Source organism: Trinickia sp. Y13 (genome assembly GCF_029522115.1).
Taxonomy (GTDB): domain Bacteria; phylum Pseudomonadota; class Gammaproteobacteria; order Burkholderiales; family Burkholderiaceae; genus Trinickia.
In genome coordinates, this window is record NZ_JAKWFK010000012.1 from 57672 (window position 1) to 112987 (window position 55316).

General features: G+C 64.7%; 53 protein-coding genes, 7 tRNA genes and 1 riboswitch (1 of these 61 only partly in view). Of the genes, 25 read left to right on the plus strand and 35 right to left on the minus strand.

The window, feature by feature from the left end; genetic code table 11:
* On the minus strand, positions 1-42 hold the 5' portion of the coding sequence (locus MMB74_RS20130) for a PLP-dependent aminotransferase family protein (RefSeq protein WP_277430422.1). The gene continues 1488 nt to the left of window position 1, outside the view; the window shows 42 of its 1530 coding nt (coding positions 1-42); the start codon lies at positions 40-42; its stop codon lies off the left edge, out of view.
* Positions 43-184: 142 nt separating this feature from the next.
* Between MMB74_RS20130 and MMB74_RS20135 the strand changes: the two genes are divergently transcribed.
* Both MMB74_RS20135 and MMB74_RS20140 read left to right on the plus strand, forming a co-directional pair.
* Entirely contained in the window at positions 185-823 is a 639-nt protein-coding gene (locus tag MMB74_RS20135) for an FMN-binding negative transcriptional regulator (protein WP_277430423.1), read from the plus strand.
* 225 nt (positions 824-1048) lie between these two features.
* Positions 1049-1705 carry a LysE family translocator gene (locus MMB74_RS20140; protein ID WP_277430424.1) on the plus strand — a complete coding sequence of 219 codons (657 nt, stop codon included), beginning with the start codon at positions 1049-1051 and terminating at the stop codon, positions 1703-1705.
* Positions 1706-1790: 85 nt separating this feature from the next.
* Here MMB74_RS20140 and MMB74_RS20145 read toward each other — a convergent pair.
* The 4 genes from MMB74_RS20145 to MMB74_RS20160 form a co-directional block, all read right to left on the minus strand.
* A tRNA-Cys gene (locus MMB74_RS20145) sits at positions 1791-1864 on the minus strand.
* A 116-nt stretch (positions 1865-1980) separates the two neighbouring features.
* Positions 1981-2056, minus strand: a tRNA-Gly gene (locus tag MMB74_RS20150).
* 62 nt (positions 2057-2118) lie between these two features.
* Positions 2119-2194, minus strand: a tRNA-Gly gene (locus MMB74_RS20155).
* A 137-nt stretch (positions 2195-2331) separates the two neighbouring features.
* Complete coding sequence (locus MMB74_RS20160) at positions 2332-3669, minus strand: type 1 glutamine amidotransferase (protein ID WP_277430425.1); 1338 nt, start codon at positions 3667-3669, stop codon at positions 2332-2334.
* A gap of 278 nt (positions 3670-3947) precedes the next feature.
* Here MMB74_RS20160 and MMB74_RS20165 point away from each other — a divergent pair, with 278 nt between their 5' ends.
* From MMB74_RS20165 to guaD, 5 genes are all read left to right on the plus strand, one after another.
* Positions 3948-5327 carry an amidase gene (locus tag MMB74_RS20165; RefSeq protein WP_277430426.1) on the plus strand — a complete coding sequence of 460 codons (1380 nt, stop codon included), beginning with the start codon at positions 3948-3950 and terminating at the stop codon, positions 5325-5327.
* 127 nt (positions 5328-5454) lie between these two features.
* Positions 5455-5973 carry a disulfide bond formation protein B gene (locus MMB74_RS20170; RefSeq protein WP_277430427.1) on the plus strand — a complete coding sequence of 173 codons (519 nt, stop codon included), beginning with the start codon at positions 5455-5457 and terminating at the stop codon, positions 5971-5973.
* A 416-nt stretch (positions 5974-6389) separates the two neighbouring features.
* Positions 6390-7469 (plus strand): xanthine dehydrogenase accessory protein XdhC, encoded by a 1080-nt coding sequence (xdhC, locus tag MMB74_RS20175; RefSeq protein ID WP_277430428.1) that lies wholly within the window; start codon positions 6390-6392, stop codon positions 7467-7469.
* Positions 7450-8490: an adenosine deaminase gene (locus MMB74_RS20180; protein WP_277430429.1), complete on the plus strand. Its 1041-nt coding sequence runs from the start codon at positions 7450-7452 to the stop codon at positions 8488-8490. Before xdhC ends, MMB74_RS20180 begins: the two co-directional genes overlap by 20 nt.
* 130 nt (positions 8491-8620) lie before the next feature.
* Positions 8621-9928, plus strand: coding sequence for a guanine deaminase (gene guaD, locus MMB74_RS20185; protein ID WP_277430430.1), 1308 nt, complete (start codon positions 8621-8623; stop codon positions 9926-9928).
* Positions 9929-10024: 96 nt separating this feature from the next.
* Here the strand turns inward: guaD and MMB74_RS20190 are convergent, their stop codons facing one another.
* Positions 10025-11269, minus strand: a complete 1245-nt coding sequence (locus MMB74_RS20190; RefSeq protein WP_277430431.1) for an NAD(P)/FAD-dependent oxidoreductase — start codon at positions 11267-11269, stop codon at positions 10025-10027.
* A 138-nt stretch (positions 11270-11407) separates the two neighbouring features.
* Between MMB74_RS20190 and MMB74_RS20195 the strand changes: the two genes are divergently transcribed.
* Positions 11408-12151, plus strand: a complete 744-nt coding sequence (locus MMB74_RS20195) for a class I SAM-dependent methyltransferase (RefSeq protein ID WP_277430432.1) — start codon at positions 11408-11410, stop codon at positions 12149-12151.
* Positions 12152-12196: 45 nt separating this feature from the next.
* On the opposite strand, the gene MMB74_RS20200 is transcribed toward MMB74_RS20195, so the two are convergent.
* The 17 genes from MMB74_RS20200 to MMB74_RS20280 are packed head-to-tail and all read right to left on the minus strand — an operon-like array spanning position 12197 to position 28827.
* Entirely contained in the window at positions 12197-12628 is a 432-nt protein-coding gene (locus tag MMB74_RS20200; protein WP_277430433.1) for a hypothetical protein, read from the minus strand.
* 53 nt (positions 12629-12681) lie between these two features.
* Positions 12682-13923 (minus strand): beta-ketoacyl synthase N-terminal-like domain-containing protein, encoded by a 1242-nt coding sequence (locus tag MMB74_RS20205; RefSeq protein ID WP_277430434.1) that lies wholly within the window; start codon positions 13921-13923, stop codon positions 12682-12684.
* A complete protein-coding gene (locus tag MMB74_RS20210) occupies positions 13920-15149 on the minus strand; it encodes a beta-ketoacyl-ACP synthase (protein ID WP_277430435.1) in 1230 nt (409 codons plus the stop codon). Before MMB74_RS20210 ends, MMB74_RS20205 begins: the two co-directional genes overlap by 4 nt.
* A complete protein-coding gene (locus MMB74_RS20215) occupies positions 15149-15880 on the minus strand; it encodes a 3-ketoacyl-ACP reductase FabG2 (RefSeq protein WP_277430436.1) in 732 nt (243 codons plus the stop codon). Before MMB74_RS20215 ends, MMB74_RS20210 begins: the two co-directional genes overlap by 1 nt.
* On the minus strand, positions 15877-16392 hold the full coding sequence (locus MMB74_RS20220) for a beta-hydroxyacyl-ACP dehydratase (RefSeq protein WP_277430521.1): 516 nt from the start codon (positions 16390-16392) through the stop codon (positions 15877-15879). The genes MMB74_RS20215 and MMB74_RS20220 overlap by 4 nt, the downstream gene beginning before the upstream one ends.
* Before the next feature lie 21 nt (positions 16393-16413).
* Positions 16414-17592: a beta-ketoacyl-[acyl-carrier-protein] synthase family protein gene (locus MMB74_RS20225; protein ID WP_277430437.1), complete on the minus strand. Its 1179-nt coding sequence runs from the start codon at positions 17590-17592 to the stop codon at positions 16414-16416.
* Complete coding sequence (locus tag MMB74_RS20230; protein ID WP_277430438.1) at positions 17589-20018, minus strand: MMPL family transporter; 2430 nt, start codon at positions 20016-20018, stop codon at positions 17589-17591. Before MMB74_RS20230 ends, MMB74_RS20225 begins: the two co-directional genes overlap by 4 nt.
* On the minus strand, positions 20018-20743 hold the full coding sequence (locus tag MMB74_RS20235; RefSeq protein WP_277430439.1) for an outer membrane lipoprotein carrier protein LolA: 726 nt from the start codon (positions 20741-20743) through the stop codon (positions 20018-20020). The genes MMB74_RS20230 and MMB74_RS20235 overlap by 1 nt, the downstream gene beginning before the upstream one ends.
* Positions 20740-21162: a thioesterase family protein gene (locus tag MMB74_RS20240; RefSeq protein WP_277430440.1), complete on the minus strand. Its 423-nt coding sequence runs from the start codon at positions 21160-21162 to the stop codon at positions 20740-20742. The genes MMB74_RS20235 and MMB74_RS20240 overlap by 4 nt, the downstream gene beginning before the upstream one ends.
* Positions 21163-22776 carry an aromatic amino acid ammonia-lyase gene (locus MMB74_RS20245; protein WP_277430441.1) on the minus strand — a complete coding sequence of 538 codons (1614 nt, stop codon included), beginning with the start codon at positions 22774-22776 and terminating at the stop codon, positions 21163-21165.
* The gene (locus MMB74_RS20250; RefSeq protein WP_277430442.1) at positions 22763-24481 is read right to left on the minus strand and encodes a glycosyltransferase family 2 protein; all 1719 of its coding nucleotides are present in this window, start codon (positions 24479-24481) and stop codon (positions 22763-22765) included. The genes MMB74_RS20245 and MMB74_RS20250 overlap by 14 nt, the downstream gene beginning before the upstream one ends.
* Positions 24478-26115, minus strand: a complete 1638-nt coding sequence (locus tag MMB74_RS20255) for an AMP-binding protein (protein ID WP_277430522.1) — start codon at positions 26113-26115, stop codon at positions 24478-24480. The genes MMB74_RS20250 and MMB74_RS20255 overlap by 4 nt, the downstream gene beginning before the upstream one ends.
* 53 nt (positions 26116-26168) lie before the next feature.
* Positions 26169-26801, minus strand: a complete 633-nt coding sequence (locus MMB74_RS20260; protein WP_277430443.1) for a hypothetical protein — start codon at positions 26799-26801, stop codon at positions 26169-26171.
* A 4-nt stretch (positions 26802-26805) separates the two neighbouring features.
* Complete coding sequence (locus MMB74_RS20265) at positions 26806-27051, minus strand: acyl carrier protein (protein WP_277430444.1); 246 nt, start codon at positions 27049-27051, stop codon at positions 26806-26808.
* A 3-nt stretch (positions 27052-27054) separates the two neighbouring features.
* Positions 27055-27354 (minus strand): phosphopantetheine-binding protein, encoded by a 300-nt coding sequence (locus tag MMB74_RS20270; protein ID WP_277430445.1) that lies wholly within the window; start codon positions 27352-27354, stop codon positions 27055-27057.
* Positions 27329-28138: a lysophospholipid acyltransferase family protein gene (locus MMB74_RS20275; RefSeq protein WP_277430446.1), complete on the minus strand. Its 810-nt coding sequence runs from the start codon at positions 28136-28138 to the stop codon at positions 27329-27331. Before MMB74_RS20275 ends, MMB74_RS20270 begins: the two co-directional genes overlap by 26 nt.
* A complete protein-coding gene (locus MMB74_RS20280; RefSeq protein ID WP_277430447.1) occupies positions 28135-28827 on the minus strand; it encodes a beta-ketoacyl synthase chain length factor in 693 nt (230 codons plus the stop codon). Before MMB74_RS20280 ends, MMB74_RS20275 begins: the two co-directional genes overlap by 4 nt.
* A 388-nt stretch (positions 28828-29215) precedes the next feature.
* Positions 29216-29452, plus strand: a riboswitch (yybP-ykoY riboswitch).
* Between the two features lie 6 nt (positions 29453-29458).
* On the opposite strand from MMB74_RS20280, the gene MMB74_RS20285 reads away from it, so the two are divergent.
* Positions 29459-30028, plus strand: a complete 570-nt coding sequence (locus MMB74_RS20285; protein WP_277430448.1) for a TMEM165/GDT1 family protein — start codon at positions 29459-29461, stop codon at positions 30026-30028.
* A 60-nt stretch (positions 30029-30088) separates the two neighbouring features.
* On the opposite strand, the gene MMB74_RS20290 is transcribed toward MMB74_RS20285, so the two are convergent.
* Complete coding sequence (locus MMB74_RS20290) at positions 30089-30772, minus strand: DUF4136 domain-containing protein (RefSeq protein ID WP_277430523.1); 684 nt, start codon at positions 30770-30772, stop codon at positions 30089-30091.
* A 202-nt stretch (positions 30773-30974) separates the two neighbouring features.
* Between MMB74_RS20290 and pepN the strand changes: the two genes are divergently transcribed.
* The 3 genes from pepN to MMB74_RS20305 all read left to right on the plus strand — a co-directional run bounded on the left by pepN (position 30975) and on the right by MMB74_RS20305 (position 34954).
* Positions 30975-33674 carry an aminopeptidase N gene (pepN, locus tag MMB74_RS20295; RefSeq protein WP_277430449.1) on the plus strand — a complete coding sequence of 900 codons (2700 nt, stop codon included), beginning with the start codon at positions 30975-30977 and terminating at the stop codon, positions 33672-33674.
* Positions 33675-33801: 127 nt separating this feature from the next.
* Entirely contained in the window at positions 33802-34818 is a 1017-nt protein-coding gene (locus tag MMB74_RS20300) for a class 1 fructose-bisphosphatase (protein ID WP_277430450.1), read from the plus strand.
* Positions 34819-34878: 60 nt separating this feature from the next.
* Positions 34879-34954: transfer RNA gene (locus MMB74_RS20305), tRNA-Thr, on the plus strand.
* A 169-nt stretch (positions 34955-35123) separates the two neighbouring features.
* Here MMB74_RS20305 and MMB74_RS20310 read toward each other — a convergent pair.
* Positions 35124-36056, minus strand: coding sequence for a LysR family transcriptional regulator (locus MMB74_RS20310; RefSeq protein WP_277430451.1), 933 nt, complete (start codon positions 36054-36056; stop codon positions 35124-35126).
* Positions 36057-36187: 131 nt separating this feature from the next.
* Here MMB74_RS20310 and MMB74_RS20315 point away from each other — a divergent pair, with 131 nt between their 5' ends.
* On the plus strand, positions 36188-37312 hold the full coding sequence (locus MMB74_RS20315) for an aldo/keto reductase (RefSeq protein ID WP_277430452.1): 1125 nt from the start codon (positions 36188-36190) through the stop codon (positions 37310-37312).
* 45 nt (positions 37313-37357) lie between these two features.
* Here the strand turns inward: MMB74_RS20315 and metE are convergent, their stop codons facing one another.
* A complete protein-coding gene (gene metE, locus MMB74_RS20320; RefSeq protein ID WP_277430453.1) occupies positions 37358-39634 on the minus strand; it encodes a 5-methyltetrahydropteroyltriglutamate--homocysteine S-methyltransferase in 2277 nt (758 codons plus the stop codon).
* 127 nt (positions 39635-39761) lie between these two features.
* Between metE and MMB74_RS20325 the strand changes: the two genes are divergently transcribed.
* The 3 genes from MMB74_RS20325 to MMB74_RS20335 all read left to right on the plus strand — a co-directional run bounded on the left by MMB74_RS20325 (position 39762) and on the right by MMB74_RS20335 (position 41846).
* Entirely contained in the window at positions 39762-40685 is a 924-nt protein-coding gene (locus tag MMB74_RS20325) for a LysR family transcriptional regulator (RefSeq protein WP_277430454.1), read from the plus strand.
* 380 nt (positions 40686-41065) lie between these two features.
* On the plus strand, positions 41066-41215 hold the full coding sequence (locus MMB74_RS20330) for a hypothetical protein (RefSeq protein ID WP_277430455.1): 150 nt from the start codon (positions 41066-41068) through the stop codon (positions 41213-41215).
* 34 nt (positions 41216-41249) lie between these two features.
* A complete protein-coding gene (locus MMB74_RS20335; RefSeq protein WP_277430456.1) occupies positions 41250-41846 on the plus strand; it encodes a chorismate mutase in 597 nt (198 codons plus the stop codon).
* A gap of 5 nt (positions 41847-41851) precedes the next feature.
* On the opposite strand, the gene MMB74_RS20340 is transcribed toward MMB74_RS20335, so the two are convergent.
* Positions 41852-43039, minus strand: a complete 1188-nt coding sequence (locus MMB74_RS20340; protein ID WP_277430457.1) for an exonuclease domain-containing protein — start codon at positions 43037-43039, stop codon at positions 41852-41854.
* Between the two features lie 127 nt (positions 43040-43166).
* Positions 43167-43370: a cold-shock protein gene (locus MMB74_RS20345; protein ID WP_277430458.1), complete on the minus strand. Its 204-nt coding sequence runs from the start codon at positions 43368-43370 to the stop codon at positions 43167-43169.
* A 392-nt stretch (positions 43371-43762) separates the two neighbouring features.
* Between MMB74_RS20345 and MMB74_RS27450 the strand changes: the two genes are divergently transcribed.
* The 3 genes from MMB74_RS27450 (at position 43763) to MMB74_RS20355 (ending at position 45689) form a co-directional block, all read left to right on the plus strand.
* Positions 43763-44017, plus strand: coding sequence for a hypothetical protein (locus tag MMB74_RS27450; protein WP_346780696.1), 255 nt, complete (start codon positions 43763-43765; stop codon positions 44015-44017).
* Between the two features lie 67 nt (positions 44018-44084).
* Positions 44085-44528: a hypothetical protein gene (locus MMB74_RS20350; RefSeq protein WP_277430459.1), complete on the plus strand. Its 444-nt coding sequence runs from the start codon at positions 44085-44087 to the stop codon at positions 44526-44528.
* Positions 44529-44543: 15 nt separating this feature from the next.
* Positions 44544-45689, plus strand: a complete 1146-nt coding sequence (locus tag MMB74_RS20355; protein ID WP_277430460.1) for a porin — start codon at positions 44544-44546, stop codon at positions 45687-45689.
* 175 nt (positions 45690-45864) lie between these two features.
* Here the strand turns inward: MMB74_RS20355 and greB are convergent, their stop codons facing one another.
* Complete coding sequence (greB, locus tag MMB74_RS20360; RefSeq protein WP_277430461.1) at positions 45865-46431, minus strand: transcription elongation factor GreB; 567 nt, start codon at positions 46429-46431, stop codon at positions 45865-45867.
* Positions 46432-46558: 127 nt separating this feature from the next.
* On the opposite strand from greB, the gene MMB74_RS20365 reads away from it, so the two are divergent.
* Together MMB74_RS20365 and MMB74_RS20370 are read left to right on the plus strand one after the other, a co-directional pair.
* Positions 46559-46635, plus strand: a tRNA-Arg gene (locus tag MMB74_RS20365).
* Between the two features lie 69 nt (positions 46636-46704).
* Positions 46705-46781: transfer RNA gene (locus MMB74_RS20370), tRNA-Arg, on the plus strand.
* Positions 46782-46973: 192 nt separating this feature from the next.
* Here the strand turns inward: MMB74_RS20370 and MMB74_RS20375 are convergent.
* From MMB74_RS20375 to MMB74_RS20390, 4 genes are all read right to left on the minus strand, one after another.
* The gene (locus MMB74_RS20375; protein ID WP_277430462.1) at positions 46974-49367 is read right to left on the minus strand and encodes a bifunctional (p)ppGpp synthetase/guanosine-3',5'-bis(diphosphate) 3'-pyrophosphohydrolase; all 2394 of its coding nucleotides are present in this window, start codon (positions 49365-49367) and stop codon (positions 46974-46976) included.
* Between the two features lie 94 nt (positions 49368-49461).
* On the minus strand, positions 49462-49665 hold the full coding sequence (gene rpoZ, locus MMB74_RS20380; RefSeq protein ID WP_102608580.1) for a DNA-directed RNA polymerase subunit omega: 204 nt from the start codon (positions 49663-49665) through the stop codon (positions 49462-49464).
* A gap of 60 nt (positions 49666-49725) precedes the next feature.
* Positions 49726-50421 (minus strand): guanylate kinase, encoded by a 696-nt coding sequence (gene gmk, locus MMB74_RS20385; RefSeq protein WP_277430463.1) that lies wholly within the window; start codon positions 50419-50421, stop codon positions 49726-49728.
* A gap of 8 nt (positions 50422-50429) precedes the next feature.
* Positions 50430-51353: a YicC/YloC family endoribonuclease gene (locus MMB74_RS20390; protein ID WP_277430464.1), complete on the minus strand. Its 924-nt coding sequence runs from the start codon at positions 51351-51353 to the stop codon at positions 50430-50432.
* Between the two features lie 215 nt (positions 51354-51568).
* Here MMB74_RS20390 and rph point away from each other — a divergent pair, with 215 nt between their 5' ends.
* The 4 genes from rph to MMB74_RS20410 all read left to right on the plus strand — a co-directional run bounded on the left by rph (position 51569) and on the right by MMB74_RS20410 (position 54340).
* Positions 51569-52309, plus strand: coding sequence for a ribonuclease PH (gene rph / locus MMB74_RS20395; protein WP_277430465.1), 741 nt, complete (start codon positions 51569-51571; stop codon positions 52307-52309).
* An 85-nt stretch (positions 52310-52394) separates the two neighbouring features.
* A complete protein-coding gene (rdgB, locus tag MMB74_RS20400) occupies positions 52395-52979 on the plus strand; it encodes an RdgB/HAM1 family non-canonical purine NTP pyrophosphatase (protein ID WP_277430524.1) in 585 nt (194 codons plus the stop codon).
* Positions 52976-54187: a radical SAM family heme chaperone HemW gene (hemW, locus tag MMB74_RS20405; RefSeq protein WP_277430466.1), complete on the plus strand. Its 1212-nt coding sequence runs from the start codon at positions 52976-52978 to the stop codon at positions 54185-54187. Before rdgB ends, hemW begins: the two co-directional genes overlap by 4 nt.
* A gap of 63 nt (positions 54188-54250) precedes the next feature.
* Positions 54251-54340, plus strand: a tRNA-Ser gene (locus MMB74_RS20410).
* Between the two features lie 123 nt (positions 54341-54463).
* On the opposite strand, the gene MMB74_RS20415 is transcribed toward MMB74_RS20410, so the two are convergent.
* Positions 54464-54808 carry a hypothetical protein gene (locus MMB74_RS20415; protein ID WP_277430467.1) on the minus strand — a complete coding sequence of 115 codons (345 nt, stop codon included), beginning with the start codon at positions 54806-54808 and terminating at the stop codon, positions 54464-54466.
* Positions 54805-55098, minus strand: coding sequence for a DUF6516 family protein (locus MMB74_RS20420; protein WP_277430468.1), 294 nt, complete (start codon positions 55096-55098; stop codon positions 54805-54807). Before MMB74_RS20420 ends, MMB74_RS20415 begins: the two co-directional genes overlap by 4 nt.
* Positions 55099-55316 lie beyond the last annotated feature (218 nt).

Genomic DNA, 55316 nt, shown 5'->3' on the forward strand with positions numbered 1-55316 from the left:
GCCGAAAGACGGAATGTCGGCAACGCGGGCCGTCCTCGCCATAATTCTGGCCTTCTAAAAATGCTCCAAATTGGACCTGTAGAATAAACCAGTTCAGCGCCACAATGGGTTCCAGCCGATCCAGGCTTAGATGACGCTTCGATCGCTCAGTGCAAGTAAAACCTCACCCGCTACCGGAACCGCCATGTACGTACCCGACCCATTCAACGAATCCCGCACCGAGATCCTGCACGCGCATATCACGCGGCATCCGTTCGGCACGTTGATCACGCACGGCGCGGGCGGGCTGAACGCCAATCACTTGCCGTTCGAGCTCGCTTCGGCCGAGAGCGAGCTGGGCGTGTTGCACGCACACGTGGCCCGCGCCAATCCGGTATGGCAAGAGGTTGCGAACGGGGACGAGGTGCTCGTGGTCTTCACGGCGGGGGATGCGTACATTTCGCCGAACTGGTATCCGAGCAAGCAGGAAACACACCGTCACGTGCCGACCTGGAATTACATCGCAGTCCACGCATATGGCCGCGTCAGCGTGCATGACGACGAGAAATACGTGCGCGGCGTGGTCGCTCGTTTGACACGAACGCATGAGGCATCGCAGGCGCGGCCCTGGAAAATGAGCGACGCGCCAAGCGATTTCGTCGATACGCTGCTCGCGTCTATCGTCGGCGTGCAAGTGGAAATCACGCGGCTCGTCGGCAAAAGCAAAGTGGGCCAGAATCGAGAAACGCGCGATATCCAAGGCGCCGGTGAAGCGCTCAGGGCGCGAGGACAGTTCGAAATCGGCGATGCCATGCTAGCCGAGGCGGCCCGCAAGCAAACGTGACGCCGTACAGCTCGCTCGCGCCGCCCGAGTCGCAAAGCGGTTGCGATTTGCGCGAGCGCCGATACGCCGATGGCTTGCCCGGCGCTGCATTGCGCATCTTGTCCGCCGTTGGGCGATGCGTTCGGTGCGCGACTGGCTCGGCGAAATGCCGGGAAATTGGCCATGGCGGTCGGCGCGCAACGGACAACAATGATGCGACCACGCACTGCACTCTCTAAGTTCGCTATGTCGACTCACGCTTTTTTCTCGGCAAACTTGCTGCTTGCCTACGCGGCCTATTTCGTCGGCACGGCCAGTCCGGGCCCGAGCAATCTCGCGATCATGTCGATCGCGGCCACGCAAGGGCGCCATGCCGCGCTCGCCTTCGCGTTCGGCGTCATTTCCGGCTCGATGTTTTGGGCAACGGTGGCCACGGTGGGCATCGCCGCCGCCCTGCTCGCCTATTCGCAATTTCTCTTCGCGATCAAGATCTTCGGCGGCCTGTATCTGCTATGGCTGGCGTTCAAATCGGGGCGCACGGCATTCAGGCGCACGGCGCTCGCCCCCGCCGCAGAGACTTCATCGAAGGCGGATCGGCCACGGCCACAAGCGCTTCGCGCGCTATACGTCCGGGGCGCGCTGCTGCATTTGACCAACCCAAAGGCCGTCCTCGTCTGGGCGTCGATCGTGGCGCTCTCGTCCGATCATGCAAGCCGCTCGCACGGCGCCGTGATTGCGGGCTGCGCCGCGATCGGAGTCGTTGTGTTCTGCAGCTACGCGGTCGTTTTTTCGATGGACACAGCTCGTCGGTTCTATACGCGAACCCGTCGCGCATTGGACGGATGCCTCGCCGTGGTCTTTGGAGTCGCCGGCATCCGGCTCTTGGCCTGGTCTTCCAGATAGATCGTGGAGGCGGTTGGCGGTGGTGCTTTCACACGCCACAAAAAGAAAAACCCTGACGAGCCGAGACTGGTCAGGGTTTGAGACTTGGAGGCGCGAGCCGGAGTCGAACCGGCCTACACGGCTTTGCAGGCCGCTGCATAACCGCTTTGCTATCGCGCCAAAAGCGGATTTGCCGGAGCGTCGACGCCGCACGGCTGCGAAACGTCCCGGCTTATCGGTTCAGCCAGCCAGCAGCGGCCGCTAAACAAAAAGGGAAGCTTAGCTTCCCCTATACCTGGAGCGGGAGACGAGTCTCGAACTCGCGACCTCAACCTTGGCAAGGTTGCGCTCTACCAACTGAGCTACTCCCGCGTATTCCTACTTACTGCGCAGCGCCTCGACAGATTGCTCCGCACGACACGCCTGATCGAAACTGGAGCGGGAGACGAGTCTCGAACTCGCGACCTCAACCTTGGCAAGGTTGCGCTCTACCAACTGAGCTACTCCCGCAGTTTGCTTCCCTGACTCACACGCTAACCCGTGTTCGCCGGAGAAGCGAGATTATGTATAAACCGCTGAATCGTGTCAACACTTTTTGCACCGGTCGCGGCGCGTTCGATGCGGCAACCTGCGCAACGATCGAAACGTCAGAAGCGCGTCTCGCGCGCCGCTCTCAAGAAGGTGTCGAGCAGCGGCGTGCAATCGAGCAGTTCGGGTCCGCCCGCACGATGGAATTCCGGGTGCCACTGCACACCCACGACGAATGGTGCGCGCCGGTAGCGCACCGCCTCGATCAGACCATCGCCAGCGGACACGGCCTCGACGTTCAAATCGCGCCCGAGCGTCTTCACCGCCTGATGATGGATCGAGTTGACCACGGCCTCGCGCCGCCCCGGGAACATGCTCGCGAGCGTTGACCCATCGGGAAAACGCACCGAGTGCCGATGCTGATCGTAGAACTCGCTGACGTGAATGCCCGCAGTCGGCACCTCGGTTGCGATGTCCTGATAGAGCGTGCCGCCGAAGGCCACGTTGATCAATTGACAGCCGCGGCAAATACCGAGGACGGGCTTGCCCGATTCGACGAATTCGTAAAGCAACTCGAGCTCGTACATGTCGCGCACGCGATCGCCCGGCCATTCCGCCCGCATGTCGCTCGCGGCGTAGGTTTGCGGCGAAACGTCGGCGCCGCCTTGCAGCAGCAGCCCATCCAAATGCTTGGCGTAATCGCGCAGTCGAATGTTGCTCGGATGCAGCATGCCTTGATGCCCGACCGTCGGAATCATGAACACCATCACATCGCGCGACATGACCCAATGCGCGACCGATTCCTCGAGATACTGCAGCGTCTTGCCGCGCAACCCGCGCGCGCCGGGCTCGGGATGAAAGATCCGCGCCGATACGCCGATGCGCAAGGTTCTCTGCGTGATGCGCTGCCCTGCCCGGTCGAATAGCTGGCGCGCGCGAGCCGCGATGGTGCGACCCAGCACGCTCCAAGCCGAATCGTTTTGCCGCAGGTAAGCAGGCTGAGTTTGCGCCACCGCGCTTGCGGGCGGCGGACGCGGCGTGTCGAAATCGGGAGGCGCCCCGAAGCCGGGCGGCGGGGCACCCGTGGCAGCCGTGGCGTCCGCCGCGCCCTTCTCGGCATATGCCGCCTGCGCCGCCTGCTCGTGGGCGGCCGTGTCTTTCGCCGCCGAAACCCGCGCTTGAGCCGCTTGCGCTTCACTCGACGTTGGCGCGCTCGGCTGCACCGGTTCGACGGCCGTCGCCGATTCGAGCGTGTCGCTCGCCGCCCGCGAGGCGGCGACCGCGGGCGTTTCGTCGATGGCGCCTGCGGCCAGCTGCGGCGGCGCCTCGCTCGGTGGCGTCGCGGGTGCGGCTGGTGTTGCGGCGGGTGTGCCGGGGGAGTCCGTCGAAACGGAAGCGGACGATGAGGAAGAATCAGGGCCGGGGCGACCGGCGCTCGGCGGCGTGTTTTCGCTCATGAAGGTGGCAAGCGCGGCTCGCACGCAAACGATGAAGATGATCCATTATCCGCCAGCGCACCGATCAGTCGCAAATTACAGTCCTGTAACCGATGCGTGGCGCCGCCTGCCGGCCGCCCGTTCAGGACGCGGGCGGGCGCCGCAGCCGTCCAAGAAACCGGGGCAGCGGCTACAATGCGCCGACAGATGCTCGTACCCCCGCAATGCGCATGCCGCTGCGCCCGGCGACCGCGTCTGCTGCTCATTCGTGCAGTTCGATCGCTTCATCTGGACCCGCCATGGCCACCGATTTCGTTCCGTTTCCGCCGCTTGCCGCACTTGCCGCCGAGCTGGCGGCAGGCCGCACGACGAGCCGCGCGCTCGTCGAAGCCGCGCTCGAGCGCATCGCCGATCCGAACGGGCAAGGTTCGACCGTCTTTCTCGAAGTCGACGCCGAGCGTGCCCGCGCAAGCGCCGATGCGCTCGATCGCCTGCGCGCCGCCGGCACGGTGCTCTCGCCGCTCGCCGGCATTCCCGTCTCGGTGAAGGACTTGTTCGACATCGCAGGCCAAGTCACGCGCGCCGGCTCGCGCGTGTTGGCCGACGCCCCGCCCGCGCGCGCCGATGCGCCCGCTGTCGCGCGTCTGCGACGCGCGGGCGCCGTCATCGTCGGGCGCACCAACATGACCGAGTTCGCTTACTCGGGCCTCGGGCTCAATCCGCATTACGGCACGCCGCTCTCGCCTTATCGGCGCAATGAACCCGGCGAAGCGCGCATCGCCGGCGGCTCGTCCTCGGGCGCGGCGGCATCGGTTGCGGACGGCATGGCCGCCGTGGCGCTCGGCAGCGATACGGGCGGCTCGATTCGCATCCCGGCCGCGCTATGCGGTCTCACCGGTTTCAAGCCCACCGCGAGCCGAGTGCCGCGGCAAGGCGCCGTGCCGCTTTCCACGACGCTCGACTCGTTCGGGCCGATCGGCGTCTCGGTCTCGTGCTGCGCGCTCGTCGATCGCATCCTGGCGGGCCTCGAGCCGCATGTGCCCGCCGCGCGCCCGCTCGAAGGCGTGCGCTTGGGCATCCTCACCCATTACGTCACCGACGACATGGAGCCGGCCGTCGCGCTCGCCGTCGAGACCGCGACGAAACATCTCGAGGCAGCGGGCGCCATTCTCTCCGACGTCCATTTCGCGCCGCTCGAGCAACTCGTGTCGCTCAACCGTTTCGGCTTCTCGGGGATGGAGGCGTATGCATGGCATCGTCCATTGATCGAGCAGCATGCCGATCGCTACGACCCGAGGGTGCTCGTGCGCATCGAGAAGGGAGCGAGGGCCGCCGCCGCCGACTACCTCGAGTTGCTCGAGCAGCGCGCCGCGCTGCTCGAAACGGCGCAGGACACGCTCTGGCGGCGGTTCGACGCAATCGTTGCGCCCACGGTGCCGATTACGCCCCCGCGCGTGTCCGAGTGCGATGCCGACGACGCAGCCTACGCCCGCATCAACGCGCTCGTGCTGCGCAACCCGAGCGTATTCAATCTGCTCGACGCCTGCGCCGTGTCGCTGCCGTGCCACCCACGCGGGCAAGCGCCGGTCGGGTTGATGCTGGCCGCCGCGCCTCATGCCGACGATGCGCTGCTCGCCATCGCGCGCGCCGCCGAACGGGTGCTCGAATCGATTCGGTGAAGGCGCTGCCCGATCTCGGGCGCTGGCCCGATACAGCATGCGCTCGACCCGGCATGCAGTCGGTTTTACGAAAGCGCACTAGAATTGCGCGGTTTATCGATATGAAGATAGGGAACGCTTTCCTCTTATGAACGACACGTCACTACTGCGCCGCGAGCGCAGGCTCCTCACGCTGCTCGGGTTCGTTTGCCTCGCCCTCGTCGGCGGCGCGCTCTATCTGCAGTATGCAAAGCACGAAGATCCTTGCCCGCTATGCATCATCCAGCGCTACCTGTTCCTGCTGATCGCGCTGTTCGCGTTCGTCGGCGCCGCGCGCAAGGGGTGGCGCGGCATTGCGCTGTTCGAGACGCTGATTGCCATCACCTCGGCCACCGGCATCGCGGGAGCCGCGCGCCATTTGTACATTCAATTGAACCCAGGCTTCAGTTGCGGCTTCGACGCACTGCAACCGGTCGTGGACAGCCTACCGCCCGCACACTGGCTGCCGAGCGTGTTCAAGGTCGCCGGCCTTTGCGAAACCGTCTACCCGCCGATTCTTGGCATCTTGCTGCCCGGCTGGGCGCTGATCGCATTCGCCCTGACGTTCGTTGCGGTCGTCGTGAGCGCGTGGCGCCGGCGCGGCAAGGGGCGAGCTTATTCCCTCTGATGTGCGTCGATGTGCGTCGATGTGCGCCCGCGCCCGTCGAAGGGGCCGTGCAAGCCCCGTCCACTGCACGAAGCTGCCGATATGGCGGCGCTCTGATAGCGCCCATCAGCGGGAAACGATGTCTTTGCGCCAGCTCGGTGCTATCTTCGGGCATGGATGGCGATCCACGTGCGCGAGGCTGACGGCAAGCCGTCGCGTAACGCGCGCCTGATCCCCCTCTTCAGGATTCGGCTATGACGACGCATCCCATCCGCTCTAGATCGCCCAAGCTCCATCGCGCAAGCGCTACCCTCTCGCCATCCGGCGAGGATGGCACGGACCATGCAGCGTCAATCCGTATACCTCGTGCCGCCGCTTGCGCACCCTTCCCGGCGCGCCTGCGCTCGGGCTCGGCTTGAACGGAGCGCGAGAACCCTATGCAATCCTGGTTGACCGAATTGCAGCAACTGCTCGTTCACGGCGACGCCGTCGTGCTCGTGACGGTCGCGCACGTCGAAGGTTCCACGCCGCGCGAAGCAGGCGCGAAGATGATCGTGACGCGCGAGAGCGCGCGGCACACGATCGGCGGCGGCCATCTCGAATGGCGCGCGATCGAAATCGCTCGTGAAGTGCTGCGCGACGGCATGCGTGTGCCGCACCTGCGCCGGCTCGAGCGGCTTTCGCTAGGGCCGAGCCTCGGCCAATGTTGCGGCGGCGCGGTCGTGCTCGCCTTCGAGCGACTCGATGTACGCGATCTCGATTGGGTGGCCTCGCTCGCCAAACGCGTGCACGCAGGGCTCGTCACGCAGCGCCGCGTATCGTTCGACCCCGCAGGCGGCGCCGTGCGCCTGACCGAAGTCGACGCCGACGCCGCTGCCCGGCTGCCCGCTTGCCTGCTGTCAGATGCCGACGGCTTTCACGCTGGCGCTTCCCTGCTCACGGAAACGATTGCTTCGAGGGAATTCCCCGTCGTGCTGTTCGGCTCGGGCCAGGTCGCCGCATCGTTCGCTCAAGTGCTCTCCACGCTGCCGTGCCGGGTGCGCTGGGTGGGCGAACGCGATGCTCAGGTCCCGCCCTCGCTGGCGCGCACGCAGCACGTCAACGTGACGCTCGATGCGGGTAACGCCTCGGCCCAAGCCGTCGAGGAGGCGGCGCCAGGGACCGCGTTCGTCGTCATGACGCACGACCATGCACGTGACCTGGCGCTCGCCGAGCGCATTTTGCGGCGCGACGATTTTATTTTCTTCGGCATGCTCGGCTCGCGCACGAAGCGCAGCCAGCTGGACCAGCGCCTCGCCGCGAGCGGCATCGATCCCGTGCGAATCGAGCGCATGTTGTGCCCGATCGGCGTCGATGGCATCGCCGACAAAGCGCCCGAGGTCATTGCAATCTCCGCCGCCGCGCAGTTGCTGCAGGCCGTCGAGGCGGCGCGCGCAGCGCCCGCCGTTTCATACCATCGAGAGCAACCGTTTTTTACGCAGCAACCGCTGACCGACCATGACACCAACACTCGCTGAGAAGATCGCCGGCGCGCCTAAAGCCGAACTCCATATTCACATCGAGGGCTCGCTCGAACCCGAGGTGATCTTCGCGCTCGCCAAACGCAACGGCGTGAAGCTCTCCTACGAATCGATCGAAGCGTTGAAGAAGGCGTACGAGTTCACCGATTTGCAATCGTTTCTCGACATCTACTACGCCGGCGCCAGCGTCCTGCTGACGGAGGACGACTTCTACACCATGACGGCCGCCTATGTGGAACGCGCGCTCGCCGACAACGTCGTCCACGCGGAAATCTTCTTCGACCCGCAGACGCATATGGAGCGCGGCGTCGCCATCAGCACGGCTGTTGCGGGCATCGAACGGGCCCTGGCCGAAGCCGAGCAACGCGGGCTCACGAGCAAGCTCATCCTCTGCTTCCTGCGGCACTTGTCCGAATCCGATGCGCTCGCCACCTACGAGGCGGCCTTGCCGCTCTTCGACACCTACGCGCACCGGCTCATCGGCGTGGGCCTCGATTCCTCCGAGCGAGGGCACCCGCCGTCGAAGTTCGAGCGCGTCTTCGCGCTGGCGCGCGCGCGCGGTCTGAAGCTCGTCGCCCATGCCGGCGAGGAAGGGCCGCCTTCGTATATCCACGAAGCGCTCGACTTGCTCAAGGTCGATCGCGTCGATCACGGCGTGCGCAGCATCGAAGATCCGGCGCTCGTCGCACGGCTTGCCGATTCGCGCGTCGCGCTGACGGTGTGCCCGCTGTCGAACATCAAGCTGCGCGTGTTCGACGACATGAAACAGCACACGCTCAAACAACTGCTCGCGCAAGGCGTCGCCGTGACGGTGAATTCCGACGATCCGGCGTACTTCGGCGGCTACGTCAACGCCAATTATTTCGCCACGGTCGACGCGCTCGAGTTGAGCGACCAAGAGGTCTACACGATCATCCGCAACGGCTTCGAAGCATCGTTCGTGACGCCACAGGAGCGCCAAGCGCTCATCGAGAAGCTCGACGCTTACTGGGGACGACCGAGCACCGCGCCGCACTGATTTCCCGCGGACCGCCTCTCGCGCCCGCCGCTTCGGTGCGCATTGCCTTCGTTGCGCGCGCAACGAAGGCGGCGCTCGGCCCGGCGTCGCGCCGTTCGCATATTTTCATCGTACCGAGAGACGTTTCATCATGAGTCAACAGGATAAGCGCACCGCCTTCCGTGCCAAATTACTGACCTTTGCCGGCGACCCCGCGACCACCGCGGGCGGCGCACGCTTCGAGGAAGACGGGCTGCTCATCGTCGAAGACGGCCGCGTCGTCGCGGCGGGCGCATACAGCGCGCTGCGCGCTCAGCTCACGCGGGAAACCAAGCTCGTTCAGTGGCCCGGCAAGTTGATCGCCCCCGGCTTCATCGACACGCACGTGCATTATCCGCAAACGGAAATGATCGCTTCGCCGGCCGCCGGCCTGCTGCCCTGGCTGGACACTTATACGTTTCCGACCGAACGCAGCTTCGAGGACCCCGAGCACGCCGCGAACGTGGCCGAGTTCTTTCTCGATCAACTGCTCGCGTGCGGGACCACGACGGCGCTCACCTACTGCACGGTTCATCCGGGTTCGGCCGATGCGCTGTTCGAAGCGAGCGAGGCGCGCAATCTGCGCATGGTGGCCGGCAAGGTATTGATGGATCGCAACTGCCCGGAGTTTTTGCGCGACACCGCTCAATCGGGCTACGACGACAGCGCCGCGCTGATTGCGCGTTGGCACAAGCGCGGGCGCCAACTCTATGCGCTCACGCCACGCTTCGCCCCGACCTCGACGCCGGCGCAGCTCGAAGCATGCGGCGCGCTCGCCCGCTTGCACCCCGACGTCTTCATTCAAAGCCACGTATCCGAAAACACCGATGAAGTGAAGTGGGTCGCGGATCTCTTTCCCGGACACCGCAGCTACTTGGACGTCTACGAACATTACGGTTTGCTGCGGCGGCGCGCCGTCTACGGCCATTGCATCCATCTCGACGATGACGACCGCGCGCGCATGGCCGAAACCGGCGCGGTGGCTTCGCACTGTCCCACCTCCAATCTATTCTTGGGCAGCGGCTTATTCGATTTCGAGAAAGCTAAACAAGCGGGGATGCCCGTTGCGCTCGGCACGGACGTCGGTGGCGGCACCTCGTTCTCGATGCTGCAGACGATGAACGAGGCGCATAAGGTGGCGCGCATGACCGGGCATCACCTCACGGCATCGCGCATGTTTTGGCTGGCAACCGCCGGCGCGGCTCGAGCCCTCGGCCTCGAGGATACGATCGGCACGCTGCGCCCCGGCGCCGAAGCGGATTTCATCGTGCTCGATCCCGAGGCCACGCCGTTGCTGGCCCGTCGCACCGCCCTCGCGCAATCGCCCGAGGAGTGGCTCTTCGCCTTCGCCATGCTTGGCGACGATCGCGCCGTGCTCGCCACCTATGCGGCAGGCAGAGAAGCGCATCGGCGCGCGTGAAAAGGTGCGCGCCCGCGGCGTTCACCGCGTGCGCCGCGCCCGCCCATCGCACAGCGCCGCTACCGGCCCTGGCGACGCACGCAGCCAGTCACTGCCCTACGCAGCCATGCAGGCCTCATGCAACGCCGTCAGCCGCCGCACGGGATCGGCCGCGTAGGGGTTGGTTTCGTCCCACGCGTAGCCGGCCAAAATCGAGCTGATCATCCGGCGAATCTTCGGGGTTTGATTCGCATGGAAGATGATGTCTTGCAATTCGCCCGTGTACCAACGCTCGACGAAGGCGCGGAACGTATCGATGCCCTTGCGCAAGGGCGCATCGTAGCTGGCAGCCCAATCGACGCGCTCGCCGTCGAGTTGACGCAGCAGCGTGTGCGCGGCTAGATGCGCCGAACGCAGCGCGATCGTCACGCCCGAGGAAAACACAGGATCGAGAAACTCGCCGGCATTGCCGAGCAAGGCGAAGCCGGGGCCATGCAGGCATTCGACGTTGGCCGAGTAGCCGCCGATCCGGTTGACCGGGATCAGGAACGGTGCTTCGCCGAGCAAGCGCCCGATCGTCGGCTCCGCGCGCATCAACTCGCGCAATTTCGCCTCGCGCTGCGCCTCGGGCACGTCGAGAAAGTTGGCATCGGCCACGCAGCCGATCGAGGTGCGCCCCGCCGCGAGCGGAATCATCCAATACCAGACGTCGCGCCGCTCGGGATGCACGGCGACGCAAATCTTGTCGCGATCGGTGCTACCCGCCGGCAATGCATCGCGCACGTGAGAGAAGAGCGCGGCGCGCGCGGGCATGCGAGACGGCGTCTCGAGCCCGAGCAAGCGCGGCAATACGCGGCCGAAGCCGCTGGCGTCGAGCACGAAGCGCGCGGCGACCCGGTAGGGAGCGCCCGCTTCGCCGGCAACCTCCAGCGTCGGCGCAGCGCCCGGTTGCATTGCGCGCACGCTATGGCCGAATCGCACTTGCACCCCTTGATCGGCGGCGCGCCCGATCAGCAGTTGATCGAATACCGCGCGTTCGACTTGATACGTCGTACCCCATCCATCGGCATGCTTGTCTCGGAAATCGTACGAGGACATCTTCTCGCCATGAACGAACGACGCGCCGTTTTTGTATTGAAACCCGGCTTCCACCACGGCTTGAAGCATCCCGGCCTCTTCGAGATACGTCATGCTTTGCGGCAGCAGGCTTTCGCCGATCGAAAAGCGCGGGAAATGTTGACGCTCGAGCACGAGCACCGATCTGCCCGCTCGCGCCAACAGCGCCGCAGCGACCGCACCGGCTGGTCCCGCACCGATGATCGCGACGTCCGTCTGTTCGACTTCCCCGATTTCCTTGCTCATTGTGCGATCCTTGTTCATCGACTAAATCACTACTGCAAATATGAAGAGGCCATACGGGTGCTTCGACGCACACCGTCGCCCGTTGCCATTACAATCCGCGGCATCACAACGACAAAACCAGTTGCGGGGAAAGCCGACGTGCCATCCAATTCGTTACCTACCGTGCGCGCCATCCCGACGTTCGTGCCCGAAACGGCATTCGGCGTCTGGTTCTTGCGCACGCATACGTGGGAACACCACGTGTTGCGTGTTGCCATCGACGATCTGAAACTGCTCATCGATGGCCCTGTTCCGCGCTCGCCCGTCATCGTCGATGCCGGTTGCGGCCAGGGCATCTCCTTCAAGCTGCTAGCCCGCGCTTTCGAGCCGAGCCGGATCGTCGGCATAGACTGTCACGAACCATCGCTGGCGCTGGCGGAGCAAGCCGCGCGACACGTGCCGGCGCCGGTGGAAGTAATGCAAGGCGACTGCGCCGCCCTACCGCTTCCCGACGCATGCGCGGACATCGTCTTTTGCCATCAAACGTTCCATCATCTGGTCGAGCAAGAGCGCGCGCTCGAGGCGTTCCATCGCGTCTTGAAACCGGGCGGCGTGCTCTTGTTCGCCGAATCGACCGACGCTTACATCAAGTCGTGGGTCATTCGCCTGTTGTTCCGGCATCCGATGCACGTCCAAAAAAGCGCGGACGGCTATCTCGACATGCTGCGCGAGGGCGGGTTCGAGTTCGCCGCGCGTAACGTTTCGCTGCCGTACCTCTGGTGGAGCCGCGCGAAAGACTTCGGGCTGCTCGAGCGCCTCGGCCTGCATCGCCCGAAGCCGGGCAAGCGGCGCGAAACGCTCGTCAACGTCGCCGCACGCAAGCCGCTTACTTCTCCGACCTGACGGCATCGCGCTCGAGCGCGACGCCGATCGCCCGCGTTCCCAGCGTTATTTGGTCGTCAGCGTCGCGAGCTTGCCGCGAACTTTGATCGCCGCAGCGCTGTAGCTCGTCGCGCAGACGAACCCCTTGGACGACGCGCTGTGCGTGCCATGAAAGCTCGTTTCGATGTCGATCACGGCGTTCGCGTCGTGATCGACCGCATCGGCTCTCAACGATGCAAGCGCTTCTTTCAGCGCCTCGTTGCATGAGGTCGTTTCGTCCTCGAGCTTACGCGCGACACGGATCGACGCGCTGGCTTCGCCGCGCGCAGCGACGACTTCCGCATGCGCTGCGTCGCCGAAATAGAACGAGACTTGGTTGTCCGCTGGCTGCGCATCGAGCACCGGTTTCAGCGGGTACGTCGTCGTGTTCGTATGGGCGAGCGCCGCATGCGAGATCGCCGCGAAGGCGGATAAGACCATCAGGTGCTTCGCTTTCATTTGAGATTCTCCCGTTGTCGTTGCTTTAAAAAAGTGGCGCCGCACGGCGCGCTTCATGCGCTATCGCAAGCGCCGAACATCAAGCTCGCGCAACTGCCGCCGAAGCCGAACGACACCGACATGGCCGTTGCCAGCGACGCCGCACGCGTCGCGCGCACGATCGGTTTGCCTTGCGCGCAAGGATCCAGCGATTCGATACCGGTGCAACCCGCGACGAATCCATCGCGCATCATCAACAGCGTATAGATCGCCTCATGCACGCCCGCGGCCGCCAACGGATGCCCCGTCAGCGCCTTGGTCGACGAGAACGCCGGCATATCCGTGCCGAACACGGCGGCGAGCGCTTCGAGCTCGTGCGCATCGCCAAGCGGCGTCGAGGGCGCATGTGTGTTGATGTAGTCGGGCCAGCAACCGGCTTCGTCGATCGCGGCCCGAATCGCGCGCGCAATGCCGGCCGCGCCCGGCGCGACCATCGTCCGCGCATCGGTGCTCTGGCCGAAGCCGATCAGCTCGGCAAGAATCGAAGCACCGCGTGCGCGTGCGTGCTCGAGCGATTCGAGTACGAGCACGCCCGCGCCCGAGCCCAGCACGAAGCCGTCGCGGGCAAGATCGTAAGGGCGCGATGCGCGCTCGGGGCAGTCGTTGAAGCCCTGCGAAAGCGCGCCCATCGCGTCGAACATCAGCGCCGTGTTCGTGTGCACTTCCTCGCTGCCGCCCGCCAAGACGATGCGCTGCCGCCCGCTTTGTATCGATTGCATCGCCTGGCCGATCGCCAGCGCCGATGTGGTGCAGGCCGACGAAGGCGAATAGCAGACGCCCTCCAAGCCGAAGACGTGCGCCACGTTCGCCGAGACCGTGCTGCTCATGACTTGGGGCACGACGAACGGCGGCGTTCGCTCGATACCGCGGGCAGACGCCACCGCGAGCGCCGCATCGTAGGCCGATAATGCGCCCGTGCCGGAGCCGATCACCGCGCCCACGTGCGGCGAGCGCAGCGCAGGCAGCGTCAAGAGCGCATCGTCGATCGCCATGCGCGCGGCATGGCAAGCAAAGCGCGCCGTCTCGCCCATGAACCGCTCGAATTTGCGCCCGAACGCGCTTTCTCCGTTCAGCGACGCAATGCCGGCGACATGGCTGCGCAGCCCGCGCTCGGCCCACGCCTGCACGCGCGCGATGCCGCAGCGGCCGGCGCGCAACGCATCGGCCACGCCATCGAGCGTGTTGCCCAGGCATGAAACGATGCCCATCCCCGTCACGACGACGCGCTGCGCGTCGGGCCGCATCGCCGCGCTCATTGCCAGCGCTTGAAGATCAACGACGTATTGATGCCGCCGAATGCGAAGTTGTTGCTCATCGCCCACTGCGCATCGATCGCGCGCGCTTCGCCCGAGATGTAATCGAGCGGGGCGCAGGCAGGGTCGATCGTCGTCAAATTCAAGGTGGGCGCGAACCAATTGCGCTTCATCATCTCGATCGTCCACCACGCTTCGATGGCGCCGCACGCGCCGAGCGTATGCCCGATGTAGCTCTTGAGCGAGCTGATCGGCATTGCGCTGCCGAACACGTCGGCGGTCGCCGCGCTCTCGGCGACATCGCCGCGGTCGGTCGCCGTGCCGTGCGCATTGACGTAGGCGATCGCTTCGGGCGGCAGTTGCGCATCGGCCAGCGCCAAGCGCATGGCTTGCGCCATCGTCGCGGCTGTGGGCTGAGTCATGTGCGCGCCGTCGGAGTTGCATCCGAAGCCGACCACCTCGGCGTGTATCGCCGCGCCGCGCGCGCGCGCATGCTCGTACTCCTCGAGCACCAGCGTAGCCGCGCCTTCGCCCACGACGAGCCCATCGCGCGCGGCATCGAACGGACGCGGCGTCAGCTCCGGCGTCTCGTTGCGCGTACTGGTCGCATACAGCGTATCGAAAACCGCCACGGCCGGCCCCGACAATTCTTCGGCCCCGCCGGCGAGCATCAGCGTTTGCTTGCCCGTCGCGATCGCTTCGTAGGCGTAGCCGATGGCTTGGCTGCCCGAGGCGCAAGCGCACGAGGTCGGGACGATGCGCCCTTTCAAATCCCAAAACAGGCTGACGTTGACCGCCGTCGTGTGCGGCATCATCTGCACGTAGCTGTTCGATGTCACGTCGCGCATCGATCCGCTGTCGAGCATCGTGCCGAACGCGCGGATAGGCTGCACGGACCCCGACGAGGATCCATAGGCCACGCCCATGCGGCCGTCAGCGATCGACGCGTCGCCCGCGAGGCCGGCATCGAGCAGCGCGAGCTCGCTGGCGCGCACGGCGTACAGCGAAACGGGCCCCATCGACCGCGTCTTCTTGCGCGGGTATTCGGGCGGCGCCGCGAAGGTATCCGGCAACGGGCACGCGAGCCGCGTATGCAACGATGAAAAGTAATCCCACTCGGGCATCACCCGCACGGCGTTGCGCCCGCCGCGCAGCGCCGTCTCGATCTCGCTCCAAGCGGAGCCGAAAGGCGTCACCCCGCCCATGCCGGTTACGACGACGCGCTTCATCAGATCATCCCGCCGTTGACGCCGATGACTTGGCGCGTGATGTACGACGCCGCATCGGACATCAAGAAACCGACCGCCGCCGCCACTTCGTCGGGACGGCCCACGCGTCCCATGGGGACGGCTCGCAGCGCCTCGTCGAGATGTTCGAGGCCGGCGATCATCTCCGTATCGACGAGCCCCGGCGCAACGCAATTGACCGTGATGCGGCGCGAAGCCAATTCGACGGCGAGCGCTTTGGTCGCGCCGATGAGTCCGGCCTTGGCGGCGCTATAGTTGACCTGCCCGCGATTGCCCATCACGCCCGAGACCGAGGCGATCGTCACGATGCGCCCGCCCTGCTTGGCACGCACCATCGGCATCGTCAACGGCTGAACGACGTTGTAGAAGCCGTCCAAGCTCGTTTCGATCACAGCGTCCCAGTCTTCGTCGGTGAGCGCCGGGAAGGCCGCATCGCGCGACAGCCCCGCGCACAGCACGATGCCGTAATAAGCGCCCTCGCGTGCGACGTCGGCATCGAGCGCGGCCCGGCAAGCGGCGCGATCGCGCACGTCAAAGCGCAGCAGCCCGGCTCGGCCGCCTGCGGCTACGATCGCATCGACGACGGCTTGCGCTTCATCGACGCCGCTGCGGCAATGCACGGTAACGGCAAAACCGTCCGCGGCCAAACGATACGCAATCGCGCGGCCGATGCCGCGGCTTGCGCCGGTAACGAGAACGCGCCGGCTGCTCATGAGGTAAAGCTCCCTTCGATAAACGCTTCGAAATCGTTCGGTTGAAACACTTTGATCACGGCTTGCGCGAGACAGCGATCGTCGGCCGCAATCGTGCATTCGTAGGCGCCGTGGCCCGCTTCGCTTTTGAGCAGCTCCGTCGCTTGCACGCACAGGCGTGCGCCGCGCGCAAACGACGGCGCTTGCACTTCGTAGCGGCTCGCTCCGAGCAAAACGCCGGGTCGCGCCCGTCCGCCGGCGCGCAGCGCCAGCAAGCCGACGTGTGTCGCGATCGCCTGCGCCATGAGCTCGATGCCGAGCCACGACGGCATCGCGCCGTCCGCATCGGCGTACCAGGCTTGCGCGTCCACGCGAGCGAGGACGGTCACCGCGTCGTCGCTGCATGCGGCAATCTCGTCGACGAGGCGCATCGTGCCGCGATGCGGGAGCACCTGCTCGATGGCGGGGAACACAAGCGGCACCTCGGCGGCTTGTGTCGTGGCGGCGTCCTCGAGAAGGGAATACGTGGTCATCGTCTGCATGTCGTCGTTCCTTCAATGGGCGAGCACGAGGCTCACATTGCTTCCGCCAAAGGCGAACGAGTTGCTCATGACGCCGCGGCCGGGCGCCAGCCGCCGCTCGTGCTCGACGAGATCGAGCACGGGCAGTGCGGGGTCCGCCACGCCGTCCCACAGATGGCGCGGCAGCAGCGCACCCTCGCGCACGAGCGAGAGCCACGCGAAACCGAGCTCGGTCGCCCCCGCCGCGCCCAGCGTATGGCCCGTCAGCGGCTTCGTGCCGCTGGCCGCCACCCCGTCGGGAAACACGCGCGCCATCAAGCGCGCTTCCATCTCGTCGTTCTTGCGCGTGGCCGTCGCATGCAAATTCACATAGCCGATTGCGGATGCCGGCATGCCCGCATCCGCCAACGCGGCGCGCAGCGCTTGCTCTCCACCGAGACCGGACGGGTCCGGCGCGGAAATATGATGCGCGTCGCTCGATTCGCCAACGCCGGCCAAGACCGCCGGCCCCGCTTCGCGGCTCATGAGGAACACGGCCGCCCCTTCGCCGATATTGATGCCGGCTCGATTCGCACTCATCGGGTTCGTGCGGTCGAGGCTCGTCGATTCGAGCGCGGCGAAGCCGCGCAACGTCAGCTCGCACAGCGAATCGACGCCGCCCACGACCAGCGCATCGCACAGGTTCAATTGCAACAAACGACGCGCGGCGGCAAAGGCTTTCGCGCTCGACGTGCATGCCGTCGATATCGTGAAGGCAGGCCCCTGCACCCCCAGATACGCAGCCGCGAACGGCGCTCCGGTGCCGATCTCCATTTGAACGTAGTCGAAAGGCGCTTGGCCGCCGGCGAGCGCGTTCGCCACTCCCATCGCCGTTTCGCCCGCGCCGATACCCGAGGTGCTCGTGCCCAGCACCACGCCGACGCGCGTCGCACCGTATCGCGCGCAAGCCGCTTGCACGGCCGGCTCGATCTGCGTCAGCGCCGCCAGCAGGAGGCGGTTGTTGCGGCAATCGTAATGGGCGAGATGCGACGGCGGCGCAACATCGAGCGCGCCTTGCGCACGACCGACGTACGCGCCTTGTTCGCCGCCGAATGCCACCCGTCCCATGCCCGGGGCCACGCTTGCGGCCAACGCGGCGGCAACCGTATTGGTGTCCGCGCCGAGCGCGTTGACCATCCCTAGGGCATGCAGGTAGACATGTGCGCGGGTCACGGGCGATCCTTGTAAGCGGGCATTCCGATGGGCGCGAGCAGCACCGAAACGGCGATCCCAAGCGCAAGCGTCGCGCCGAAAGTCTTCAATACCGGCATCGTGCTCATGGCCAGCAATCCGAACGAAAGCAGCGTCGTCGCAGCCGATAGCGCGACGCCGGTCCAAACCGCGCCCAAATCGGCGTCGCGACGCACGCAACCTTCGCGCAAGAACACGGCGTAGTTGACACCGACGCCAAGCACCAGCATCAAAGCGAGCCAATTGAACAGCGTCAACGGGACACTGGCATAGCCGAAGGCGGCCAGCGCCAGTGCGATCGCCACCACCACCGGCAGCACGACCCGCGCTGCGGCGCACACCCCATAGCGCACCGCCAGCAAGACGAGCACGAGCAGCGCCGCGGCCGCGAGCCACACGGCACTATCGACACGGTACGCACCGAATAGCCGCGACACGCTCGCGGCCTTGTCCACGAATGCGACGCCGGGCAAGCTGCGCGCGAGGCTTGCCAGCGCGGGCAATTGCGCGGCCGTCGCGCCGACGGGCATGACGATGGCCGCGTACTCGGGCTGCGCGCCCGCTCGCTGAACGGCCCCGATCCACAAATGGCGAAACGGCTGCGACCACGGCGTCGCAAGCCACGCGTCGAGCGTGAGCGGCGTGCCGGTCCGCTGCGTCCAAGCATCGACGTATCCACGCGCAGCTTCTTCGCGAAACCCCGCGCCCACCAACGTGTTGCGCAACGCGTTGGGAACGCGCAGCGCCGTCGAGGCGAGTAGCGCTTGATTGGCGGCCTGCCGCCGCGCCGACGGCACGAATTGCGAGACCGACTGCCAACCGGCAAGCCGGGTTCCAGCCAAAGGCAGGTCGAGCCGTTCGCCAAGCGCTTCGCTACGCTCGAGGACGGCTTCGGGCGTCGCCCCCTTGACCACGAAGAACTGCGCGCCCGCGTCGATGCCGATGGTTTCGCGCACCGCGTGTTCCTGCGCAACGAGCGAGGCATCGCGCTGAATCAGCAGGTGGATGTCGTCGTCGCTCTGCAAGCGCAGCCATCCCGGGAGCGCCAAGACGAGCGCGAGCCCGGCCGCAAACCAGGCCCTGCGGCCAGCGAACGACGCTTGCCAGCGCGATAGCAGCTTTGCCGCGCCGTCGAACAGGTACGCCGGCGTATGCGAAGGCCCCCGCTTCAACATCGCAGGCAGAAGCGAGGCCACGGAGGCGAACGCCATTGCAATGCCGGCCATCGCGAAGCAGGCGATTTGCTTGAGCGCCGGAAACGGCGCCCAGGCCAGAATCGCGTAACCGAGCAGGCTCGTCGCGAGCGCAACCAGCAACGCGGGACGCACTTCGCGCAGCCCGCGCCTGGCGTCCCAGCGCTGCCCTGCGCTCAGATAAAGCACGAAGTATTGGATGGAATAATCGACCGCTTCGCCGATCAAGCTCGCCCCGAATACGAGCGTGAGCAAATGCAGTTGTCCGAACACGGCCATCGTCACGGCCAGCGCGCAACCGATGCCGATCGCGGTGGAAAGAAAGCCGAGCGCGATCAGCCGCGGGGAACGGAACACCCAAAGCATCAACAGCGCGATGCCGCCCGCGGACCACAGACCGATGCGATGTACGTCGCGCTCGGACGCGCGACGGGCCGCATCGGCGTAAAACACGGCGCCGGTGCGCACGATGTGCGCATCGGGGTAATCGCGCAGCACGAGACCTTTCGCGCTGGCCGTCGCGCGGCGAACCGCGGCTTGGACCGACGTCTCGTAAGCCGAACCGGACAGGGTCGCGGCAACGAGCACGCTCGTCGCCTTGCCGCGGTGCGCGACGAGCATGCCATCTTCGAGGTTCAGATTCGACGCCGCCAGCGGCAGCGCGCCGAGCCATCGGCTCAACCAGCCGAACGGGTCGTCCACGAGCGGCGCCGAGCGCCCCGCTTGCAACGGATCGAAGAGACGTTGTGCGACGAGGTCCGGCAACTTTGCCGAGCCGCCGGCGAGTGCCGCGCGATCTTCCGAGGTGAGTAGGCCGAACCGATATGGCAAATAAAAGCGAGTAACTTGCGTCGCATCGAACGGCGGCAATTGCGCGAGGACGCTGCGAAAGGCGCCGCTCGCGTAGAGCGATTGCGCAAGCTGTCGAGCCGCGCCCTTAGCGCGCGCTGCGTCATTGCTCGTCACGACGTAGACGGCCCGCTCCCCCATCGACTTCGCCAGTGCGTCGAGCGCTTGCTCGGCCGCCGGATCGGCCTCGGTTTTCGGCAGCAGCGCAAGCAGGTCCGTTTGCAGCGGCGGCGCGGACGCACGCCCGCCCCAACCCGGCTCGAGAAAACGCCATCCGCAGTAGCCGAGCACCACGCACATCAGCAGCGCCCAAGCAACCAGCACGTTGCGTCTTCGCTTCACGTCGAAGGTCTGGGCCGCGTCCATCAGCGCGCCCCGAACAGTGCGCGTTCGGCCGGCGTCAGCGCATCGACGGGCTCGCTGCCCGAGAACTCGATGCGCGTGGTATCGCCGTTGGCGCCGATGACTTCCAGCATCTGCAGATAGGCGTCCCCTTCCATGCGCAGCGCCTTGACGAACTGGGCGAGTTGCGGCTGATTCGGCGTGAGCCGCAAGCGCCACCGCGCGGGCGTACCGCTAGCTGCCACGTCGAATTGCGAATAGAGGGCGGACAAATCGCCGCCGAGCAGTGCGCGCATCATGCGCGAGACTTGCGCCATCGAACCGCGCGCGGGAGCGCTCGTCGACGAATGTTCCTCCGCATCGATCTTCTTGACGCTCGTATCGCCGATGACATAGGTGACGCGGTACGGCGTATCGATACGCCAGATCACCCCGCGATCGCGTTCGAACACCAGCGCGCCGGTGCTGACGAGTGGGCTCGACAGTGCGGCGAGCGTCTGCGTCTGCCGAAAGTGCGTGCGCACGCCGCCCTTCTCGGCCAGTTGTCCCGCGATGCGCGCGACGAGCGCCGCGCCGGCCGATGACGCGGCGGCAGCGGAGGGCAAGGCCGTGCTCGCGGCTGCGGCCATGGCACTCTTCCACCCGAGCGCGCCGACGGCCGCCAGCGCGCACATGAGGCATGCTGCGCCCGTCACACGCATCGCACGCAAAACGCCACGCGACGCCACAGGTTGCCGGATCGCGGTCATCGTTGCCCCAACTTCTCGAACACGACCGCAGGGGAAACGAATTGAAGCTCCCGCGTCGCGGCGCAAACGGCGACCTGAATCGTGTATCCCTTGGTCAGTCGTTCACCCGAGGCGACATCGACGATTTCATAACCGATCTTGAGTCGATTCTCGAATTCGAGCAGCTCGGTGCGCACCTCGAGCGCTTGCCCATAAGCCGCGGGCCGCACGTACTTCAGATGCGCCTCGACGATCGGCCAGAGATAGCCGGAGGCCTGCATCGCCGGATAGTCGTAATCGAACGTGCGCAGCAAAGCCGCACGGCCGATTTCGAAGTACTTCAGATAGTGGCCGTGCCAGCAGACGTTCATCGCATCGACGTCGTGAAACGGCACTTCCACGCGCGCGGCGGCCGTGAGCGGTAAGCGAGCGCGATCCATTTATTGCTCCGCCTTCGCACCGGCCCATGCGGGTGGGCAGGCGCCCACGAGCGCGCCATCGGCGATATGCCGGGTCAGCAAACGCAGATCGTGCTCTAGCGGACGATCGTCGCCGACGAACGCGGAGAGCGCTGAGACCTGCTCGACGAATTGCGCAAGCGGCGCCGTGAGCGATGCACCGGGCGTGACCGACAACCGCAGCCTCGCCGCCTGAACCGCCGCGAGCGTATGCGCGGCCGCGACCTGCTCGGTCAATTCGAGCACGCGCAGGCAGTCGCGCGCCGCGATCGTGCCCATGCTCACTTTGTCTTGGTTGTGCGCCTCCGTCGAGCGCGAAAACACGCTGGCCGGCATCGTCAGCTTCAGCGCTTCGGCCGTCCACGCCGACGACGAGATTTGCACCGCCTTGAAACCATGGCTGATCGGCAAGCGCGCCGCGCTCGCGCCCGACAGGCTGCGCGGCAAGCCGTTGTTGAATTTGTCGTCGACGATCAGCGCGAATTGCCGGTCCATCAAATCGGCCAAATTCGCCACGGCCGTCTTCAATGCATCCATCGCAAAGGCGATGTGACCGCCGTAGAAATTCCCGCCGTGCAGAACGCGCTCGCCGTCCACGTCGATCAGCGGATTGTCGTTCGCGCTGTTGAGCTCGTTTTCGACGTCGCGCCGGACCCACGACAGCGCGTCCTGCGCCACGCCGATCACGTGCGGCGCGCAGCGGATCGAGTAGCGATCCTGCAAGCGCTGCCCGCTCGTATCTTCACGGCCGGCGAGATCCTCGCGAATCCAAGCGGCGGCTTGCGCCTGCCCGGCATGCGGCTTCACTTCGAAGATCATCGCGTCGAAATGCGCGGCGCGGCCGTCGAGCGCAACGGTGGACAACGCCGTCAAGCGCGCGGCCAATCGCGTCAATTGCGCCGCCCGCATGAACGCGAGACAAGCGAGGCCCGTCATGACCGCCGTGCCGTTCATCAACGCCAGGCCTTCTTTGGGCGCCAGTTGGAGCGGGACGCGCGCAAGTTCGGCCCACACTTCGGCGGCCGGCCGCACGCGCGCGCCGAACTCGACCTCGCGCTCACCGACGAGCGCCGCCGCGACGTACGAGAGCGGCGTCAGATCGCCGCTCGCGCCGACCGAGCCCTCGGCGGGAATGCGCGGCAGGATATCGAAGTTGATCAGATCGGCCAGCCGTTCGAGCAGCACCATGCGCACACCCGAATAACCGTAGGCGAGCGAATTGAGCCGTGCGGCGATGACGGCCCGCGTTTCGGCCGCATCGAGCAGACGTCCCATGCCGCAGCCGTGATAGCGCGTGAGTTGCAGCGGCAACGCTTCCACGAGTTCCGGCGGCACGCCGACGACGCAAGCGTCGCCGTAGCCCGTGTTGACCCCGTACACCGTCGCGCCCGCCGCCAGGCGCGCACGCAGGAACTGCGCGCCGCGCTCGATCTGCGCGCGCCATGCCGCGTCGTCGTTCAAGGCGACGCCGGCGTGGCCGAACGCGATGGCCACGACCTCTTCGATCGTCAGGCGACGGCCACCGATCCCGACGGCCGCACTCGCCTTGGCCGGTGCAGGCGCGGTGCGATGCGCGGTCAAATCATCTTCGGCCATCAGTTGCTCCTCTCTGGCTCGCCCAGAAATCGAAAAAATTGAACCATTGAAATGGAGCCTTGCGGCAGTAGTATTCGAGCCGCTGTGCAAAGCGGCCTGCATGCTCGGCCAGATACGCGGCGCGCTCGGCGCGAGGCAACCGGATGCGCTCGGCGAACGGCTCGAAATACAGCCGATAGCGCCCACGCTCCTTCAAGCAAAACAGCAAATAGACGGGACAGCCGAGCGCATGCGCGAGGACATACGGCCCCTGCGCGAAGGGCGCCGCCGCGCCGAGGAACGACGCCTGCGTGACACGCCCCGATTCGTGCGCCGGCACGCGATCGCCGACGATGACGAGCAACTCGCCCGCATCGATACGTTGCTGCAGCAGCATCGCGGTTTCCGGACCGAAGTCCGTCACTTGCACCATCCGGCTCGCGAAGTCTCGATGCGCGCGCGCCAAGACGCTGTTGAACCGCCGCGCATGCTCGGTGTAGACGACTGCCGTCACCTTCGCGTGCATCCCGCGGACCGCCAACGCGCGCGACATCTCTAGATTGCCCAAATGCGCGCCGATCACAAGCGCGCCTTTGCCGCTCGCGACCAGCGCATCGAACGCGGATGGATCGTCGAAATCGACCGCATCGTGCGCAACGCGCCCGGTCCAAGCAGCGAGCTTGTCCAAGCCCGCTTCGGCGAAGGCGAACATGTGCCAATACGCCGAACGCCAGCTGGGATCGGGCGTCGCGCCCACCGGCGAGGCGTCGCGCAAGCGCGCGAAGTAGCGATGCGATTCGAGCCGCGCCGCCCGCCCCGTCAGCAGGAAATACGCGACGATCGGATGCAGCCAGAGACGGGTGGCGCGCATGCCGAGCAACCGGCAGCTCAGCGCGAGGAACTGCATGCCGGTGCGGCTGCCGCGTTCGGCGATACGCCACCAACGTCCCGCCTGGCCTCCGCCCGCCGCGCCCGAGCGCTCGCGGGCCAATACCTTGCGCGCGAGCAGCACCGGCAGGCGCACGAGCATGCCGGCAACGAGACGTGAATGGCTTTTGCTGATACGGACGTTGTCGCGCACCACGTCGAAATGAGACAGACCACCGGGCGCGTAAGTGACGCGAGTGGGGATGGTCACGAAACGAATCGAGCGCCACGACAAGCGCACAAGAATTTCGATATCGAAGTCCATGCGCGTGGGCAGCGACACGGAATCGATGAGCGCACACGCCGCGTCCAGCGGATAAAGGCGAAAGCCGCACATCGAATCGGGAATCGCGAACGACAGCGTTTCGATCCACACCCACACGTGCGTCACATAGCGGCCATAGAGCCGCGCCTTCGGCACGGTTTCGTCGTAGACGGGGCGCCCGAGCACGACCGCCAGCGGCTCGGCCCGCGCGGCGTCGAGAAAGCGCGGCACGTCCGCCGCGTCGTGCTGGCCATCGGCATCGATCTGCAGCGCATGGGTGAAGCCGGCCGCGCGCGCCGCGCGCAACCCCGCCATCACGGCCGCCCCCTTGCCGCCATTGCGCGAAAGCCGCAACAGCGACACCCGGGGCGCCCAGCGCTCGACCAATTCCGCAAGCACCGCTTGCGTGGCCTCGTCGCTGCCATCGTCGACGATGATGATCGGCAACGCATGCGGTATCAACCGTGCGAGCGTCGCGCCAATTTCCGCTTTGTGGTTGTAGATCGGAATGACGATGGCAGCGCGCAGGTTCATGCCGCCCTCCGATAGGCGACGACGCCCGATGCGCTGTCGCGCTCGCCCAGGCGAAACGCGAAGCGCATCTTGCCGCGCCCTGCGTCGTTCGACAGCGTCAGATGCAGGATCGCGCCCGGCGGCACCGGGGCCATGAACTTGAGCCGCTCGATCGCGGCGATCGAGCGCACGTCGGGCCAAAGGTCGGCGCCTAGCCCGATCGCCCAATCGATCTGCACGACGCCCGGCAAGATCGGCAAACCGGGAAAGTGCCCGGCGAAATGCACGAGCGTGGGCGGCACGCGAAGTTCGTAGTGCAGCACCTCTTCATGCACGAACTGCGCGAGCACTTCCATCCCTTGCTCGCGCGCTTGGAACGCGGCAGCCACGGTCGCGGCCGGAAGCTTGCCGCGCGCATCGAACGGCAGCGCGGTGCAAAAGCGCCAGCGGCGCGGCAGCACGACCGCATCGACGAACTCGCTCAAATGCGCGCGCAGCGACTTGGCCAGTGCCACCCGCCCTCGTTCGGCCAACGCGGCGCTCCCCTCGCCGCTCAGCGCGACCAGCACGCCAAGCCGTTCGCGCGCCGCGCCGGCCAGCACGACGGCCGCGGCCTGCGTCACGTACGGGTGCCGCGCGAGGTAGCGCTCGATCTCGGGCAGCGATACGCGCTTGCCGTCGAGCTTCGCGACGCGGTCGAGCCTGCCGGCAAGCCTGAAGCGGCCCGCTTCGTCGAACGTGACCGCATCGTCGGTTCGATGCCAGCGGTCGTGCCCGAGATGCGGCGAACGCACCATCAATGCGCCGTCGGCGTCGCATCGCAGTTGCGCGCCGGCCACCGGCTGCCAAGCGTCGGAGCGATCGCCCCGGCGCCATGCGATGCCGCCCGTTTCGGTGCTCCCGTAGATTTCGATGGGGGCGCTGCCGAAGCGTTGCGCATAAGCGATCGCGGTATCTTCGCCAAGCGGCCCGCCCGACGAGAAGAACGCGCACGGCGCCGGGGCGAGCGCATCGAAGCCTGGCATTTCGACCCAACGCGCCAACTGCGCGGGGCTAGATACCACCGCCGCGATGCCAACTTGCGAGAGGCGCGCTTGCAGTTGCAACGGCTCGGCGCAATGGTGCCGATCGAACGAGCGGCCAGCGGCCAAAGGCCAAAACACGCGGAACAGCAACCCGTAGATGTGCCGATGCAGCACGCTGGCGAGCACCGTCGCATCGGCGAGGATGTGCCCCCACTGCGTCTCGAGCGTGCGCACTTCCGCGTCGAACTGCGCCAGCGTCTTGTGCACCGCTTTGGGCGAGCCGCTGCTGCCCGACGTATAAAGCGTCAACGGGGCATCGGCGTCGATACGGCGCTCGCCCAAATCGGCGCCGGTGCACGGACCCATCTCGCCCACCTGCTGCGCCGTCAGCAGAATGTCGTAGCAATCGCCGAGCATGGCCAAATAGGCCGGTGTCGCGGTGGAGGGGATCACCGGCTCCTTCCCGCACGCGAGCACCGCGAACAACGCGCAGGCGAAATCGAACGGATCGTCGAGACAGACGGCGACGCGGCGCCCGGCCGACGGTTCGAGCCAGCACACGAAAGCCGCGACGCGCGCCTTGAAGGCGCCGAAATCGACCATGCTCGCTTGGTCGACGCAGACCGGCATCGTGTCCTCGCGCGACGCGCAAAGTAGTTCGTGCAAAGCGGTGAAAGCGGCGTTCAACGCGTCGCCCTCCGCAAAACGAATGCGTGGCGCCAAGCGATCTCGGCCACGATCAACGTGCCGATCAACAGATAGGTGACGACGCCGTTGTAGAACGCCCATTGCACACGCGAGCCCCACAGCGCGCAGGCGGCAGACATGGCGCCGTTGCATACGAAGAACACGCACCAGACCTGCGTCACGCGCCGCGTGTAGCGCACGGCGCGATCATCGAGCTCGGGCCGCCGCACGCGCGCAAACTTCTCGATCATGGACGGGCCACCGCGGAAAAGCGAGGCGCCGAAGGCGATCAGCATGCCGGCGTTGACGACGATCGGGTACGCACGCAACAACGTTTCGCTATCGGTCGCGGCGATGCCTGCCGACAAACCGCTCATGACAAACGCCAACGCCCATTCGAGCCGCGTGAACCCGGCAAGCAGCGCAGCGACGCTGCCGGCGCCGAGCCAGCGCTGCAACCACAGCAACGCGAGCAAGGCGAGCCCGATGAAGCGCGGCGATCCGAATCGCAGGAACGCAAGAATCACGAGCGGGTAGGCCAGCTTGAGCGCGACGTTCGCGATCGCGCGCACACGCGTGGGCGGCGCCGCTTGCACGGGCGCTCGCGCACCGGTCGAAGCCGCGCCCATCGGCTCAGGCCGCCAGCAGCGATTCGACCGCGCCGATGACGTCGCCGACCGTGCGCACGGATTTGAACTCGTCGGGCTTGATGCGGCGCCCCGTCATTTCCTGCAGCTTGATCGCCAAATCGACGGCATCGATGCTGTCCAGATCCAGGTCGTCGAACAGATGCGCCTCGGGCGTGACACGCTCCGGCTCGATCGCGAAGTTTTCGTTGAAGATGGCGCGGATGCGCTCGAGGATCTCGGTATCGGTCACGGTTCACTCCCCTTTCGTTGCGGTGTCGCCGTCGGCGAAAGCCAGCGCGCGCTGGCTTTGCACGAACGCGGCAAGCGTGTTGATCGAGCGAAAGTGCTCGCGCGTGCGCTCGTCGTTGGCCGCGATGGTCAACGCGTAGCGCTTGCGCAGCACGATGCCGATTTCGAGCGCGTCGATCGAATCGAGCCCCACGCCGTCGGTGTCGAACAGCGGCGCGTCGTCGTCGATGTCCTCGGGACGCAAATCCTCGAGATCGAGCGCCTCGATCAACAACTGTTTAATTTCGAGTTTTAAAGAATCCATAAGCAAACAGATGCTCGGTGATATGAGCTTGAACCCCTTGCGCGAGAACGCGCGCAGCGGCGGCTGGCGGCGTATCGGCGGCGGTGGTGAAACGCTCGAGCGCAAGCGGCTCGAGCACGGCGACGCGCATGCGGAACGGCCTTTGGGGCACGTGGTACCAGCGCATATGTTTCGCGAAGGCGGGCGGGTCGCAATCGATCAAGACAGGGCGCACGGGAACGCCCGCGCGCAACGCCATATGCGCGAACCCGCGCGAGAACGGGTGCAGCCGGTCGCCCCCGGGGCTGCGCGTGCCTTCGGGGAAGACGATCATCGTGTAGCCGGCCGCCAGTTGGCGCGCACCTGCTTCGATCAACTCGGAGGGATCGGCGTTGCTGACGTATCGAGCGGCGCGCACGATGCCCCAGAAGCACGGATTGCCCCAATGGGCGTTCTTCACCACACAGCAGGCGCGCGGCGTGAGTGCGAGCAAAAGCACCACATCGAGATACGTCGGGTGGTTGGCCACCACGATCGCGGGGCCGCGCGCCGATAGCGTCTCGGCCCCGCTGACCTCGAGCTTCATGACGCCGAGCGCCTCGAGCAATGCCACGAGTGCGCGAAAGAACCAATGAATGACCGTGGCGACGACGCGTTGACTCGAAGCGCGATGCGGCCAGAGCCAGGCGAACGGGAAGACGGCGACGGAGAACAGCACGCCGCACGCGCCGAAGGCCATGAACGCGGCGCCGGTAGCAACCAGACGCCACGAGCGATCGATGCGCGCCATTACGCTTGTGTTCATATCGAGCCGCCCCCGTGCACCGCCCACGCCCAACTGCGGCCCGCACCGTGCCATGTCGCCGCCGCGCCAGCCGTGAGGCCATGCGTCAGCGCGTCGGTTTGCGTGGCGAACGCCGAAGGGCACTGCCCTGCCTGCGCCGGCCCCGTGGCGCATTCGAGCTGCCAGCGAGCGTCGCGATCGAGCAACAGGGCGAGCGCGCCGGCCGACGCTTCGTGAGCGACGCTGCCGTAGCGTTCGTCGGCGGGTTCGTCGGCGTACACCACGAGCACCGGCATAGCCGAGTCCGCGCTGTATTGCGCATGCGCTTCGAGCAATGCATAGCCGAGCGTCTCCGCGCCAGCCGAAATGGCTGTTGCGGGCGAGCGATCGCGACGGGCGATGCTGTAGACGCCGGCCATCGCATTGAGGACGGATAGGCTAAAGGACGTGGGCGAGACGGGCTGGCCCGCGACGATATCGTCGAGAATGCCCGTGGTGCGGCCCAGTTCGCCATGACGGGAAGCGAATACGAGACGCACGGCGTCGCAGTGGGCCGCGCAATCGTGTGCGACCCTCAACGCCATTTTCGTGAGCGTGCTCAATCGGCGGCGCACGAGCGGCTCGATGAAGCCGATATCGGGCGTCGTGGCCGCGCCGGCTGGCCAGGATGACCACCGGGCGACTGGAATGGTCCAGCGCAGGTCCAGCATATCGTCGTTCGCTTGCGAATCGTGATCGCCGGTTTCCCGGCGTAAAGATGCGAACGACGAAAGCCCTGAAAGCGCCCCGCGTACCACACCCCGAGTTGGTCGATTTTTGTTCGTGTCGTGGATTACCCGGGCATAACCGCATCGCTATTGCCTTGCGGCAAATGCTTTCATTTATTTTTCAAATCTGATTCAGGCGTCCCGGATCCGCCGGGCGAAATATTACTGAAAATTCGATCTTAAAAACAGCATCTGCGTTAGGCGTAGCATTCGCGCGACGCTGGACGACCGGCTCATTCGCCGATTTGCATGCAGGCTGAGGCTGCGCCGCCTCCCGCCCCCATTTTGACTCAGCATCGCGTGATTCAAACTCCTCATCATGTGCTAGAATCCGCCGCTCATTGGGGAGTAGCCGCCCCGCCGCGTCCGCTGCACGCCTAGTCGATCGAAATCGACCGGTCGGCAGCGCGCACGCATCGCGGGGGCGTACGTCAACACACTTGGCTCGTACGAGCCATGGCGGACGCAGCCTCTGGCCTGGCGAGACCGATGACCCCTGCGCATGCCGCTTTCAGGGCCCGGTTGCGCGGTGGGTCGTCGCTCGCTCATATCTCGGCCCGAGGAAGACCATTACGTGGAACAAGCCTTTCTGATCTCGACGGGGGCCGTCGCGCTTGCCGAAATCGGCGACAAGACCCAACTGCTCTCGCTCGTGCTCGCCGCTCGCTATCGCAAGCCGGTGCCCATCATGCTCGGCGTGCTCGCCGCGACGCTCGCCAATCACGCCTGTGCGGGCGCCCTCGGCGCGTGGCTCGGCGCGCTCCTCACCCCCGCAATCATGCGTTGGGCGCTGGGTGTTTCATTCGTCGTCATGGGGGTCTGGGTGCTGATTCCCGATAAACTGGACCCGAACGAGGCGAATCTCGGACGCAGCCATCTGGGCGTGTTCGGCACGACGCTCGCCACCTTCTTCTTGGCAGAAATGGGCGACAAGACGCAAATCGCCACCGTGGCACTCGCCGCGCGCTTCCACGATTTCTTCGGGGTCGTCGCCGGGACGACGCTCGGCATGATGCTGGCCAACGTGCCGGCCATCCTGCTCGGCGAGCGCTTTGCTCACCGGCTGCCCACGAAAGCCGTCCATGCAGTTGCCGCCGTCTTGTTCATCGTGCTCGGCGCGCTGGCGTTCATCCGCGCCGGCTGAACCCGCCGATACGACTCGAGCCACGCGCATAGATGCGGCCGGGCGCCGTTGCGAAGGGCGCTACTTGGGCGCTGCGCTCGAGGCGCCCGCAGGCTGCGGCGCAACGGGCACTTCGTTCGTCAGGACGGCGCCGTGTTTGTCGTAGCGAATCCGAACCGTGCGCACGACGCCGTTGCCGAGGGGGAAATCGGCCAGCGCGCTGCGCACGAGATACGGCATCGCATGGACGAGCGACGAATCTTCGCTCGTGTTGCGTGCGGTGACGTTATAAACCTCCTTGCCGGAAACGCGTTCGCTGATCCGAATGCCGAGCGTATGCGTGAACACGGGGTAACTTTGCGTCACGTAATCGGGCGGAAACGGGCCGAACGGCCCCCACGGATTCAGCGGCCGCCAGTAAGGGCCCGGCCAGGGGCTGCCGTAGAACACGGGCTGCGTGATCGTCACGGTATCGCCGTGCGTCGAATATGTCAGCCCGACCAAGTAATGGGCATTCGCGCTGGCCGTTTGCCGAAACGCGTTCGCTTCCAATTCGTTCGCGACGAGTTGCTCGTAGGTCGCTTGCTCGATGCTGTTTTTCTGCTCGCCCGTGCGCGCGAATGCATACGTGCGCGTCGCATCGCTGCCGCTCCAATTCGAGAAGGCCGTCACCTGCGTCGACACATAGGTCGTGCAGCCCGATAACAACACCATCGCCGCCGCCATCGCCGGCACGACGGCGCGCCGTAGTCGTTCCCACTTCATTTCGTTGTCCTCGCCTTTCTCGTCAAGCGGCGCATGCGCCGCGCGAATGGCCCCGATGATACCGCCGAGCAAGCCGCACATCCAAAGTCGCCGATCGTTTCGGCACATCGGCTCGCGCCTTTGTACAATGGACGACTACCCTCGCGCGAGGCACCCGTATCCGGGTACGCGAGCCAAAACCGGTTTCTCTCGTCCATCCGCCATGTCCGATACCGCCAATCCCGCTGTGATCCGCCGGGCCGATTATGCAGCGCCCGCCTTTCTCGTCGATTCCGTCGCACTCGAATTCGATCTCGCGCCAGAACGCACGCTCGTGAAGAACACGATGCGCCTGCGGCGCAACCCCGACGCTGCGCCGGGCGCGCCGCTGGAACTGATGGGCGAGGCGCTGGAGTTCGTCGCCGCCGCAATCGATGGCAATGCGCTGCCCGGCGCCTCCGTGCGCGCACACGAGCATGGCCTGACGATCGAGAACACGCCCGACGCCTTCGAACTCACGATCGAAAGCGCCTGCAACCCCGCCGGGAACACGACGCTGTCGGGACTCTACGTATCGAGCGGCAACTTCTTCACGCAGTGCGAAGCCGAGGGCTTTCGCCGCATTACTTACTTTCTCGACCGCCCGGACGTCATGGCGACCTACACGGTCACCCTGCGCGCCGACAAAGCGGCCTATCCGGTGCTGTTGTCCAACGGCAATCTCGTGGAAGAAGGCGAGCTCGCCGACGGTCGCCACTTCGCCAAATGGGAAGACCCGTTCAAGAAGCCGTCCTATTTGTTTGCGCTCGTCGCGGGCAAGCTCGTCGCGCTCGAACAGCGCATCCGCACCGGGTCGGGCAAGGACAAGCTGCTGCAAGTCTGGGTGGAGCCGCAAGATCTCGACAAGACCCGGCATGCGATGGATTCGCTAATCCATTCGATTCGCTGGGACGAAGAGCGCTTCGGGCTCGAGCTCGATCTGGACCGGTTCATGATCGTCGCCGTCAGCGATTTCAACATGGGCGCGATGGAGAACAAAGGGCTCAACATCTTCAACACGAAGTACGTGCTCGCGAATCAAGAGACGGCCACCGACACGGATTTCGCCAATGTGGAAGCCGTGGTCGGGCACGAGTATTTCCATAATTGGACGGGCAACCGCGTCACGTGCCGCGACTGGTTCCAGTTGAGCTTGAAGGAAGGGCTCACCGTGTTCCGCGATCAAGAGTTCTCGGCCGACATGCAAGGCGGCGCCACCGACGAAACGGCGCGTGCCGTGAAGCGGATCGAGGACGTTCGCGTGCTGCGTCAAATGCAATTCGCCGAAGATGCGGGCCCGATGGCGCATCCCGTGCGCCCGGAAAGCTACGTCGAGATCAACAACTTCTACACGATGACCGTCTACGAGAAAGGCGCGGAGGTCGTGCGGATGTATCAAACGCTGTTCGGCCGCAAGGGCTTTCGCCGCGGCATGGATTTGTACTTCAAGCGTCACGACGGCCAAGCCGTGACCTGCGACGATTTCCGCCACGCCATGGCCGATGCCAACGGCCGGGACCTCGCGCAATTCGAACGCTGGTACAGCCAAGCGGGAACGCCGCGCGTGTCCGTGCGCGCCGCCTATGACGCCACCGCGCAGCGCTACAGCCTTACGCTCGAGCAAAGCTATGGCGACGCCGCGCCCGCCGCGCGCGAAACGCAAACGGGGCCACTGCTGATCCCGTTCGCCATCGGCCTCATCGGTCGCGACGGCGAAGACATGGCGCTGCGCTTGGAGGGGGAAGCCGCCGCCTCGGGCACGACTCGCATCCTCGAGTTGACCGCGCAAGAACAGACATTCACGTTCGTCGATGTGAAAGAAGCGCCGCTGCCTTCGCTTGCGCGCAATTTTTCCGCGCCGGTGATCGTCGAGTACGACTACACCAACGACGATCTCGCCTTCCTGCTCGCGCACGACAGCGATCCATTCAACCGCTGGGAAGCGGGCCAACGTCTCGCGACGCGGGAATTGCTGACGCTGGCCGGCCGCGCGGCAGCAGGCCAACCGCTTGCGCTGGACGATTCCACGATCGCCGCGTTCGCGCGCGTGTTGAGCGACGAGTCGCTCTCGCCCGCGTTCCGCGAGTTGGCGATGATGCTGCCGTCGGAAGCCTACCTCGCCGAGCAGATGGAGCAGGCCGATCCCGCGGCGGTGCATGCAGCGCGCCAGTTCGCGCGCAAGCATCTGGCGACGGCGCTCAAGAGCGAATGGATCGCGATCTACCAACGCCATGCCACGCCCGGCGCGTATGAACCCACGTCGCAAGCGGCCGGCCATCGCGCATTGAAGAACCTTGCGCTCGCGTATCTCGCCGAACTCGACGAGCCGGCCGAAGCGATTGCGCTCGCCAGCGCGCAATACGATGGCGCCAATAACATGACCGATCGTGCCGCGGCGCTGGCCGCCCTGCTCTCGGCTTCGGCGACGAGCGACGGCGAGGGCGCCGCCCAACAGGCGCTGGACGACTTCTATCGCCGCTTCGAGAAAGAGCCGCTCGTCATCGACAAGTGGTTTGCGCTGCAAGCCACGCAGCGAGGCAGCGCCAAGCGCCGCGTCATCGACATCGTGCGCAAGCTGATGGCGCATCCGGCGTTCACGCTGCGCAATCCCAATCGGGCGCGCTCGCTGATTTTCAGCTTCTGCGCGGCGAACCCGGCGCAGTTCCATGCCGCCGACGGCTCGGGCTACGCGTTCTGGGCGGAGCAAGTGATCGCGCTCGATGCGCTCAACCCGCAAGTCGCCGCGCGCCTTGCCCGCTCGCTCGAACTCTGGCGCCGATATACGCCGGCGCTGCGCGAGCGGATGCGCGCGACGCTCGAACAAGTCGCCACGCAGGTCAAGTCCCGCGACGTCAAGGAGATCGTCGAAAAAGCGCTCGCGTGAGCGTCCCCATCCGGCGCGGCGCTAGCGCGCGAACGGTGCGCGCCGTACGGATGCTTACAAAAACCCGAGGGCGCGGTGCGGCCCGCGGGTAAAATCGTCGCATTCCCATGGCTTTCGGAGCACCGTAATGGCTTTGCAACGTCGCACCACCCTGACTAAATTCCTGATCGAGCAGCAGCGAGAAACGAATAATCTGCCTGCAGATTTGCGCCTTCTGATCGAGGTCGTCGCGCGTGCCTGCAAACTCATCAGCTATCACGTGAGCAAAGGCGCATTGGGCGAAGCGCTTGGTACGGCCGGCACCGAGAACGTGCAAGGCGAAGTGCAGAAGAAGCTCGACGTCCTGTCCAACGAAATCTTGCTCGACGCCAATGAATGGGGCGGCAACCTCGCGGCCATGGCGTCCGAGGAAATGGAGACGCTGTTCCCGATTCCGTCGAACTACCCGCGCGGCGAATATCTGCTCGTGTTCGATCCGCTCGACGGCTCGTCGAACATCGACGTGAATGTCTCGATCGGCACCATCTTCTCGGTGCTGCGATGCCCGGACGGTCAGGAGGCAACCGAGGAGTCGTTCCTGCAACCGGGCCGACAGCAAGTGGCGGCCGGCTATGCCGTCTACGGCCCGCAGACCGTGCTCGTGCTGACGACCGGCAACGGCGTGAACTGCTTCACGCTCGATCGCGAACTGGGCTCGTGGGTGCTCACGCACAACAACCTGCAGATCCCGCCGGAGACGCGCGAATACGCCATCAACGCGTCCAACGAGCGGCACTGGTACGAACCCGTGCAGCGCTACGTGGGCGAACTCTTGGCCGGCAAGACGGGGCCTCGCCAAAGCGACTTCAATACGCGCTGGGTCGCATCGATGGTGGCCGACGTGCACCGCATCTTGAACCGCGGCGGCATCTTCATGTATCCGGCCGATAAGCGCACGCCCGACAAGCCGGGCAAACTGCGGCTCATGTACGAAGCGAATCCGATGTCGTTCATCGTCGAGCAAGCGGGCGGCGCGGCCACCAACGGCGTGGAGCGCATCCTAGACATCCAACCGAAAAGCCTGCACGAGCGCGTGGCGGTCTTCCTCGGATCGAAGAATGAAGTCGAGCGCGTCACGCGCTATCACCAGGAAGAAAAAAAGTAACGCCGGGGGCTTGCGCACCGGCGCAAAGTGTCTCTATAATCGCGTTTCTCTGATGTTGATGCCGGAATAGCTCAGACGGTAGAGCAGCGCATTCGTAATGCGAAGGTCGGGGGTTCGATTCCTCTTTCCGGCACCATAAGATTCAAGCAAAAAGCCCAGTCCTCGTGACTGGGCTTTTTGTTTTTGGCTCCGTAGACGCTGCTGGTTGCGCGAACAACCGACTGCCGTTCGCAGACGAGAACCGCCGGATACCGCGTGCCATCTTCCCGATGGCGCAAACGGGCGCCACACGGCAACGCCCGCTTTCACCGCCGTGCCCTACCGGCGGCCTCCGGCCGATGCTTTTCCTTCAAGAAATCCACGAACACCCGCAGTTTCAACGGCATCTGCACCCGGCTTGGCATATACAGCGAAAACCCATCGAATGTCAGCGCCCAGTCGTCGAGCACGCGTAACAGCCGCCCGTCCGCCAATTGCGGACGCACGTAGTCTTCGATGACATGTAACAGTCCGACGCCCTGCTCCGCCGCTTGCACCATCGTGCGCAAATCGTTCGTCACGAAGGAGCCCTGCGTCTGGACCTCAAACGAACGCCGCGGCGCGGCTGGCTGCGCGAACTCCCATCGGTAGATGCCGCGACTCGTGGCGAAGCGATAGCGCAGGCAGTCGTGCTGCGTCAGATCGTCGGGCGTCGCCGGCTTCGGAAAGCGGGCGAAGTACGCCGGAGATCCGGCCACGACGATCCGCAACGGCCCGGACAACGGGATGGCCACCATATCGCGCGCGAGACGCTCGCCTAGCCGGATACCCGCGTCGAAGCCCTCCCCCACGACATCGCTCAGGCCTTCATCGAGCGCGAGTTCGACCGTCACGCGCGGATAGCGCCGCGTGAATTCGGACAAGTGTGGCGTGACCAGCAGATCGCTCGCGACGCGCGACAAGTTGATCCGCAACGTGCCCGTCGGCTCGCCACGGGCCTCGTCGAGCGATTCGCAGGCAGCCGCAAGCATCGCGAGCGCCGGCCGCACCCGCTCCAGAAACTGCGCACCCGCTTCGGTCAATGCCACTCGGCGCGTCGTTCGATTGAACAGCCGCACATTCAGTTGCGCTTCGAGCGCGCGAATCGACTGCGACAAGGCCGAAGCCGACACGCCGCTCTCTGCAGCCGCGCGCGTAAAGCTTCCGTGCCGCGCGACATTCGCGAAGGCGACAAGCGCCGGCAGTTGCGCCGAATCCATACCGTTCTCCCACGAAAACCGATTATGAAGCATAGCTTCACAATGAATGCAGTCGAACGCTATTTTTCCACAAGATCAAAGCGCGCACGATACGTCCATCGACACCTCTGTCTGAGACCAGGAGCACTGACATGACGATGAACCGCTACACCCTGCTGGGCCGCTCGGGCCTGCGCGTTTCGCCGATCTCGCTGGGCACGATGACGTTCGGCGACGAATGGGGCTGGGGCGCCGACCAAGCGACGGCGCAGCGCCTGTTCGACCTTTATGTGGATGAAGGCGGCAACTTCATCGACACCGCCGACTTGTACACCGAAGGCACCAGCGAGCGTTTCGTCGGGAAGTTCATGGCGGCGCGCGGCCTGCGCGACCGGTTAGTGATCGCGACGAAATACAGCTACAACGCGCAACCCGGCAATCCCAACGCCGGCGGCAACCACCGCAAGAACCTCATGCGCGCGCTCGAGGGCTCGCTCGAGCGGCTCGGCACCGACTACATCGATCTGTACTATCTGCACACCTGGGACCGCATGACGCCGGTGGACGAAGTCATGCGTGCAATGGACGACGCCGTGCGCGCCGGGAAGATTCGCTATGTGGGCCTTTCCGATACGCCCGCCTGGTTCGCGGCGCGCGCCCAAACGCTCGTCCAGTGGCGCGGATTCGAGCCGGTTGCCGCGATGCAGCTCGAGTATTCGATGATCGAGCGCAACGCGGAACTCGAATTTGCCGACTTGGCGGCGGAACTAGGCATGGGGCTCGTGCCGTGGAGCCCGCTCGCGATGGGAGTCCTTTCGGGCAAGTACAAACCGTCGCAAGGCAGTTTCACGGGAAGCGGCCGGCTCGAAACCGTGCGCGCGCAAAATCCCGGCGCCAAACCGCCGCCGGGCTTCGACAAGCTCACCGAGCGCAACTTCCGCATCGTGGCCGAGCTCGAAGCCGTGGCGCAGCAAGCGGGGCGGCCCATGGCGCAAGTGGCGTTGAATTGGCTCCATCACAAGCGCGGCGTGGCGAGCATCATCGTCGGCGCAACGAAGCCGGAGCAACTGCGCGATTCGCTGGCTGCGCTCGACTTCACGCTCGATCCGGCGCTCGTCGCACGCCTGGACGCCGTGTCCGAGCCGGCTCGCCCATTCCCGTACTACATGTTCGAGGATGGTCACCAAGCCCGCATTCATGGCCACGTCGACGTGCGCAACCAGCCCGATGCCTACGATCGGCCCGTGCGAGTCCCCTCGCCGCAGGCAAACGCTTGATGTAGCCGAGCGCCGCCCGCGACCCGGGCCCGCCGCCCGCCCGGGCTAAGCCGCCAGCGCCAGGCGCTCGCGCAGGTTCTTCGCGGCGCGAACCATGTTCGCGAGCGCGGCCTCCGTTTCGGCCCAGCCGCGCGTCTTCAAGCCGCAGTCCGGATTGACCCAGAGACGGTCGGCGGGGATGACCTCACAGGCGCGCCGCAGCAGCCGCTCGATTGCGTCGGTGGTCGGCACGCGCGGCGAATGGATGTCGTAGACGCCCGGCCCGATCTCGTTCGGATACGAGAATGCGCCGAAGCCGTCGAGCAACTCCATCGCCGAGCGCGAGGTTTCGATCGTGATCACGTCGGCGTCCATCGCGGCGATCGCAGGCAGGATGTCGTTGAACTCCGAGTAGCACATATGGGTATGGATCTGCGTCTCGTCGGCCACCCCGGCCGCCGAGATGCGGAATGCGCGCGATGCCCAGTCCAGGTAAGCCGGCCAATCGGCGCGACGCAGCGGCAGCCCCTCGCGAAATGCCGGCTCGTCGATCTGGATGATGCGAATGCCGGCCTTCTCGAGATCGACGACTTCGTCTCGCACCGCGAGCGCCAACTGCAGCGCCGTTGTCGCGCGCGGCTGGTCGTCGCGCACGAAGGACCACTGCAACATCGTCACCGGCCCCGTCAGCATGCCCTTCATAGGGCGGCTGGTTAGCGACTGCGCATACTTTGCGGTCTCGACCGTCATCGGCTCCGGCCGGTAGACATCGCCGTAGATGATGGGCGGCTTCACGCAACGCGAGCCGTAGCTTTGCACCCAGCCGTTCTCGGTGAAGGCATAGCCCCACAATTGCTCGCCGAAATATTCGACCATGTCGTTGCGCTCGGCTTCCCCGTGAACGAGCACGTCGATGTCCAACGCTTCCTGGCGGCGAACGGCCAGCTCGATCTCGGCGCGCATGCGTTCGAGATAATCGAGCGCCTTGAGCTCCCCGCGCTTGTACGCCGCCCGCGCTTGGCGGATAGCGGGCGTTTGCGGGAACGAACCGATCGTCGTTGTCGGCAGCGGCGGCAGGTTCAGCGCCTCGCGCTGAAGCCGGTTGCGCTCGGCGAATGGACGCCGGCGGTTGGCCATGTCCTCGGTGACGGCGGCCACGCGCTTTTGCACGATGGCGTTGACGACGGCGCCTGAACGGCGGCGCGACGCAAGCGCCGCTTCAGCCTCGGCCAAAGCCGGTTGCGCCGCTTGTTCGTTCTCGAGCGCAAGCCCGATCGCACGGATCTCATCGAGCTTCTCCGTCGCGAACGCGAGCCACGACTTCAGTTCGGCGTCGAGTTTGCGCTCGCTCTCGAGCGATACCGGAACGTGCAACAGCGAGCACGACGGCGCTACCCAAAGCCGCCCCCCCAGTTCCGCACGCAAGGGCAACAGCGATTCGACGACGGCGCGCAAGTCGGTGCGCCAGATATTGCGACCGTCGACCACGCCCGCGGACAACACCATGTGCGCCGGCAACTCGGCGCGCCAAGCATCGAGTTGCGCCGGTGCGCGCACGAGATCCAGATGCACGCCATGCACGGGCAGCTTGGCGATACGCGGCGCATGGTCGGCCGTTGTTTCGAAATACGTCGCGAGCAAAACCTTGACCCCGCAATCGCCGAGCGCCGCGTAGGCGGCGGTTAACGCCTCGAGCCATTCGTCTTCCAAATCGAGACACAGGGCCGGTTCGTCCAATTGCACCCATTCGACGCCGCGCGCCTTGAGCGCTTGGATGATGCGCACGTACCGATTCACGAGCTTGGGCAGCAAATCCAAGCGGTCGAAGCCCGGCGTATGGGTCTTCGCCAAGCGCAAATAGGTGATGGGCCCGACCAGCACCGGCTTGATTCGCAGCCCGAGTGCAAGCGCCTCGTCTACCTCGTCGAAGAACCAATCGACGCCGCCGTTGAAGGTCGTGTCGACGGTCAGTTCCGGCACCAGATAGTGGTAGTTCGTATCGAACCACTTCGTCATTTCCATGGCCGGCTGCGCCGCGTTGCCGCGGGCGAGTTCATAGTACTGAGCGAGCGTGAGCGTGGCCGGGTCGAAGCCGAAGCGCTGCGGCAACGCACCGAGCAGCGCGCTCATGCCGAGCATTTGATCGTAATAAGCGAAATCGCCGACGGCGACGAAATCGAGTCCTGCCGTGGACTGCAATTGCCAATGGCGCGCACGCAACGTCGCGGCCACCTCGCGCAGGTAGGCCTCGTCGGCTTCGCCGCGCCAAAACGCTTCTTGAGCGAATTTCAGTTCACGCTGCGCGCCGATGCGCGGGAAGCCAAGGATATGAGTGCAGGTCATGACCACCTCGAGAATTGGGATGGGCGTCAGTCTGCAAGGCACGCTATCATTCATCAAGCGACAACTTTTCATCAATGTATGAATACCATTCATATCCAAACTGACGGCTCATCGGCGGCGGGACCGCATGCTTGAGATTCGACACCTTCGCTCGCTGATTGCGATCGCCGAGTCCGGCAGGCTCGTTGCGGCCGCAGAGCGCGTCCACCTGAGCCAATCGGCGCTATCGCACCAGATTCGGGACATCGAAGCGCACTACGGGGTGTCTCTGTTCGAACGCACGAAGCAGGGATTGCGCTTCACGTCGGCCGGCGAAAGGCTGCTCGCGCTCGCGCGCGAGACGACCGCGGCGCTCGCCGCTGCCGAGCGCGATTTGTTGCGGCTAAAGGGCGAGACGGCGGGCGAACTGCGGATCGTGCTCGAATGCCACACGTGTTTCGACTGGCTCATGCCCGTGATGGACGAATTCCGCCGCCGTTGGCCCGAGGTCGAAGTCGACTTGGTGGCCGGGTTCCACGCCGATCCGCTGCGGCTGTTGAGTGACGGCAAGGCCGATGTCGTGATCGGCTCCAAGCCCGCGGGCAAACCGAGCTTGCATGTCGCGCCGCTGTTTCGCTTCGAGATTCTCGTTGTCATGGCCAACGAACATAGGCTGCGCAACAAGCGGCGCGTCGGGGCTCGCGACCTAGATGGCGAAACGCTGATCACCTACCCGGTGCCGGAATCGCGCATCGATCTGATCCGAGAGGTATTGGAGCCGGCCGGCGTCAAACTCGAGCGCCGCACGGCCGAATTGACGATCGCCATCATGCAGTTGGTCGCCAGCCGGCGCGGCATCGCGGCGCTGCCGAACTGGGGCGTCAAAAATTACGTGGATCACGACTACGTCCTCGCCAAGCGCGTGGAGCCGAAAGGGCTGTGGAGCGAGCTATACGCCATCGCGAGCCCTGCTTTCGCCGGCCGCCCTTACTTCGACGACTTCGTCGCCATCGTGCGCGATAGCTGCGCGGCGCAACTCGAGGGAATCGAGCTCCTGCCCACGGCGCCGTGAAACGCACCGGCGCACTGCAACCGCGGCGCCGCTAGACAATGCTCGTCCCCACGGCACGCTCGCCCGTACGCGACGCCGCCGCGCTCCCCCCAAAGGCTGCCAACGATCGCTAGCCGGCGCGGTATGCCACGGTGTGCAAGAGGATCGTACGAGACACGTACGCATGAACACGGACAACCGGAGCAAATCGCCACAAGCTTGCGTGAGATGCGAGCGAGCGGCGCCCATAGATTATTTTTGATTTTCGTCAATCAACGTTCAGCCTGACTTAAAAGCGCCGCCGACTGTGCCGTTAATGCAACAAAGCGTTAAAAATCAATTCGACGCTGGCAAACAGAGGGAACCGCGTCGGATAATCGATTCGTGCCAGGAGAGACGCCATGGAAGCCAAGCCCACTCACATTCCGCCCCCCCACAAAGTATCCAGCCCGGATCCGGAACCGGTGGGCGTTGAATTTCTGGCCACCGAATTGCCCGAGCACGTGCGCGCCTTCTTCGACGAACAACGTAAGTTGTGCGAACAGAAGTAGCAGTGACGATCGCGGGCCCCGGGGCCCGCATCGAATGACCGCACCGTTGCGGCTTGCGGCCCGGCTTGCGCTGACGCTATGCGTCGCGTTCGCGCTCGCGCCTTCTCAGGTGCGCGCCGACGGCGACGAAACGGCCATGACCAATCTGATCGCATTGGTATCGCAGCGCTTAGCGCTGGCCATGCCTGTCGCTCGATGGAAGTGGGCCAATCACCGCCCGATCACCGACGCTGCTCGCGAAGCGGCGTTGCTGGGCGACGTGGAAAAGCGCGCGCAGGCGGCCAATGTCGACCCGGCCTTCGCCCGGCTCTTCTTCCGTGATCAAATCGAGGCCAGCAAGCAGATCCAAACGGCGCTCTTCGACCGTTGGACGAAGTCGGGTGCGCCTTCCGGGGCGGCGCCCGATTTGGCCACCAGCACCCGCCCTGAACTCGACCGCCTCACCCGCGCGCTGATCCCGGCATTGGGCCGCGTCGAGCCGTGGCGCAACACCGCCGATTGCCCGGCCCGTCTCGCGCGAGCCGTGAGGAACTGGAAAATGCTGACGCGCTACGGCGCGATCGACGCCGACGCGCTCAATACCGCCCTCGCCCATGTCTGCACGGCGGGCGGCGCATCCGATATCGGCTAGCCGAGCTAGCCGGCCACCGGCTCGGGGCGGTTGGCGCTCGCCCCAAAATCGGATGGTTCGCCGTCGATCGAACCCACCGCCAGCGGCGTGACCCGCAACCCTCGGGCAAGATGCGTTTGCATGATCCGCAGCGTCGACGGTTCGCAGACGGCATCGACATGTGCGGCCGCCAGCTCGCGCGCGGCGTCGAGCGAAGGCGCGGCGCCAAGATAGCACCAGCGATCGACGACATGGAACGCGCGTTCGTCTCCCCCCTCGCCCTGTTCTTCGAACACGACCGCCGACTCGAACGGCCACGGCGCATCCCGCTCCTGCGTGCGCGCAATGCGAGGTTGGCGATTGTGAACCGGGCGCAGGGCGCCGAGCCACTTCGCCTCGGTCAGCAATGCCCCCACTTCGCCGCCGGTTGCCTGCCACTGCAGCCGCGCAACCTGCTCGGCGATGCGAGCTTCACGCGCCGATCGCCGCTCGCCGGTCAAATGAGCTCGCACCCGCTGACGCAACCGTACGCTGCGCCCCACGTACAGAGGCACGTCCGCCGCGTCGAAAAACGCATAGACCCCGTGCCCCGCCGGCGCCGCGTCGATCGAATCCTCGGTGATGTCGCCGGCAATGCGATAGCGCCGCACGGTGCGTTCGATCTGCGCGCGCAGGGTGGCAAGCGGCCATAGGGCATGCAGGCGATGCCAGAACTGCCACAGCAGATCGGCGTCGGCCAATGCGCGGTGGCGCGCGAGCGGCGCGAGCGCATGGCGTTCGATCAGCGCATCGAGTCCGTGCCGCTTCTCGTGCGGCCACAGGGCGCGCGAGAGCTTGACGGTGCACAGCACGTCGGGGTTGAACGCGAATCCGGAACGCTGAAACTCGGCCCGCAAGAAGCTGCGGTCGAAATTGGCGTTGTGCGCAACGAACAAGCTGCCGTCGAGCCGCTCGAACAATTCGGCCGCCAACGAATCGAACGCGGGCGCGTCGCGCACCATGTCGTCCGTGATGCCGGTCAACGATTGAATGAAGGGGGGAATGGCTTGGCGCGGGTTGACGAGCGTACTCCAGCGCGATACGCCGGACGGCCCTACTTGCACGACGCCGATTTCCGTAATGCGGTGTTCCGCGACCGCTCCGCCTGTCGTTTCCAGATCGACAAAAGCGATGGGCGTATCGACTAGGGGCGTCGGCAGGGATAGATCAGACATGAATAAGGGCGCTCGGGTGCTTCGATTGACGAAGTATGCACCACCCGAGCGCCCTTGCGAGGATGCCTGCCGCACCGGTTGGCGCGCGATGACGCTGGCCGGTGAGCGGCGTGCCGGTGCCGACGCTTTACAGCGGACGAATATTCGCCGCTTGCTTGCCCTTCGGGCCGGTCTTCACATCGAATTGAACGCGTTGATTTTCTTTTAGAGACTTGAAGCCATCGGCCTGAATCTCGGAGAAATGCGCAAACACGTCCTCGTTGCTCTGGTCGGTCGTGATGAAGCCAAAGCCTTTAGCATCGTTGAACCATTTTACGACACCAGTTTCCATAGTACTAATTCCCTCGAAATTTAATAGACGGGCAGCGCCCTCCGCCCGAAACCCAGCCTCGGAAGAACGCCGCCTCGGTCTCTCTGCCCGGGGCGCCGTCCACTGGGTGATTCCGGCGCTGCTTTTATAAATGTTCCGTCGAGCGCTCGTCAAGAAATTTTTCATTGAATGCTGTAAACGCGTAGCCGCTATGCATGAGGCACTAGACTTTCGGGGCGCCGACGTCATAATTACCTGCAACAAACAAATGGAACCCGATATTTAGGAAAAATATTCACCATTTGCAACAAGATATTTCTACTGTCAGTATTTTTCCGGGTTGTCTGCTAGACAACCCCGTCCGAAGATGGGGTAGATGATTTGCCCGGGAGACCACCGTGAGACTCAACCCTTTGAAGCGCTTCGTCTCGTGGCTCCTCGGTTCGCCCCATTTAGGGACGTCAAAGATTAGTCGGACGAAAAGCGCAGCCACGATTTTGGAATGCGACCCGTTCTGGCACGGCGATCACTGGCAGAACCTTCTTGCGTCACCGATGGACGCGCGGCACTACGTGATGGAGGACTGGGTGCTGCCGATAGAGGACGACGAAGTCAACTACGGCCGAACGGAAGACAAGCAAGGCGGCGTGCGCCGCCGCGGCCGGTAGCGCCGGCGCCCCATAAAAAAACGCGGCTGGCGGGCCGCGTTGACAAAGGTTTGGAGACGTCTTTTCCTTGACGAAAAAGTCTGCTTGGGCAAAGCAGAAACAACATTATAACCAGCAGTTCCCATCAGATTATTGCCGCAATACGCAATCAAATTTTTCAAAACAGGCAATAATCCGACAGAAGGCCCGCGAATTTACCTTCCCCACATACGATTCGACGTATCGCAAATACAACGTCATCGGGATGGCAAATCGACTCGCGCCCTTTTTTAAGTGTAAAATTTGTTTTAAATCAATACGTTACAATCAATTTCACGCCATTTCAAATCAATCAATACTTTATTTCCGATTTCGAAACGCGCGTCTCGACGAAGCCCTCTTTACACTCAACCCAGTTCGGAAACGCGGACCTGTTGCTGTGAATCCTGCTGCATCGGCCTGCCGACATGCAACCGCTGCATTTCCACGCACGTCGGCGATCGCCTCTCGCGACAGCCAAAGAATGTTCTGATCCTGGAGAGAAAGAATGAAGAAAACCCTTCTAGTCGGCGCCCTGACCGGCGCGTTCGCAACGATGGCACATGCCCAGAGCAGCGTGACGCTCTACGGTCTCATCGACGCCGGCATCACTTACACGAACAACCAAGGCGGCCATAGCAATTGGCAGCAATCGACGGGCGCGGTCAACGGTAGCCGCTGGGGCCTGCGCGGGTCCGAGGATCTGGGCGGCGGGCTCAAAGCCATCTTCACGTTGGAGAACGGCTTCGGCATCAACAACGGCACGCTCAAGCAAAGCGGCCGCGAATTCGGACGCCAAGCCTGGGTGGGCCTGAAGAGCGATCAATTCGGCTCGGTCACGCTCGGCCGCCAGTATGACGACGTCGTCCAATATCTCGGGCCGTTGGCGCTGACGGGCACCCAATACGGCGGCACGTCCTTCGCGCACCCGTTCGACAACGACAATCTCGACAACTCGTTCCGCGTCAACAACTCGGTGCACTTTCAGAGCGCCAACTACGGCGGCTTCAAGCTCGGCGCGTTGTACGGCTTCTCGAACACGGCCGGCCAGTTCTCGAACAATCGCGCGTATAGCGTCGGCGCGTCGTACACCTGGAGCGGCCTGAACGTCGCAGCGGCGTATATGCAGTTGAACAACGACACGAACGCGTTGGCTCAGACCGCCGCTTCCCCGGGCGCAGTCACCGGCGACGCCACCTTCGTCGCGGGCCGTCAACGCACGTGGGGCGCAGGCCTGAACTACACGTTCGGTCCTGCCACCGCCGGCTTCGTATTCACGCAAACGCGCCTGGACAACGCCCTGGGCGTGAACGCGGCCGCTGCCGGCACGAGCGGCACGCTCGCGCTGCCCGGCGGCGGAGCTCGCTTCAACAACTACGAGTTGAATGCGCGTTACGCGCTCACGCCGGCAATCAGCCTGGCAGGCGCTTATACGTACACGGACAGCACGATCGGCGGCGTGCATCCGAAGTGGAATCAGGTCAACCTGCTGGCCGACTACGCGTTGTCCAAGCGCACCGACGTGTACCTGGGCGGCGAATTCCAGCACGTCGTGAACAAGGGCACTGGCATCGGCGCCGTCATCAACGGCCTGAACATGTCGTCGACCGACAAGCAAGTCGCTGTGACCGCTGGTTTGCGCCACCGCTTTTAAGCGGATCGGCATCGACGGGGATTCCCGTTGTGGGGATTCCCTGTCCAGGGACCAAAGCGCCGCTTTCGCGGCGCTTTTTTTTGGGTGGACGCCGGCCGGAAGCGTCGGCGGCGCCAGTTCGGCCAGTTCGGCCAGTTCGGCCAGTTCGGCCAGTTCGGCCAGTTCGGCAGCGCCGTTAGGCGCCGGGACTCGCTGGATAACGCACGTCTAGCACGTCGATCTGCTCGGGCCCCGAGGGCGTATGCAGCGTGACCGTATCGCCGATGCGGGACTTGAGCAACGCTCGCGCGATTGGTGAGATCCAACTCACGTGACCGCGATCCAAATCGACCTCGTCGACGCCGACGATCGTCACCGTGTGCGCCTCGCCATCTGCAGTCGCATAGTCGATCGTCGCGCCGAAGAAGACCTGATCGACGTTCTCTTGCTTGCTGGCGTCGACCACCTCGGCCAAGTCGAGCCGTTTGGTCAAAAAGCGAATGCGTCGATCGATCTCGCGCAGGCGCCGTTTGCCATAGATGTAATCGCCGTTCTCCGAGCGGTCGCCGTTCGACGCCGCCCACGACACCAACTTGACGACTTCGGGCCGCTCTTCGTCGATCAAGTGAAGCAACTCGTCACGCAGACGCTTGTGGCCTGCGGGCGTGATGTAGTTCTTGGCGCCGGCAGGGATTTCGGGTTGACCGATGTCGAGATCGTCGTCATCGCCGTCGCTCGACTCTTTGACAAATGCCTTGTTCATGGTGCGAATCGCTACCTCCAATGGACTTCAAGCGTACACGATCGCGCTCGCCCGCAAAAAACCCTGAAGAAACCTGTCGCAATGCCTTCCATTTTCCTGGGACTTTGCTATAATTCCGCTTCTGCGTGCGGCTGTAGCTCAGTTGGATAGAGTACTTGGCTACGAACCAAGGGGTCGTGGGTTCGAATCCTGCCAGCCGCGCCACTTTTTTCGAAAGCCTTCTTTGCGGAAGGCTCTTTTGTTTGACCGAAGTACGATTCTGCGTTTTCGCGTGCGGCTGTAGCTCAGTTGGATAGAGTACTTGGCTACGAACCAAGGGGTCGTGGGTTCGAATCCTGCCAGCCGCGCCACCTATGAAGGGCCTTCCGCTTGGAAGGCCCTTTGTCTTTTGGCGCTCCCGTTTCAGCGCTCCCGTTTCAGCGCTTTGCGTTCCGCTTCACCCTTCCCGGTTTGACGTTTTCCCTTGGTGAGGCCATTCGAGGCGTTCACGGGCCCGCCGCAAGGCGGCCAGCTCGTGCCGCGAAGCCGTGAGGCCACGCTCGTCAGTAGTCGCCCCGCTCCCGCTCGATTCGCATCCCGCCGTCGTGACGATGGTGACCGTCTTCGCTCGGCCGTTCGCGCACGATGCGCATCACATCGGGATTCGTCCTGACGCGACGCATGACGTTGGCCAGGTGGATGCGATCGCTGACTTGGATCACGAAGCGCAGCACGGTGGATTCCTGCGACAAGTCCTCGTCCATGGCAATGTGGACGATGTTCGCGTCGGCCGAGGTAATATCGGCCGCCACGCGGGCGAAGACGCCTTTGACATTGCGTACCAGCACCTTCACGGCCACGTCGAACAAGCGCCCGGGCTGCGGCGCCCAAGCCACGTCGATCCAGCGGCCCGGATCGCGGCGATGGATGCGCTGCGCGACTCGGCAATCGGTCGTATGAATAGCCATGCCGAGCCCGATGCCGATATAGCCCATGATGTCGTCGCCGGGGATGGGCCGGCAGCAAGCCGACAACTGCACCGACATGCCCTCGGTGCCCGTGATGACCACCGGAGGCGCATGCGGCGCCGCACCCGCGTGAGTTCCTTCGGCCCGCCCGTGCTCCTCGTCGGTATCGCGCCCGCTGATGAGCACCTCGATACGCTTGGCCATGACGGCGGCGACGCGCCGGCCGAGGCCGATATCGGCAAAAATCTCCTGGCGGTTCTTGTTACCCGTCCATTGCACGAGCTTGTCCCATACATCGGGCTCCACATCGGCCAGCGCCAATCCGTAACCTTTCAGGCTCTGATCGACGAGACGCTCGCCCAACTGCACCGACTCGTTCAGCCGCATCGTCTTCAGATAATGACGAATAGCCGAACGGGCTTTGCCCGTGCGCACGAACCCGAGCCAAGCGGGGTTCGGCTTCGAGTACGGCGCCGTGATCACCTCGACAATGTCGCCGCTCTTGAGCTCGGTGCGCAGCGGCAATAGCTCGTTGTTGATCTTGACGGCGACGCATTGATTGCCGAGATCGCTGTGGATCGAATAGGCAAAATCGAGCGCCGTGGACCCGCGCGGCAGCGCCATGATCTTGGACTTCGGCGTGAATACATAAACGGCGTCCGGGAACAGGTCGATCTTGACGTGCTCGAGGAACTCGCTCGAATCGCCCGCCTCGCTCTGGATGTCCAGCAACGACTTAAGCCACTGGTGCGCGCGCTTTTGCACGTCGTTCAGGTCGGCGCCGCCGTTCTTGTAGAGCCAATGCGCCGCGACGCCCGCTTCGGCGATCTCGTGCATTTTGCGCGTGCGCACCTGGAACTCGATCGGCGCGCCGAATGGTCCCACGAGCGTCGTATGCAGCGACTGGTAGCCGTTGACCTTCGGAATCGCGATGTAGTCTTTGAACTTGCCGGGCACGGGCTTATACAGCGCGTGCAGCACGCCGATGCACGTATAGCATTCGAGCGCGCTGCCCACCACCACGCGAAAACCGTACACGTCGAGCACCTGCGAGAACGAAAGCTGCTTGTCTCGCATCTTCTTGTAGATGCTGAAGATCGTCTTCTCGCGGCCCGTCACCTCCGCCTCGATATGCGCATCGGCAATCGCGCGCTGCACCGATTCGAGAATCTTGCCGACCACCTCCCGCCGATTGCCGCGCGCAGCCTTGACCGCCTTTTCGAGCGTCGCGTAGCGGTGCGGGTTGAAATTCGCGAAACTCAGGTCCTGCAACTCGCGGTAGGTGTTGTTCAGGCCGAGACGGTGCGCGATGGGCGCGTAGATGTCCAGCGTCTCGCGCGCGACCCGACGGCGCTTTTCCGACGGCACGGCGCCGAGCGTGCGCATGTTGTGCAGGCGGTCGGCAAGCTTGACGAGAATGACCCGCACATCGCGCGCCATGGCGAGCAGCATCTTGCGGAAGTTTTCCGCCTGCGCTTCCTCGCGATTGCGAAACTCCATCTTGTCGAGCTTCGACAAGCCGTCGACCAACTCGGCCACTTTCGGACCGAACCGTTCGGCCAACTCCGTCTTGGTGACGCCCTGGTCTTCCATGACGTCGTGCAGGAGCGCCGCCATGATCGACTGCGCATCGAGCTTCCAGCCGGCGCACGTTTCGGCGACAGCGACCGGGTGCGTGATGTACGGCTCGCCACTGTGGCGATACTGCCCCAGGTGCGCTTCGTCACCGAAGTGAAACGCGGCCTTGACCTCTTTGATTTCCTCGGGGCTCAGGTAGCCGGCAAGCATCGACGTGAGTTTCGCGATCGAAACGACGTCGTGTCTGCGCGGTTGCTCCGGGGTGGCGGTCGGCCCGAATAGATGGCGAAACGATTGTTCGAGGACAGCGTCGATGTACTTGCGCGCCGCACCCGGCGCTTCGACGTCCTGCTCGTGCTCGAGATGCACGGCATCGGTGGCAGTGGAGGCGGACGATGGGGTAGCGCTCATTTTCGCCTCCGTATGGATGTCTATGCGGGCTATGCGCGAACTGGCATGGCAGCGACAGCGCTAGGCGCGCGATGCGCCTAGCGCGCCGTACGTGTTAGACGGGGACCTTCTTCAGCATCTCGAGACCGATCTCGCCGGCCGCGATTTCACGCAGGGCCGCAACGGTAGGCTTGTCGCGACTCTCGATCTTCGGCGTGTGACCTTGCGCGAGTTGTCGCGCACGATACGTCGCGGCGAGCGCGAGGTCGAAACGATTCGGGATTTGCTTCAGGCAATCTTCGACGGTAATGCGGGCCATGTTTCGAAATTCCTTCTCAATATGTTGCTCATTCTACCTTATGTGCGCAACCACTCGCCTTCACTCGGCATGCGGCAGGTGAATGCCGAGTTCGACGAAAAGCTCGGTATGGCGCGCGTATTGCGAAGCGAAGCGCAAACGCGTCGCGTCGACGACGCATTGCAGTTCGGACAACGCGCGCTCGAAGTGCTCGTTGATGATGACGTACTCCGATTCCGGCGCGTGCGAGATCTCGCTGCCGGCAGCGAGCAGTCGCCGCGTGATGACGTTCGGCTCGTCTTGGCCGCGCTTTTTCAGCCGCTCTTCGAGCGCCGACAACGACGGCGGCAGAATGAACACTTCCACCGCATTGCGGAATTGCTTCTTCACCTGCTGCGCGCCTTGCCAGTCGATTTCGAGCAGCACGTCGTGGCCGTTCTTCATCTGCTCTTCGATCCACAGGCGCGAGGTGGCGTAGTAGTTGCCATGCACTTCCGCGCTTTCGAGAAATTCGCCGCTGCCATGGCGCGCCAGGAAATCGTCGACCGTCGTGAAATGATAATGCTGCCCGTCTTGCTCGCCCGGGCGCGGCTTGCGCGTCGTGTAGGAAATCGACAAGCGGATTGCCGGATCGCGCGCGAGCAGCGCATTGACGAGCGTCGATTTCCCGGCGCCCGAGGGCGCGACCACCATGAACAGATTGCCGGGATAAGCGCCGGCGTACGGATTGCGCTGCGCTTGGCGCGCCGGGTTCGATTCGTGCGTAAGCTCGGTCATGATCGCCTTCACTCCAGATTCTGCACTTGCTCACGCATTTGCTCGATGAGCAGCTTGAGCGTCATCGACGCGTCGGCCAATTCCTTGGCAGCCGCTTTCGACCCCAGCGTATTCGCTTCGCGATTGAGTTCCTGCATCATGAAGTCGAGGCGCTTGCCCACCTTGCCGCCCTTTTCGATCACGTGCCGTGTTTCGTACAAATGCGCGGACAGGCGCGAGAGCTCTTCGGCGATGTCGATGCGAATGCCGTACATCGTCACCTCCTGCCGAATGCGTTCGGCGATCTCCTCGCGCGAAACGATGGTCGCCGCGGCGTCCGGGGCCGCAAGACCCAGGGCTTCTTGCAAACGCTCGACGATTTTTTGCTGATGTTTGGCGATGAGCTCCGGCACGAGAGGCGTGATGCGCGCGACGATCGCTTCCATCTCCGTTACGTTGCCAAGCAGCATGGCTGCCAGTTGCGCGCCCTCGCGCGCACGCACCTCGACGAGCTCGGCGATCGCCTGCTTGCCGCAGGCGAGCACTGCGTCGCGCAGCGTTTCGGGCGCCACGTTCGTTTCGGCGAGCACGCCCGGCCAGCGCAGAATTTCGCCCGTGCGCATGCGCTCGCTGTGGGGAAAGGCGTCGAGCACCGCGCGCTCGAGCGCGGCCAGTTGCGCCAACGCGTCCCGGTCGAGCGAGCCCACCGACGCGGTCTGCTCGCTGCGCTGGAAGTTCACGCGAATGTCGACCTTGCCGCGCGAGAGCTTCGTCATCAACATTTCGCGCAGCGTCGGCTCGCACGTGCGCGATTCTTCCGGCATACGGAAGTTCAAATCCAAGAAACGCGAATTCACGGTACGCAGTTCGACCGAAACGCTCATGGCTCCGGTACCGCCCGCGGCCGCGAGTTCGCGCGTCGCGCTCGCGTAGCCTGTCATGCTGTAAATCATCGTCCGTCTCGCGATGGGGGCCGTCGCCGGCCGGTTGTTCGAGCCGCTTCGCGCGTCGACCCGGCGCGAAAGCGTTGAATGCGCATTATCCCATTTTTGCCGAACGCCCCCCGCCACGAGCGCGCCGGGGCGGCATGGCGCATGCAACCAGCCCACAGCGGTAAAATTGCGCTTCTTCCTCTTTCCTTGCGGCTGCGCCGCTTCCCACCCCGACCATGACCGATACCGTCCAACGCCCGAGCGGCCGCGCCGCAGATGCACTGCGCGACGTGCGCATCACGCGCCACTACACGAAGCATGCCGAAGGCTCGGTGCTCGTCGAGTTCGGCGATACGAAAGTGATCTGCACCGCGAGCATCGTCGAGCGCGTGCCCGAATTTCTGCGCGAGCGCAATCAAGGCTGGCTCACGGCCGAATACGGCATGCTGCCGCGCGCCACGCACACGCGCAGCGATCGCGAAGCGGCCCGCGGCAAACAAACGGGGCGCACGCAAGAAATCCAGCGGCTCATCGGGCGTGCGCTGCGCGCCGTGTTCGATCTCGAGCGGCTCGGGCCGCGCACGCTGCATATCGACTGCGACGTGATTCAAGCCGATGGCGGCACGCGCACGGCCAGCATCACCGGCGCGTTCGTCGCGGCGCACGATGCCGTCTCGAAGCTGATCGCGGCCGGCCGCATCGGCGAGTCGCCGATCACCGATTACGTCGCGGCCATCTCGGTCGGCGTCTACGAAGGGGTGCCCGTGCTAGATCTCGACTATGACGAGGATTCGCGCTGCGATACCGACATGAATGTCGTGATGACAGGCGCTGGCGGTTTCGTCGAAGTGCAAGGCACGGCCGAAGGCGCGCCGTTCTCTCGTGACGAAATGAACGCGCTGCTCGATCTCGCGCAACTGGGCATCAGCTCGCTCGTGCGCAAACAAAAAGCGGCGCTGGAGACGAACGATGAGTGAGTCGGGCGGCGCGCAACGGGGTGTACCCGGTGCGGCGGGCGAGCTCGATCGCGCGTTGAAGGCGGCGCCGCTCGCGCACGTCGTCATGGCCTCGAACAATGCGGGCAAGCTGCGCGAGTTTTCCGCCATGCTCGGCGCAGCCGGCATCTCGCTCGTCGCGCAGGGAGAGCTAGGGGTGCCCGAAGCCGAGGAGCCGCATGCCACCTTCGTCGAAAACGCCTTGGCCAAAGCGCGTCACGCGGCGCGTTTGACGGGACTGCCGGCGCTCGCCGACGATTCCGGGCTATGCGTGCGGGCATTGAACGGCGAGCCCGGCGTCTATTCGGCCCGCTATGCCCAGCGCGCGGGCGGCGAAAGGAGCGATGCAGCCAACAATGCCTACCTAGTCGATCGCCTGCAAGGCGTAACCGACCGGCGCGGCTACTACTACTGCGTGCTCGTGCTGGTGCGGCACGCCGACGATCCCGAGCCGCTCATCGCCGAAGGTCGCTGGCACGGCGAGATCATCGATGCGCCGCGCGGCGAACACGGGTTCGGGTACGACCCGCACTTCTACCTGCCCGAGCTTGGGGCCACGGCCGCGCAGCTCGACCCATCGATCAAGAATGCGCGCAGCCACCGCGCTATCGCACTGCGCGAGCTGCTCGCCTTGCTGAGGGAGGCGCGATGATCGGCACTCGTTCGGGCGTGATCCAAGCGTTCACCGCGCCAGGCGCCATCCGGCTCACATCGCTGCCGCCGCTTGCGCTCTATGTCCACTTTCCCTGGTGCGTTCGCAAGTGCCCTTATTGCGACTTCAACTCGCACGAATGGAAAGGCGAGCGCTTCCCGGAAGACGACTACCTCGACGCACTGCGCGCCGACCTCGAGCAGGCGCTGCCGCTGGTATGGGGGCGGCAGGTGCATACCGTCTTCATCGGCGGCGGCACGCCCAGCCTGCTCTCGGCGCGCGGGCTCGACCGCTTGCTGTCGGATGTGCGCGCGCTGCTGCCGCTGGACGCCGACGCGGAAATCACGATGGAGGCCAACCCGGGCACCTTCGAAGCCGAGAAGTTCGCGCAGTTTCGCGCGAGCGGCGTGAACCGGCTGTCGGTAGGGATCCAAAGCTTCAACGAAGCGCATCTGAGTGCCTTGGGACGGATTCACAACGGTGGCGATGCGCGTCGCGCCGTCGAGATCGCGGCACGGCACTTCGATAACTTCAACCTCGATTTGATGTTCGCGCTGCCGCGACAAACATTGGACGAATGCCGCGCCGATATCGAAACGGCGCTCTCGTTCGCCCCGCCGCATCTGTCGCTCTACCACTTGACGCTCGAGCCCAATACGCTATTCGCGAAGTTTCCGCCGGCGTTGCCGGACGACGATGCGTCAGCCGACATGCAGGAGTGGATTCACGAACGCACGGCCGCAGCCGGCTATGAACGGTACGAGGTATCGGCGTACGCGAAGCCGCATCATCAGTGCAAGCACAATCTGAACTATTGGCGCTTCGGCGATTACCTCGGCATCGGCGCCGGCGCGCATACGAAACTCTCGTTCGCACACCGTATCGTGCGGCAGGCGCGTTACAAGCACCCCGCCACGTTCATCGAACAGGCGCGCGCGGGAACGCCCGTGCAGGAAGAGCACGAAGTGTCCGCACGCGATCTGCCGTTCGAATTCATGCTGAACGCGCTGCGGCTCGTGGAAGGCTTTCCGGTGCATCGCTTCGTCGAGTGCACGGGGATGCCCATGACATCGATCGAGCGCGCGCTGCAGGAAGCCGAGCGGCGCGGATTGATCGAGCGCACCTACGAAAAGATCGCGCCGACGCCGCTTGGACAGCGCTTCTTGAACGACTTGCAGGCGCTGTTTTTGAACGAAAGGGAGGATTGAGCGGCGCAACGATCGACCCGGGACGCTGACGCCGCGCCGTTTCGGGTTACAATCGCGCCTCTCGGAGGGCTGGCAGAGCGGTTGAATGCACCGGTCTTGAAAACCGGCAAGGCTTCACGGCCTTCGTGGGTTCGAATCCCACGCCCTCCGCCAGCATTATCGCGATTGCTTGACTTGGCGTTTTTCAAGCAATCCTACGGCGCAACCATCAAAGACTATCAAGCGCTCCATCCTGGTGAGCCGGTGTCGCGCAACATGGCGGCCGGGGAGCGTCGCCTAAAGGGAAACTTCCGCCGTTAGCGCATCCCACGGCGCGCTCAAGCGCCCATCCTCTCTGACGATGAGTCCGGCCCCTTCCAGAATCGCGACGTCTGCATGCACACGCTTGTAATCGCGATCGAGTTCGCGAGCCAACGCGCTGACGCTATCCGCGCCGGTTCGGTGCAGGTAGCGCAGCAACTCGAGTCGCTTCGGCGTCAGTGCCGTCATCATCTCTTCCAACGAAAGAAACGTTATGTGTCTTTCTTCGAAATTCTCGCCCGCCGCCGCCCGCTCGAAGGCAGCCGAGAAACGCCGCCCCATGTCCCGAGCGCTACCCACGTGCGCAGTCAACTTGCTCATTTCACGCTCCTTTCTCGTTCGACATCGTCCAGAAAATCCGCCACCATCCGTTCCGCGGTTGAAAACTCGTATGGCTCTTCGCGGCTGCCGTAGTGCTGGTGATCGCCTTTGCCTCGCTCATTGTCGTAGCCGATCACCCGCCGACCATGCCGGCCATAAAAAAGACTGTACTTGAGGCCGTGCGGCCTTTCGGCATCGCGCTCAGGCAACCGCCAGATGCGCATTTCGAGGATGGCTCCGTCTGGGTAGACGGTCCGATCTTCGAACAGTAGCGTCGCTTTCGTTTTCATATGGCGTAGCATGCCATAATGCGCGTTATGGCGTCAACCGCCATACAACCAGGTCAGAAAGCGACGAACTGACACCCCTCGACACGGAAGCCGACGCCGTCTGAATCTTCGCCACTTCTCACCCCTACGGGCCGAACACGAGCGACTATCGTCGTCCGCGCTTTTCTCTCGACCGACGCGACCGCAAGCCGGCGCCCGCGCGTCGCAAGCGCGGCGGT

What these genes read in the sequence shown, in the direction of transcription:
- rpoZ (WP_102608580.1), bottom strand. Translation starts at nt 49,665, where the DNA reads ATGGCCCGCATTACCGTCGAAGATTGCCTGAAGCAAATCCCGAATCGT.
- MMB74_RS20270 (WP_277430445.1), bottom strand. Translation starts at nt 27,354, where the DNA reads ATGGATTCTTTAAAACTCGAAATTAAACAGTTGTTGATCGAGGCGCTC.
- MMB74_RS20190 (WP_277430431.1), bottom strand. Translation starts at nt 11,269, where the DNA reads ATGAGCAAGGAAATCGGGGAAGTCGAACAGACGGACGTCGCGATCATC.
- MMB74_RS20170 (WP_277430427.1), top strand. Translation starts at nt 5,455, where the DNA reads ATGAACGACACGTCACTACTGCGCCGCGAGCGCAGGCTCCTCACGCTG.
- MMB74_RS20300 (WP_277430450.1), top strand. Translation starts at nt 33,802, where the DNA reads ATGGCTTTGCAACGTCGCACCACCCTGACTAAATTCCTGATCGAGCAG.
- MMB74_RS20335 (WP_277430456.1), top strand. Translation starts at nt 41,250, where the DNA reads ATGACCGCACCGTTGCGGCTTGCGGCCCGGCTTGCGCTGACGCTATGC.
- MMB74_RS20210 (WP_277430435.1), bottom strand. Translation starts at nt 15,149, where the DNA reads ATGAAGCGCGTCGTCGTAACCGGCATGGGCGGGGTGACGCCTTTCGGC.
- xdhC (WP_277430428.1), top strand. Translation starts at nt 6,390, where the DNA reads ATGCAATCCTGGTTGACCGAATTGCAGCAACTGCTCGTTCACGGCGAC.
- pepN (WP_277430449.1), top strand. Translation starts at nt 30,975, where the DNA reads ATGTCCGATACCGCCAATCCCGCTGTGATCCGCCGGGCCGATTATGCA.
- MMB74_RS20230 (WP_277430438.1), bottom strand. Translation starts at nt 20,018, where the DNA reads ATGGACGCGGCCCAGACCTTCGACGTGAAGCGAAGACGCAACGTGCTG.
- MMB74_RS20220 (WP_277430521.1), bottom strand. Translation starts at nt 16,392, where the DNA reads ATGACCACGTATTCCCTTCTCGAGGACGCCGCCACGACACAAGCCGCC.
- MMB74_RS20255 (WP_277430522.1), bottom strand. Translation starts at nt 26,115, where the DNA reads ATGCCGGTCTGCGTCGACCAAGCGAGCATGGTCGATTTCGGCGCCTTC.
- MMB74_RS20325 (WP_277430454.1), top strand. Translation starts at nt 39,762, where the DNA reads ATGCTTGAGATTCGACACCTTCGCTCGCTGATTGCGATCGCCGAGTCC.
- MMB74_RS20420 (WP_277430468.1), bottom strand. Translation starts at nt 55,098, where the DNA reads ATGAAAACGAAAGCGACGCTACTGTTCGAAGATCGGACCGTCTACCCA.
- rdgB (WP_277430524.1), top strand. Translation starts at nt 52,395, where the DNA reads ATGGCCTCGAACAATGCGGGCAAGCTGCGCGAGTTTTCCGCCATGCTC.
- guaD (WP_277430430.1), top strand. Translation starts at nt 8,621, where the DNA reads ATGAGTCAACAGGATAAGCGCACCGCCTTCCGTGCCAAATTACTGACC.
- hemW (WP_277430466.1), top strand. Translation starts at nt 52,976, where the DNA reads ATGATCGGCACTCGTTCGGGCGTGATCCAAGCGTTCACCGCGCCAGGC.
- MMB74_RS20260 (WP_277430443.1), bottom strand. Translation starts at nt 26,801, where the DNA reads ATGGGCGCGGCTTCGACCGGTGCGCGAGCGCCCGTGCAAGCGGCGCCG.
- MMB74_RS20235 (WP_277430439.1), bottom strand. Translation starts at nt 20,743, where the DNA reads ATGACCGCGATCCGGCAACCTGTGGCGTCGCGTGGCGTTTTGCGTGCG.
- MMB74_RS20180 (WP_277430429.1), top strand. Translation starts at nt 7,450, where the DNA reads ATGACACCAACACTCGCTGAGAAGATCGCCGGCGCGCCTAAAGCCGAA.
- MMB74_RS20200 (WP_277430433.1), bottom strand. Translation starts at nt 12,628, where the DNA reads ATGAAAGCGAAGCACCTGATGGTCTTATCCGCCTTCGCGGCGATCTCG.
- MMB74_RS20375 (WP_277430462.1), bottom strand. Translation starts at nt 49,367, where the DNA reads ATGAGCGCTACCCCATCGTCCGCCTCCACTGCCACCGATGCCGTGCAT.
- gmk (WP_277430463.1), bottom strand. Translation starts at nt 50,421, where the DNA reads ATGACCGAGCTTACGCACGAATCGAACCCGGCGCGCCAAGCGCAGCGC.
- MMB74_RS20290 (WP_277430523.1), bottom strand. Translation starts at nt 30,772, where the DNA reads ATGAAGTGGGAACGACTACGGCGCGCCGTCGTGCCGGCGATGGCGGCG.
- MMB74_RS20250 (WP_277430442.1), bottom strand. Translation starts at nt 24,481, where the DNA reads ATGAACCTGCGCGCTGCCATCGTCATTCCGATCTACAACCACAAAGCG.
- rph (WP_277430465.1), top strand. Translation starts at nt 51,569, where the DNA reads ATGACCGATACCGTCCAACGCCCGAGCGGCCGCGCCGCAGATGCACTG.
- MMB74_RS20140 (WP_277430424.1), top strand. Translation starts at nt 1,049, where the DNA reads ATGTCGACTCACGCTTTTTTCTCGGCAAACTTGCTGCTTGCCTACGCG.
- MMB74_RS20275 (WP_277430446.1), bottom strand. Translation starts at nt 28,138, where the DNA reads ATGAACACAAGCGTAATGGCGCGCATCGATCGCTCGTGGCGTCTGGTT.
- MMB74_RS20415 (WP_277430467.1), bottom strand. Translation starts at nt 54,808, where the DNA reads ATGAGCAAGTTGACTGCGCACGTGGGTAGCGCTCGGGACATGGGGCGG.
- MMB74_RS20165 (WP_277430426.1), top strand. Translation starts at nt 3,948, where the DNA reads ATGGCCACCGATTTCGTTCCGTTTCCGCCGCTTGCCGCACTTGCCGCC.
- MMB74_RS20345 (WP_277430458.1), bottom strand. Translation starts at nt 43,370, where the DNA reads ATGGAAACTGGTGTCGTAAAATGGTTCAACGATGCTAAAGGCTTTGGC.
- MMB74_RS20390 (WP_277430464.1), bottom strand. Translation starts at nt 51,353, where the DNA reads ATGATTTACAGCATGACAGGCTACGCGAGCGCGACGCGCGAACTCGCG.
- MMB74_RS20330 (WP_277430455.1), top strand. Translation starts at nt 41,066, where the DNA reads ATGGAAGCCAAGCCCACTCACATTCCGCCCCCCCACAAAGTATCCAGC.
- MMB74_RS20160 (WP_277430425.1), bottom strand. Translation starts at nt 3,669, where the DNA reads ATGAGCGAAAACACGCCGCCGAGCGCCGGTCGCCCCGGCCCTGATTCT.
- greB (WP_277430461.1), bottom strand. Translation starts at nt 46,431, where the DNA reads ATGAACAAGGCATTTGTCAAAGAGTCGAGCGACGGCGATGACGACGAT.
- MMB74_RS20280 (WP_277430447.1), bottom strand. Translation starts at nt 28,827, where the DNA reads ATGCTGGACCTGCGCTGGACCATTCCAGTCGCCCGGTGGTCATCCTGG.
- MMB74_RS20310 (WP_277430451.1), bottom strand. Translation starts at nt 36,056, where the DNA reads ATGGATTCGGCGCAACTGCCGGCGCTTGTCGCCTTCGCGAATGTCGCG.
- MMB74_RS20355 (WP_277430460.1), top strand. Translation starts at nt 44,544, where the DNA reads ATGAAGAAAACCCTTCTAGTCGGCGCCCTGACCGGCGCGTTCGCAACG.
- metE (WP_277430453.1), bottom strand. Translation starts at nt 39,634, where the DNA reads ATGACCTGCACTCATATCCTTGGCTTCCCGCGCATCGGCGCGCAGCGT.
- MMB74_RS20240 (WP_277430440.1), bottom strand. Translation starts at nt 21,162, where the DNA reads ATGGATCGCGCTCGCTTACCGCTCACGGCCGCCGCGCGCGTGGAAGTG.
- MMB74_RS20245 (WP_277430441.1), bottom strand. Translation starts at nt 22,776, where the DNA reads ATGGCCGAAGATGATTTGACCGCGCATCGCACCGCGCCTGCACCGGCC.
- MMB74_RS20215 (WP_277430436.1), bottom strand. Translation starts at nt 15,880, where the DNA reads ATGAGCAGCCGGCGCGTTCTCGTTACCGGCGCAAGCCGCGGCATCGGC.
- MMB74_RS20205 (WP_277430434.1), bottom strand. Translation starts at nt 13,923, where the DNA reads ATGAGCGCGGCGATGCGGCCCGACGCGCAGCGCGTCGTCGTGACGGGG.
- MMB74_RS20135 (WP_277430423.1), top strand. Translation starts at nt 185, where the DNA reads ATGTACGTACCCGACCCATTCAACGAATCCCGCACCGAGATCCTGCAC.
- MMB74_RS20340 (WP_277430457.1), bottom strand. Translation starts at nt 43,039, where the DNA reads ATGTCTGATCTATCCCTGCCGACGCCCCTAGTCGATACGCCCATCGCT.
- MMB74_RS20315 (WP_277430452.1), top strand. Translation starts at nt 36,188, where the DNA reads ATGACGATGAACCGCTACACCCTGCTGGGCCGCTCGGGCCTGCGCGTT.